The 57,671-nt window shown below is 29.2% G+C and carries 55 protein-coding genes and 1 tRNA gene (1 of these 56 cut by a window edge); 19 read left to right on the forward strand and 37 right to left on the reverse strand.

Going from position 1 to position 57,671, the window contains the following annotated elements; genetic code table 11:
- Positions 1–260 precede the first annotated feature (260 nt).
- Both HA145_RS06985 and HA145_RS06990 read right to left on the reverse strand, forming a co-directional pair.
- A tRNA-Ala gene (locus tag HA145_RS06985) sits at positions 261–333 on the reverse strand.
- Between the two features lie 186 nt (positions 334–519).
- Complete coding sequence (locus HA145_RS06990; protein WP_209128476.1) at positions 520–1,038, reverse strand: adenine phosphoribosyltransferase; 519 nt, start codon at positions 1,036–1,038, stop codon at positions 520–522.
- Between the two features lie 44 nt (positions 1,039–1,082).
- Between HA145_RS06990 and HA145_RS06995 the strand changes: the two genes are divergently transcribed.
- Positions 1,083–1,844 (forward strand): 5'-methylthioadenosine/adenosylhomocysteine nucleosidase, encoded by a 762-nt coding sequence (locus HA145_RS06995; RefSeq protein ID WP_209128477.1) that lies wholly within the window; start codon positions 1,083–1,085, stop codon positions 1,842–1,844.
- 153 nt (positions 1,845–1,997) lie between these two features.
- On the forward strand, positions 1,998–2,591 hold the full coding sequence (locus HA145_RS07000) for an SIS domain-containing protein (RefSeq protein ID WP_209128478.1): 594 nt from the start codon (positions 1,998–2,000) through the stop codon (positions 2,589–2,591).
- Between the two features lie 76 nt (positions 2,592–2,667).
- Here HA145_RS07000 and HA145_RS07005 read toward each other — a convergent pair whose 3' ends face one another.
- From HA145_RS07005 to HA145_RS07045, 9 genes are read right to left on the reverse strand one after another with little or no spacing between them, the layout of a single operon-like run.
- A complete protein-coding gene (locus tag HA145_RS07005; protein WP_209128479.1) occupies positions 2,668–4,164 on the reverse strand; it encodes a PfkB family carbohydrate kinase in 1,497 nt (498 codons plus the stop codon).
- A 46-nt stretch (positions 4,165–4,210) separates the two neighbouring features.
- Positions 4,211–4,924, reverse strand: a complete 714-nt coding sequence (locus HA145_RS07010) for a nucleotidyltransferase family protein (protein ID WP_209128480.1) — start codon at positions 4,922–4,924, stop codon at positions 4,211–4,213.
- A gap of 41 nt (positions 4,925–4,965) precedes the next feature.
- Positions 4,966–5,601 carry an HAD-IIIA family hydrolase gene (locus HA145_RS07015; protein ID WP_209128481.1) on the reverse strand — a complete coding sequence of 212 codons (636 nt, stop codon included), beginning with the start codon at positions 5,599–5,601 and terminating at the stop codon, positions 4,966–4,968.
- Between the two features lie 22 nt (positions 5,602–5,623).
- Positions 5,624–6,820, reverse strand: coding sequence for an NAD(P)/FAD-dependent oxidoreductase (locus HA145_RS07020; protein WP_209128482.1), 1,197 nt, complete (start codon positions 6,818–6,820; stop codon positions 5,624–5,626).
- Positions 6,821–6,876: 56 nt separating this feature from the next.
- The gene (locus tag HA145_RS07025; protein ID WP_209128652.1) at positions 6,877–7,797 is read right to left on the reverse strand and encodes a transketolase family protein; all 921 of its coding nucleotides are present in this window, start codon (positions 7,795–7,797) and stop codon (positions 6,877–6,879) included.
- Positions 7,793–8,599: a 1-deoxy-D-xylulose-5-phosphate synthase N-terminal domain-containing protein gene (locus HA145_RS07030; RefSeq protein ID WP_209128483.1), complete on the reverse strand. Its 807-nt coding sequence runs from the start codon at positions 8,597–8,599 to the stop codon at positions 7,793–7,795. The genes HA145_RS07025 and HA145_RS07030 overlap by 5 nt, the downstream gene beginning before the upstream one ends.
- Entirely contained in the window at positions 8,538–9,488 is a 951-nt protein-coding gene (locus HA145_RS07035; RefSeq protein ID WP_209128484.1) for a hypothetical protein, read from the reverse strand. The genes HA145_RS07030 and HA145_RS07035 overlap by 62 nt, the downstream gene beginning before the upstream one ends.
- A 2-nt stretch (positions 9,489–9,490) precedes the next feature.
- Positions 9,491–10,132 (reverse strand): hypothetical protein, encoded by a 642-nt coding sequence (locus HA145_RS07040; RefSeq protein WP_209128485.1) that lies wholly within the window; start codon positions 10,130–10,132, stop codon positions 9,491–9,493.
- On the reverse strand, positions 10,129–11,079 hold the full coding sequence (locus tag HA145_RS07045) for an NAD-dependent epimerase/dehydratase family protein (protein WP_209128486.1): 951 nt from the start codon (positions 11,077–11,079) through the stop codon (positions 10,129–10,131). The genes HA145_RS07040 and HA145_RS07045 overlap by 4 nt, the downstream gene beginning before the upstream one ends.
- Before the next feature lie 183 nt (positions 11,080–11,262).
- Between HA145_RS07045 and HA145_RS07050 the strand changes: the two genes are divergently transcribed.
- A complete protein-coding gene (locus HA145_RS07050; RefSeq protein ID WP_209128487.1) occupies positions 11,263–12,264 on the forward strand; it encodes an NAD(P)-dependent oxidoreductase in 1,002 nt (333 codons plus the stop codon).
- Positions 12,265–12,403: 139 nt separating this feature from the next.
- Positions 12,404–13,651, forward strand: a complete 1,248-nt coding sequence (locus HA145_RS07055; RefSeq protein ID WP_209128488.1) for a TIGR04372 family glycosyltransferase — start codon at positions 12,404–12,406, stop codon at positions 13,649–13,651.
- A 21-nt stretch (positions 13,652–13,672) separates the two neighbouring features.
- Here the strand turns inward: HA145_RS07055 and HA145_RS07060 are convergent, their stop codons facing one another.
- Positions 13,673–14,944, reverse strand: a complete 1,272-nt coding sequence (locus tag HA145_RS07060) for a glycosyltransferase family 2 protein (protein WP_209128489.1) — start codon at positions 14,942–14,944, stop codon at positions 13,673–13,675.
- A gap of 44 nt (positions 14,945–14,988) precedes the next feature.
- Positions 14,989–16,203: a radical SAM protein gene (locus HA145_RS07065; protein ID WP_209128490.1), complete on the reverse strand. Its 1,215-nt coding sequence runs from the start codon at positions 16,201–16,203 to the stop codon at positions 14,989–14,991.
- Positions 16,204–17,100: 897 nt separating this feature from the next.
- Between HA145_RS07065 and HA145_RS07070 the strand changes: the two genes are divergently transcribed.
- Together HA145_RS07070 and HA145_RS07075 are read left to right on the forward strand one after the other, a co-directional pair.
- On the forward strand, positions 17,101–19,116 hold the full coding sequence (locus HA145_RS07070; protein ID WP_209128491.1) for an acyltransferase family protein: 2,016 nt from the start codon (positions 17,101–17,103) through the stop codon (positions 19,114–19,116).
- Between the two features lie 474 nt (positions 19,117–19,590).
- Entirely contained in the window at positions 19,591–21,375 is a 1,785-nt protein-coding gene (locus tag HA145_RS07075) for an ABC transporter ATP-binding protein (RefSeq protein ID WP_209128492.1), read from the forward strand.
- A gap of 154 nt (positions 21,376–21,529) precedes the next feature.
- On the opposite strand, the gene HA145_RS07080 is transcribed toward HA145_RS07075, so the two are convergent.
- Positions 21,530–22,375, reverse strand: a complete 846-nt coding sequence (locus tag HA145_RS07080) for a class I SAM-dependent methyltransferase (protein ID WP_209128493.1) — start codon at positions 22,373–22,375, stop codon at positions 21,530–21,532.
- 281 nt (positions 22,376–22,656) lie between these two features.
- Here HA145_RS07080 and asnB point away from each other — a divergent pair, with 281 nt between their 5' ends.
- Positions 22,657–24,618, forward strand: coding sequence for an asparagine synthase (glutamine-hydrolyzing) (gene asnB, locus HA145_RS07085; protein ID WP_209128494.1), 1,962 nt, complete (start codon positions 22,657–22,659; stop codon positions 24,616–24,618).
- Positions 24,619–24,663: 45 nt separating this feature from the next.
- Here asnB and HA145_RS07090 read toward each other — a convergent pair whose 3' ends face one another.
- The 8 genes from HA145_RS07090 to HA145_RS07125 form a co-directional block, all read right to left on the reverse strand.
- Positions 24,664–25,824 (reverse strand): polysaccharide biosynthesis/export family protein, encoded by a 1,161-nt coding sequence (locus HA145_RS07090; RefSeq protein WP_209128495.1) that lies wholly within the window; start codon positions 25,822–25,824, stop codon positions 24,664–24,666.
- A 25-nt stretch (positions 25,825–25,849) separates the two neighbouring features.
- Positions 25,850–27,508 (reverse strand): GumC family protein, encoded by a 1,659-nt coding sequence (locus HA145_RS07095; protein WP_209128496.1) that lies wholly within the window; start codon positions 27,506–27,508, stop codon positions 25,850–25,852.
- Between the two features lie 74 nt (positions 27,509–27,582).
- Complete coding sequence (gene lexA, locus HA145_RS07100; RefSeq protein ID WP_209128497.1) at positions 27,583–28,203, reverse strand: transcriptional repressor LexA; 621 nt, start codon at positions 28,201–28,203, stop codon at positions 27,583–27,585.
- Between the two features lie 58 nt (positions 28,204–28,261).
- Positions 28,262–29,185, reverse strand: a complete 924-nt coding sequence (gene argF / locus HA145_RS07105) for an ornithine carbamoyltransferase (RefSeq protein ID WP_209128498.1) — start codon at positions 29,183–29,185, stop codon at positions 28,262–28,264.
- Positions 29,186–29,211: 26 nt separating this feature from the next.
- Positions 29,212–31,074 (reverse strand): ATP-dependent zinc metalloprotease FtsH, encoded by a 1,863-nt coding sequence (gene ftsH / locus HA145_RS07110; RefSeq protein WP_209128499.1) that lies wholly within the window; start codon positions 31,072–31,074, stop codon positions 29,212–29,214.
- Positions 31,075–31,190: 116 nt separating this feature from the next.
- Positions 31,191–32,288: a bifunctional diaminohydroxyphosphoribosylaminopyrimidine deaminase/5-amino-6-(5-phosphoribosylamino)uracil reductase RibD gene (gene ribD, locus HA145_RS07115; RefSeq protein WP_209128500.1), complete on the reverse strand. Its 1,098-nt coding sequence runs from the start codon at positions 32,286–32,288 to the stop codon at positions 31,191–31,193.
- Positions 32,289–32,303: 15 nt separating this feature from the next.
- Entirely contained in the window at positions 32,304–32,804 is a 501-nt protein-coding gene (locus HA145_RS07120) for a DUF3122 domain-containing protein (protein WP_209128501.1), read from the reverse strand.
- Entirely contained in the window at positions 32,779–33,030 is a 252-nt protein-coding gene (locus tag HA145_RS07125) for a hypothetical protein (protein WP_209128502.1), read from the reverse strand. Before HA145_RS07125 ends, HA145_RS07120 begins: the two co-directional genes overlap by 26 nt.
- An 83-nt stretch (positions 33,031–33,113) precedes the next feature.
- On the opposite strand from HA145_RS07125, the gene cbiT reads away from it, so the two are divergent.
- Entirely contained in the window at positions 33,114–34,391 is a 1,278-nt protein-coding gene (cbiT, locus tag HA145_RS07130) for a precorrin-6Y C5,15-methyltransferase (decarboxylating) subunit CbiT (protein ID WP_209128503.1), read from the forward strand.
- A gap of 7 nt (positions 34,392–34,398) precedes the next feature.
- Here the strand turns inward: cbiT and HA145_RS07135 are convergent, their stop codons facing one another.
- Both HA145_RS07135 and pheS read right to left on the reverse strand, forming a co-directional pair.
- A complete protein-coding gene (locus HA145_RS07135) occupies positions 34,399–35,307 on the reverse strand; it encodes an NAD(+) kinase (RefSeq protein ID WP_209128504.1) in 909 nt (302 codons plus the stop codon).
- Positions 35,308–35,376: 69 nt separating this feature from the next.
- Positions 35,377–36,384, reverse strand: a complete 1,008-nt coding sequence (pheS, locus tag HA145_RS07140) for a phenylalanine--tRNA ligase subunit alpha (RefSeq protein ID WP_209128505.1) — start codon at positions 36,382–36,384, stop codon at positions 35,377–35,379.
- A gap of 68 nt (positions 36,385–36,452) precedes the next feature.
- Between pheS and surE the strand changes: the two genes are divergently transcribed.
- The gene (surE, locus tag HA145_RS07145; protein ID WP_209128506.1) at positions 36,453–37,262 is read left to right on the forward strand and encodes a 5'/3'-nucleotidase SurE; all 810 of its coding nucleotides are present in this window, start codon (positions 36,453–36,455) and stop codon (positions 37,260–37,262) included.
- Here the strand turns inward: surE and HA145_RS07150 are convergent.
- On the reverse strand, positions 37,242–37,775 hold the full coding sequence (locus tag HA145_RS07150; RefSeq protein ID WP_209128507.1) for a DUF3611 family protein: 534 nt from the start codon (positions 37,773–37,775) through the stop codon (positions 37,242–37,244). The genes surE and HA145_RS07150 overlap by 21 nt on opposite strands.
- 68 nt (positions 37,776–37,843) lie before the next feature.
- On the opposite strand from HA145_RS07150, the gene HA145_RS07155 reads away from it, so the two are divergent.
- The 5 genes from HA145_RS07155 (at position 37,844) to HA145_RS09635 (ending at position 40,507) form a co-directional block, all read left to right on the forward strand.
- Positions 37,844–38,767: a bifunctional riboflavin kinase/FAD synthetase gene (locus HA145_RS07155; protein ID WP_209128508.1), complete on the forward strand. Its 924-nt coding sequence runs from the start codon at positions 37,844–37,846 to the stop codon at positions 38,765–38,767.
- A 7-nt stretch (positions 38,768–38,774) separates the two neighbouring features.
- The gene (locus HA145_RS07160; protein ID WP_209128509.1) at positions 38,775–39,830 is read left to right on the forward strand and encodes a thiamine phosphate synthase; all 1,056 of its coding nucleotides are present in this window, start codon (positions 38,775–38,777) and stop codon (positions 39,828–39,830) included.
- On the forward strand, positions 39,820–40,029 hold the full coding sequence (gene thiS / locus HA145_RS07165; RefSeq protein ID WP_209128510.1) for a sulfur carrier protein ThiS: 210 nt from the start codon (positions 39,820–39,822) through the stop codon (positions 40,027–40,029). Before HA145_RS07160 ends, thiS begins: the two co-directional genes overlap by 11 nt.
- A gap of 111 nt (positions 40,030–40,140) precedes the next feature.
- Positions 40,141–40,308, forward strand: coding sequence for a hypothetical protein (locus tag HA145_RS07170; RefSeq protein WP_209128511.1), 168 nt, complete (start codon positions 40,141–40,143; stop codon positions 40,306–40,308).
- 67 nt (positions 40,309–40,375) lie between these two features.
- Complete coding sequence (locus HA145_RS09635) at positions 40,376–40,507, forward strand: hypothetical protein (RefSeq protein ID WP_257469987.1); 132 nt, start codon at positions 40,376–40,378, stop codon at positions 40,505–40,507.
- A gap of 9 nt (positions 40,508–40,516) precedes the next feature.
- Here the strand turns inward: HA145_RS09635 and larB are convergent, their stop codons facing one another.
- From larB to ispF, 3 genes are read right to left on the reverse strand one after another with little or no spacing between them, the layout of a single operon-like run.
- On the reverse strand, positions 40,517–41,173 hold the full coding sequence (larB, locus tag HA145_RS07175; RefSeq protein ID WP_209128512.1) for a nickel pincer cofactor biosynthesis protein LarB: 657 nt from the start codon (positions 41,171–41,173) through the stop codon (positions 40,517–40,519).
- Positions 41,170–41,616 carry a TIGR03792 family protein gene (locus HA145_RS07180; RefSeq protein ID WP_209128513.1) on the reverse strand — a complete coding sequence of 149 codons (447 nt, stop codon included), beginning with the start codon at positions 41,614–41,616 and terminating at the stop codon, positions 41,170–41,172. The genes larB and HA145_RS07180 overlap by 4 nt, the downstream gene beginning before the upstream one ends.
- A complete protein-coding gene (gene ispF / locus HA145_RS07185; RefSeq protein ID WP_209128514.1) occupies positions 41,613–42,116 on the reverse strand; it encodes a 2-C-methyl-D-erythritol 2,4-cyclodiphosphate synthase in 504 nt (167 codons plus the stop codon). The genes HA145_RS07180 and ispF overlap by 4 nt, the downstream gene beginning before the upstream one ends.
- 151 nt (positions 42,117–42,267) lie before the next feature.
- Here ispF and HA145_RS07190 point away from each other — a divergent pair, with 151 nt between their 5' ends.
- A complete protein-coding gene (locus tag HA145_RS07190; protein ID WP_209128515.1) occupies positions 42,268–43,698 on the forward strand; it encodes a PQQ-dependent sugar dehydrogenase in 1,431 nt (476 codons plus the stop codon).
- Here HA145_RS07190 and HA145_RS07195 read toward each other — a convergent pair.
- The 3 genes from HA145_RS07195 to era all read right to left on the reverse strand — a co-directional run bounded on the left by HA145_RS07195 (position 43,687) and on the right by era (position 46,776).
- Complete coding sequence (locus HA145_RS07195; protein WP_209128516.1) at positions 43,687–44,928, reverse strand: hypothetical protein; 1,242 nt, start codon at positions 44,926–44,928, stop codon at positions 43,687–43,689. The two genes, HA145_RS07190 and HA145_RS07195, sit on opposite strands and share 12 nt — an antisense overlap.
- A 162-nt stretch (positions 44,929–45,090) precedes the next feature.
- Positions 45,091–45,864, reverse strand: coding sequence for a tRNA (guanosine(37)-N1)-methyltransferase TrmD (gene trmD, locus HA145_RS07200; protein WP_245151824.1), 774 nt, complete (start codon positions 45,862–45,864; stop codon positions 45,091–45,093).
- Entirely contained in the window at positions 45,865–46,776 is a 912-nt protein-coding gene (gene era, locus HA145_RS07205) for a GTPase Era (protein WP_209128517.1), read from the reverse strand.
- A 38-nt stretch (positions 46,777–46,814) separates the two neighbouring features.
- Between era and HA145_RS07210 the strand changes: the two genes are divergently transcribed.
- On the forward strand, positions 46,815–47,342 hold the full coding sequence (locus HA145_RS07210; RefSeq protein WP_209128518.1) for a hypothetical protein: 528 nt from the start codon (positions 46,815–46,817) through the stop codon (positions 47,340–47,342).
- Positions 47,343–47,393: 51 nt separating this feature from the next.
- Here the strand turns inward: HA145_RS07210 and HA145_RS07215 are convergent, their stop codons facing one another.
- From HA145_RS07215 to HA145_RS07235, 5 genes are all read right to left on the reverse strand, one after another.
- Positions 47,394–48,131, reverse strand: a complete 738-nt coding sequence (locus HA145_RS07215; RefSeq protein ID WP_209114396.1) for a Bax inhibitor-1/YccA family protein — start codon at positions 48,129–48,131, stop codon at positions 47,394–47,396.
- Positions 48,132–48,204: 73 nt separating this feature from the next.
- Complete coding sequence (locus HA145_RS07220) at positions 48,205–49,161, reverse strand: PhoH family protein (protein WP_209128519.1); 957 nt, start codon at positions 49,159–49,161, stop codon at positions 48,205–48,207.
- A 36-nt stretch (positions 49,162–49,197) separates the two neighbouring features.
- Positions 49,198–49,563, reverse strand: coding sequence for a 30S ribosomal protein S16 (gene rpsP / locus HA145_RS07225; RefSeq protein ID WP_209128520.1), 366 nt, complete (start codon positions 49,561–49,563; stop codon positions 49,198–49,200).
- 54 nt (positions 49,564–49,617) lie between these two features.
- Positions 49,618–51,069, reverse strand: coding sequence for a signal recognition particle protein (gene ffh, locus HA145_RS07230; protein ID WP_209128521.1), 1,452 nt, complete (start codon positions 51,067–51,069; stop codon positions 49,618–49,620).
- 49 nt (positions 51,070–51,118) lie between these two features.
- The gene (locus tag HA145_RS07235; RefSeq protein ID WP_209128522.1) at positions 51,119–53,221 is read right to left on the reverse strand and encodes an IMS domain-containing protein; all 2,103 of its coding nucleotides are present in this window, start codon (positions 53,219–53,221) and stop codon (positions 51,119–51,121) included.
- A 148-nt stretch (positions 53,222–53,369) separates the two neighbouring features.
- Here HA145_RS07235 and pdhA point away from each other — a divergent pair, with 148 nt between their 5' ends.
- The gene (pdhA, locus tag HA145_RS07240; protein ID WP_209128523.1) at positions 53,370–54,407 is read left to right on the forward strand and encodes a pyruvate dehydrogenase (acetyl-transferring) E1 component subunit alpha; all 1,038 of its coding nucleotides are present in this window, start codon (positions 53,370–53,372) and stop codon (positions 54,405–54,407) included.
- A 1-nt stretch (position 54,408) separates the two neighbouring features.
- On the opposite strand, the gene HA145_RS07245 is transcribed toward pdhA, so the two are convergent.
- The gene (locus tag HA145_RS07245; protein WP_209128524.1) at positions 54,409–55,350 is read right to left on the reverse strand and encodes an RpoD/SigA family RNA polymerase sigma factor; all 942 of its coding nucleotides are present in this window, start codon (positions 55,348–55,350) and stop codon (positions 54,409–54,411) included.
- A 601-nt stretch (positions 55,351–55,951) separates the two neighbouring features.
- Between HA145_RS07245 and HA145_RS07250 the strand changes: the two genes are divergently transcribed.
- Both HA145_RS07250 and hisH read left to right on the forward strand, forming a co-directional pair.
- Positions 55,952–57,094, forward strand: a complete 1,143-nt coding sequence (locus HA145_RS07250) for an N-acetyl sugar amidotransferase (protein ID WP_219048367.1) — start codon at positions 55,952–55,954, stop codon at positions 57,092–57,094.
- 2 nt (positions 57,095–57,096) lie between these two features.
- A protein-coding gene (hisH, locus tag HA145_RS07255) for an imidazole glycerol phosphate synthase subunit HisH (RefSeq protein WP_209128526.1) crosses the window boundary here: on the forward strand, positions 57,097–57,671 show its 5' portion. Its footprint extends 73 nt past the window's final position; the window shows 575 of its 648 coding nt (coding positions 1–575); the start codon lies at positions 57,097–57,099; the stop codon falls past the right edge of the window.

The following is a 57,671-nucleotide window of genomic DNA, read 5'->3' on the forward strand; positions in this document are numbered from 1 at the left end:
ATTAATTATTAATTGAAAATAATCTTTAATATTAATTTAAAGATTTATTTCTATTAGTTAAGCAAATTTAGTTTGTTCAAAAATCTTTATTATTCTTTATTTTTTTTTATGTATTTTAAAAAGTTCTTAATAATAGTTTAAATATAATTTATATTCTATTTATTAAAGTATAAACAAAAAAAGAAATTTCACTAATCGAATTAAAAATAATTTAAGAATTTCCTAATTTATTTTTAAGTAATTTTTTAAAAAAAAAAAAATGGAGCCAAGCGGACTCGAACCGCTGGCCACCTGCATGCCATGCAGGTGCTCTACCAGCTGAGCTATGGCCCCAAATCTTTAAACGTTAGTCTTATCAATCTATTATGAGATTTTTTACTAACGCCTGTAATTTCTATATTACTTTAAAGGATTTTATAAATCAAATCTTTGGTTAAAAATTTAAGAGAAAAAAAAGTTAAATTATTGATTATATTGAAAGCAAAATTAAATCTCACCAGCACTAAAAAACTATTTTTATTAATAAATTAATTGAGATTCTACAGGGAAATTAAATTTAGATTTTGCATTTAAGTCTTTAAGTTCTATAACTACTGATAAACCTGTTACTTGTTTATTTTGAGAATTTATAATATCTACAACACAATTTACTGTGCCCCCTGTTGCTAATAAATCGTCAATAATAAAAAAAGTTTGAAAGTCAGAAATAGAGTTTTTCTGAATTGATAATGAGTTGGAAGCGTATTCCAAATCATATGATTTACTTATAATTTCACCTGGCAATTTACCAGGCTTACGAGCAACAATTAATGGCTTGGCCAAGTGAAATGATATTGCAGAACCAAATATAAAACCTCTAGCATCTATAGCGATTATGGCATCAGAACTTTTAAGAAGATTATTAGAAGACATTTTTTTAATTAAAAAATTAAAAACTTCAGGATTTTTTAAAATTGGAAGTACATCTCTAAAAACTATCCCTTCTATAGGAAAGTCTTTATATGAATCAATTGCAAATTTCAACTTGTTATTTTTCATTTTGATGAAATTACTTTATATTTAAGGGCATTGTATCTAAAAATATGGAATCTATAAATATAGGTCTGCTTAGCGCAATGCCTGAAGAGATTGGGACTGCTATTGATAACTTAGAGAATGTAACTTTATCTGAATATGGAGATTTAAAAATATACTATGGGAAATTAAAGAAAAAAATTCCAAATTATAAATCTGTATATGTAACTTTAGCTTGGAGTGGATGGGGTAAAGTAAGCTCTGCTAGAGCAATAACAAGAATTCTATCAGGCATTAACAAAGTAGATTTAATCCTTTTTACAGGAGTTGCAGGAGCGGCAAATAAAAATCTAAATCAATGGGATATAGTCATCGCTGATGAAGTAATGCAGCATGATATGGATGCCAGACCAATTTTTGATAAATTTGTTCTACCATCTCTAAAAAAGGCAAAAATAAAGTGTAATAATTATTTGATCGACTGGATTTTTAATTCACTAACAAATCGCTTAAATAATGGCTCTTTAAAAAAATTTGGAGTGATTAGAAAGGGATTAATTGCTACAGGAGATTCATTTATTTCAGATGAAAGTGTAATAAAAAGATTAAAAGATCAAATACCTAACTTAGAAGCTATTGAAATGGAAGGAGCTGCAGTTGCTCAAGTTGCGGAGCAAGAAAGGATTCCCTGGGCAATCATAAGAGTGATTTCAGATAGTGCTAATTCTAATTCTATGATTGACTTTGATCAATTTCTCAAAGATTATGTTTTCTATTCTTGGGAATTATTAGATTGTATATTAGAAGATATTCCAAAGATACTGGTTTGAGTATTAATTAGATTTTTAATTTTATTGATTATACAAAAAATGAAAATTATTTATAAGTTGAATTTAAGTAAGTTTTTAAAATTAACTTCATTAAATAATGCTAAATCATTCAGAGGATGTTAACTTAATCTATTATTACCAATCAATAAGAAGATGATACATAAAGAAAAGATAACTTCTAGTAAAGATATTTCTTTCTTAAACGATTATTGGTCTAGATATTACAAGATATTATTCGAAGCAAGAGATGATAAAAAATTGATTGAGGCAAGAGATCTCATTCTTAATACTACCGACCAAGGAGGTAAATTAATATTTGTAGGCAATGGTGCAAGCGCCTCACTTGCAAGTCATGCTTCAACTGACTTTACTAAACAAGCAAAAATAAAATCTATCTCGTTTAATGATCACAATCTTATAACTGCCTTATCAAATGATTATGGATATGAAAAATGGGTAGAAAAAGCACTTTCCTATTATGCGGAGAAAAGAGATCTTGTTTTTTTTATAAGCGTTAGTGGACAATCTAAAAATTTAATCAATGGATTTCATTACGCAAAGCAAAAAAATATTAAAACAATAAGTTTTACAGGCGCAGATAAAAAAAACTTATTAAATACAAATTCTGATTGTGCTCTTTGGGTAAATAGTAGAGCTTATAACATCGTCGAATCAATACATACTATTTGGTTGACCTTAATTATAGATTTAATTGTTGGTGAAGCAGAGTATTCTGTTTCCTCATAAAGAACTTATAAGATAATTATGTATTTGAAGATTGATTATAAATTTTTAAAGTAATTTAATTAATTTAATTGATAAATTAATTAAATATTTCTATTAATTTATCCCTAATTTGACTCATATCTATTGATCTATTCCCCATATTTTGAACAGCAATTCCAGCCATGCAACAACCCAATGCTGCGGAAATCATTATGGATTGATTTGAAGACATACCTGTTGCCATAACTGCCAACAATGAATCGCCAGCACCTGTAACGTCTAAAGGGTTTACGCTTAGAGCAGGAAATGATTGTCTTAATATTTTCGTTTTATCATTACAGTCGTATATCAAAAAACCTTCATGACTTAACTTCATTAATAGATTGGCAGTATTTGTTTCCTTTATTATCTTTTGTGCTATAACCTCAAGACCTGACTCCTTATCCTGAAGAGCAATACGAGCTTCTTTTTCATTTGGACAAATCAATGTAAATTTTTTGAATTTCGTTACTGATCCTATCTGACTACTACATTGTAAATCACCAAATAATGGTATTTTGTATTTCGTAGCCAAGTCGATTATTACTTCTAGTATTTTTGGGGTGATAACGCCATAAACAAAGTCTGAGACAACAATTCCATCAGATATAGGGATGTTTTCTTTTAATATGTTTATTATCTTTTTTTCAATATTTTCATTTATTTTTTTTTCTTCAATCCTACTAACTCTAAAAATTTTTTGATTATCAACCATATATCTTTTTTTAAATGTAGTTGGCCTAGTCTTATCTTTTATCAAGTAAGTTTTTATTCCTTTTTTATTCAACTCTTGCTGTGTGTAATTACCGATATCATCCTCCCCAATTACTGAAATATATTTAGCTTCAGCTCCAAGTGCATTAATATGAGACGCGACAATAGAAGCTCCACCTAAAAAGTTTTTATAATTCATTTCTTTCACAACAATTACTGGCGCTTCTGAACTTAGTCCTAAAGGTTCACAAGCAAGATATTGATCAATAATTGTATCCCCGATAACTATTATTTTAGTTGATTCCCATTTTTCTAAAGCACTCAAAAGTATTTCAAGGTTTAAAGATTGTCTTGAAATAGATTCACGAAATTGTTTATACCTATCTTTTTGAATTTTACTCAGAGATTTATCTAAAAGGTTTGTAGATGAATATGTTATTTCCCCAGCATGAAAAAGGATTTCTTTCTGATTATTTTTATGAATTTTGATAGCAGACTTTATATTTTGTGTTTGTTCTTTTTCATGATTCTTGCCAAAAATTAAAACTTCTGGATTAACTATACTTACTGCCGCTTCTAACTCGTCACCTTCTAAAAGTATTATATGATCAACTATATCTAGATGGGCTATGGTAGTAGCTCTCTCTTTCTGGTTAAATTGCAATTTTACTTTCTCAACTTTAGGATTATCCCCCATTAGAACTAATATTAGAGATTGACCTTGTTGTTTAGCATAATTTAAATATCTAATATGACCATGATGAAAAGAACTGAAATGACCATATACCATGGAACATTTTTTTACTGGATAAGCATCTTTAATTGAATATATCTTTGTCATACTTCTATTTATTATTTTTATTTTACACTAATAAAAATATACAATTTTAATTTTTAAAAGTATTTTTAGCTAATTCTAAAGTCTCAGGAGTTCCAATATCAATAAATGGCTTATCAGTATGAAATGTTTGTATTTTGCCAATAAAATCTGGGATAATATCTAAGCTAAAATCATAATAATTTGATAGTGGTTCTTCAAGAGAATCGAATAAATTTTCTTCAAATATATAAATAGCAGCATTTGCTCTATTGGATGGAGGATTTTGAATTTTTTCATGAAATCTCTTTACTAAACCTTTCTTATCTATTTCTACTATCCCACTTGAAGATGGATTAGGGCTATTAAATGTAAGCATAGTAAAAATTGCATTGCGCGACCTTTTATAGTGTGCTTTTAAGAGTAGAGATAAATCAAAGTCTGTTACATTATCAGCATGAATCAAAATTCCAATTGAATTTTCGAAAAAATTTTTATTATGAATAAGAGTGCCAGCAGTTCCAAGCAATTTTTTTTCTCTAGAAATAGATAGTTTCATTTTTTTATAATTTAAATCATGAATATAATTCTCAACTTTTTCGGCTTTATAGTGCGTGTTTATCAAAACTGCTTCTGTTCCTATTCTATCTAATTCTTTTAACCATCTTCCTAAAACTGGGGCACCTGATACTTTAACAAGACATTTAGGAATGCTAGTGGTTAGGGGCTTTAATCTACTTCCAATTCCTGCTGCTAAAATTAAGGCCCTTACTCTTTTTGTCATTTTAAAAAATAATTTATAAATTAAATATCATTTATTTGTAATTACAGTTTAATTAATAGATCGATCGGGAACGACTTCATATCATTTATTAGATACAATGAACTCCTATTTTTATAATTTTGGAAAAATTTTACAACTGAATCTTTTTCTTTTTTTCCATGACCTGTTTCGGTATGAATAACATTAACTATACCAGCATTTATTCCAGCGATTAAATCACTTAGTCGATCACCCAAAATTATTGATTTTTTAATATCTATATTAATCTTTTTAGCTACATAATTTATCATTTTTGGACTTGGTTTACGCCAGCTATCTTTTTTTGATTCAGGACCCAAACCATTTGCTAATATTGCATTTATTGGAAATGGTGATCCAATATCTCTAATAATCCTTTTTGTAACAAGTTCATAATCTTCCCATGAAAAAACCCCCCTTGCTATACCTGATTGATTTGATATTACGACTACATACCATCCGTTATTTCTGGCAAGATGCATGATTTTTAAAATCCCTTTTTCAATTTCAACCTTTTCTGGTTCTTTTAGGTAATGGCATTCTTTAATTAAGACGCCATCTCTATCTAAGAATAAGCAAGGCCTTTTTATGTTCCTTATAGAATCAAATTCATGGAATTTGCTTTCAAAATATTTACAATTTAATCCTTCAATTAACATCTATAAATTCATGAAATATATTTTATTTTATAATTTTTTTAATTATATACTTAGAAGTTTGAAAACAGCATGTCCAAGCTGGAGAAATTGAATTAATCAAATGATACTTATTATCATTATTCAAAAAAATAAAATCCATTTCTAAAGAATTATTTTTTTTATTTATTAATTGTGGTCTTATGCCTGGTGAATACCACTCAAATAAATTTTGTATGAGTTTAAAATGTGTTAACTTTTGAGCCTCTTTAATAAATTTATCTTTATTTAAAAATGAAATTTCTTTAAGAGCCAGATCTCTAAATTTAAAATTATTTTTCAAAAACAAACTTGATTGGGTAGCCAAAATTTTTGGTAACAAATTCATATCAATTCCCTTAAATAATGAATAATTTTCTGGCGAGAATGCTGGTAAAGCAGTGGGACCTAGTTTTAAATATTTATCAAAAGTTAGAGTTGTATGAATTCCCAAAAATGGCGTTTCAATATTTGGAACAGGATAAATATGACAATTAAAATTTCTTAACACATGCTTTGATTTTAAATATAATCCCTTAAATGGAAGAATTTCATAATTAGTTTTTAGTCCAAGTAATTTTGCGATTTCTAGACAATAGCCTCCAGAATTATTAATTAGCACATCATAGAAATATTTTTTACCTTTTTGGTCAATAACATAATTATCTGAAGCGCCTATAATTTTTGTTGAATATATAATATTAACTCCTAGTTCGATTAATTCTTTTTCTAAATTATTTATTAAAGCCCTAGGAGAAGCACTCCAAGTATTAGGCGACCATAAGAATTTATCTACAGTTTTTGCTAATGGTTCATAATATTGAAGATCTTTTTCTAATAGAAGTTCTACATTGCAATTATTTCTTTTGCCTCTTTCATATAACAACTCAAGTGTATTAATTTCAGAGGGATTTCTCGTGATTACAACTTTGCCACATTTATTTATTGGAATACCATTTTGAATGCAATATTGTCTCATTAATTTATTTGCATTTGAACAAAATTTTCCTTTTTGGGAATTTGGATCATAATAAAATCCAGCATGAATTACCCCACTATTTCTTCTTGATGCGTGGGAACCTAATTCTCCCTCTTTTTCAATAAGTAGTACCTTCTTAAAAAATCCACTCTTGATAGCTTCTCTAGCAGTAGTTAAGCCTATTATGCCACCACCAATAATTAATAAGGATCCGATTTTTTTCATTAAAAATTTTTTTCTAATTAAATTTCATATCTTTAGAGATAAATTCTAAATATTTATTAACTAGAAAAATATTGCTTTATCAAAGACATGTCTAATCCACTTTTTTTTAAAAGTTCTTTATGTCCATATATTTCGAAAATATATTTATGTTTTAAATTCATATTCGAAAAATTATGCTTTAAATTTAAAGGTAATAGTTCAGATGCTAAAGCTTCATATAAACCCCCAGATTGATAATGCTCTTCTATGATTAGGATATTAGATTCTTTTTCTAAATTTGAAATAATTTCAACTAAAACTTTGATGCTATCATTATTTATTTTAGACAAACAAATAAGAGACGCATCAATATTATTTGAATCTATTTCACTTAAAATTGAATAAGAAATACTTCCATGAGTAAGAATAATATTTTTACTTAAATTCTTACTTTTAAAACAAAAAATATTCTCAAACAACTTTACTCTATTCTCTAAATTATTTTCTCCTCCTTTAGATAATCTTATATACGAAGGCTCTTTCTTATCTTTACTAAGCAGATAACTTTTATTAAGAGTATCTACAACATTTTGTGGGTCAAAAGGACAAAAAATATTCAAATTTGGAATTGTACGCGCCAAAGCTATGTCTTCACAGGAGTGATGAGTAGAGCCTAATTTGTCATAAGCTAATCCGCCACCTACTCCCACAAGAATTACATTTTGATTATTTATACCTATATCAACTCTTATCTGCTCATAAGCCCGCATTATTAAAAAAGGAATAATAGTGTAAACAAAAACAATTTTTCCTTCTGAGGCTAAACCTGCAGCTACTGAAACCATATTTTGTTCAGCTATCCCACAATTTATAAATCTATCTGGAAACTTATCTATAAATTCGTCAAATATTTTGAATCCAATATCTCCCGCTAATAAATAAATATTTGAATCTTTAGTTGCAAGTTCAACTAATTCTTTAGAGAAAGCATTCCTAATTTTTCTGTTCCTCCAATTCTCTTAAAGCAATTTCATATTCATGATCTTTTATTTTTCTATGATGCCATTTAGGGTCAGCCTCCATAAAAGAAACTCCTTTTCCTTTGATAGTATCACAAATTAAAACCAAAGGTTTTTCCTTTAGAAATTCAGGATTAAAATGATTATTTATTTCTTCAACTAAATTATCAATATTATGGCCATCTATTCTTTTAGCCTCTAAACTCATTCCTCCAATTTTTAATTCTAGGTTCTCTACAGAAAGTATTTCATCGGTTCTTGCAAGAGATTCTTGTCTATTATTGTCAATCATAACTAAAATATTATTTAAATTATGTTGTGCCAGAAACATTAACGCTTCCCAAATCGAGCCCTCATTCATTTCTCCATCTCCAAGGATACAAATATATTTTTTGTTTTTATTCGCGAATGCTTTCCCACAAGAAATTGATAATCCATGACCAAGAGATCCAGTAGACCATGTTATTGAATTAGTTGACCCTTTTTTTGGGTGGCCTCCAAATCCAGATTTTTCATTATAAAAATTATTTAATGCATTATTTTTTAATTCACCAGTTCTTACAAGCGTTGCTATCCAAGCAAGGAGACAATGACCCTTACTCAAAATTAACTCAAAAGAAGAGAACCCTTTAAAGGCGTAAATACTCGATAACATGTCAATTACACTAAGGGAGCCTCCTAGGTGCCCCCCTTTTACCCTATAAACAGTTTTAATAATATCAATACGACTTAGATAGGAATATTCTTTCGCTTTTACTGAAAATGTCCTTAAGTTCTGCATGTTCAATTAATTTTTGGCTTGCTTCAATATATAGTTCAGATTTTTTTAACTGATCCTTTAATATAATATTATATCTTTTAATTCTAGAAGGATCAGCTAGAGCTCTTAAATTCCATATATTAGGTAAAAATTCATTTAAAACTATTAAGCTCCATTTAAGAGAGAAGAAACAACTGAATAAGTGTAAATTAACTAAATCCTTTTTGGATATAAGTTCATTTAGAAAAAATTTTGACCAAATGTCTCTTTTTGTCAATAAAGATTGATTTCTTGGATGAATTAAATAATCTATATATTGCTTAATTGGTGAATCAAGACCTGCATATTCTAAATCAATTATATATGATTTTCTATTTTTATTAACTATCGAATTAAGAATACATGTATCTGCATGACTAAAAGTTAATTCTGAAAAGATCTCTAAATTTTTAAATTTATCTTCTATAAAAATTAATTTATTTTTTATTTTATTTAGTATTCTTTGATAATCTTTATTAGAAATATAGTCATTATTTAAATGCTGATTTAATCTCTTTAATATTTGCTGAAAAGCAATATTTGGGCTCTCAAAAGATTCTTTAGAATATAGTAATAATTTTTCTGGTGATCTCAATGTATTTTTTATAATTTTGATAATTAGATCTTCATAAAGATATGTTTTTTGTTCTCCATCAATAAAAATTTCTTCGATATATTCATAATAAATAGAATTATTTTCTCGATTTATATTAATTATTTTTGGAGTAATTTCAATTGGCAATTTTTGAAGATAAGTTGAGATAAAATACTCTTGATAAAAATTTATTTTTCTTTCTTTAGAAAAAGTTTTTTTTAATAAGCAAGTATCATTAACAAATATTTTCTGTATAGCACTATTTCCATGATTCATAATTATGAGCCATTAAGGTTTTTATAAATATCATTCCATGAATTTATATTTATTACCGATAAGTCTTGATTAATTTTTACTGGCTCAATTAAATTTGAACCTTGAAAGAGGAAATTTATACATTGATCTCCAGGCTTTAAATAATCTAAATATTCTTTATGAATACTAATAAGATCATCTATTAATATTTGAGGCTTAATATGCTTTATTAAATCAATTTTTTCTTTTTTAGTTTCACAGAATATTACTCCTGATATATATGGCGACAAACTAGTTTCCTTAATCCATTTAAAAATTCTCAATAATGATATTTCTCTGATATTAATTTTAGAACTAGAACCCATTCCATAATTAGTTCTATGACTAATTAAATATAATTTATATCCTTTATTAGCTAAAAAAATAAGGCTATTTATTGATCCTTCATAAAACTGAATTCCATGAACCTTAGAGTAAATATCAGATTGTACATTTTGCCAAATATCATCGCCTAATTTCGACTTTATTATCTCCTTTATTTTAAATACTGATTGTTTAGGATCTATATAATTTACAAAAAAATCAGCATCTATATTTTTTATAAAATTTGCAATAGCTAATCTATAATCTACAAGAGTATTATCAATATCAACTATTGCCTTCATCTTATAGATAGTTCTTTTAATCTCTTTACAGTGTAGGCCATCTTACTATCATTTAAAGTGCCTTCTTTAAAAGCTTTTATAATATCATTAATAGCATCATTTACTGTTTTTTCTGGCTTATATCCAAGAGAGAGCAAAAGATCGCTACATTGCCTATATGATCTTGGATCGTTTGATTCCTCAACTTGTATATTACAGCTAGGGATTTGATTCTTAACTCTTTTAGCTATATCCATTATTGAGATATTTTCAAAACCTGCATTAAAGCAACCTGAAGGAATATTATTTGCATTTAAAAGAAAGAATTCATAAATCCCACAAATATCGTCAATATGAATATTAGGTCTAATTTGATTACCACCAAATACTTTAATTAAATTATTTTTCAAAGCAGAATAGGTAAGGATATTTACTGCTACATCTAATCTCATTCTGGGAGAAACTCCACAAACTGTAGCTGGCCTAATACAAAAAATTTTCATATCATTTTGATAACTAAGAAAAACTCTCTCTGCGACCATTTTGGTTTTGTTATATTCTGAAATAGGGCATAAATCAATTTTTTCTGTAACTTTTTCTTTATCACTTATACCGTAAACACTACCAGAACTGGCATAGATAATATTTTCTACTCCTGAATCTAATGCGAAGGAAGCAATTCTTTGACTAGCAAGTACATTAACTTCCCAGCTTAAAATTGGATTCAATTCAACAGCAGGATCATTCGCAATATTAGCCAAATGAATTATTGTACTTACATCCTTAAAATCACTTTTAGATATGTTTCGAATATCCTTTATAACTTTTTCTAAATTTGGATGATTTAATAAATAATCACCAAACCAATTGGTATCTATTGATTTTACTCTATACCCCATAGCTAAAAGTCTATTAACTAATAGAGTTCCTTTATATCCATTACCACCTGTTACTAGAATTTTTTTCATTAAGAAAATGATAAGCTTAGTCAAATAATAACATTATGGTTATTTGGATTTCCTTGATAATTAAATTAAAAAATTTTTGATTTTTATATTTATAAATAATTATGAATTATTTTATTATTAATTTTTTTTAGATTATAGAAGCTTTTAAAGTTATTACTTAAGATGAATTGCCTTTTATAAAGAGTGATATCAGGATTCAAAAAAAAATATAAAAATACAATATTAATCATTGGTTCTAATGGTCAAATTTGCTTACCTATAATAAAAAAAATATTACTTTCGTTGGAATTTAATTTAATTATTTGCTCTAGGGCAAATAATATTGATAGTTCGTTCTTATTAGATAAAAGTGTTGAATATATAAAAGTAAAGACTTATTCATTTGAAAATATTAAAAGCATATTAGAAATTTATAAACCTGAAATATTAATATATACCTTAGCAGTTGGATCAGTTAGAGGATTAACTTATGAGACTAATGAAATTAATTTTATTAATAAGATATTGCCTTTAAAACTTATTAATTACTATGATTCTAACCTTACAAATATAAAACCATTATTTATAACTTTTGGAAGTACAGGTGAGTATTCAGGTTTACCATCAAATACCAAAATAAATGCTAATACAAATGCAAAACCAATAACTGATTACCAAAAAACGAAATGGGATTTTTTTAAACTAGCTTTAGAATATTCTTATAAAAGAAATACTATAAACCATTATCATCTTGTTCTAAGTTCTGTATATGGTGGTAATGAAAATAAAACAAGATTAATACCCAAAGTATATGAATCAATTATTTTCTTAAAATATTTGGAGGTTATAGACAGTTTAAACAAAAGGGACTATATATCTACAAATGATATTTCTGATATTATTTATAATTTAATTTTAGAAAAAGAAGACAATTATAATAAAAATTCCCTTTATACAAAAAGAATAATTTGCTGCTCTGGCGAACGATTAACTAATAAATCTATTGTTTTATTAATATCAAATATTTTAAAACAAGATATCCATAATATAAAATTTACGGAAGATAAAAATGATAAAGATTTATCTTATTCATTAGAGTTTGAAAGTACTCAATTTACGAGAATTCTAAGAAGAAAACCTCAAAATATCAATAATATAAAAAAAATAGAAAATTTGATTGAATTAAATATATTTAACAAGCAATAAATATTATTTAAAATAATCCTTTTAAATAGCGATTTTTAAACAAAATAATCTTATATGATAAAATTTTAAAATTTGTAGATTGAGGATTATTTGTTTGATTTTTGTAAAAATAAAAAACTTTTTAAAAAGATTTTTAAAATTGATAAAAAGAAAAATTTTATTTTTAGATTTTCTTTTACTTCCTTTACAAGCTTTATGGGAAACAATTTATTTAGTAAGAAATTTACCCGCCGATTCTCATGTAATTGTTATAAACTCTAACTCAAGTTTTGGTTGGCAAGTTACAACCATGGCATATGCAAAAGAAATCTATAAAAATGAAAAGATATTAAATTTGCAATTATGTAGTAATAGAACAAATAAAGTCATATATAAAACTTTTGGTAGTAATTTTTCTCAGATATTGTATTCTCCATGGTCTTTTAGATTAAAGTATAGAAGAGGATTAGATATTTTACTAAGAGCCTTTTTTCAATTATCTACAGTTGTTTTAAATATTAAAAAACCTATTGATGAGGATGAAAATAAGGATCAATATTCAATTTTAATTTGGTATGAACTTTACAAAATTCAGAGACCAAAAGATAAGCAAAAATATTTTACTGTCTCTAATGGAAAAATTTCTTTAAAAACAAGAACAAGTGATATTTTTCGTATTAATAGGATGCCTCGAAAAAAAAATGATCGATTAGTTTTACCTAATGAACTTAGATCTTTGGCTAAAAAAATTATTAATGAAAAAAAGCCTGATTTTGACTTTGATAATTTTGTTCTAATAAATGATCGTAAAGCTAGATCTGAAAATGGATCAGACAAAATCAGGGGATCAAGCTTTGAGATTTATTCCCTACTTATTGATCAAATTTTAAAAGAGGGTAAAAGCATTGCAATTTATTCAAGTTCAATAGATCCAAAAATAATTAGTAATACAAATCCTTACTTTTTAGATGCATTTAGCATTAATAATGAAAAAGAATTAATCAATAGTTTTTTACTAACTGAATGCAAACAAATGATATCTCAAAATTGTGGCGCAATTATAGTGCCCTGGCTTTCAAGTATTCCAATATTGACCATTGATCATTTTCCTCTTTACATTGAACTTTCTAAAGCACAAGATATTGTAATGCCTTTAAAATTCAAAAAAAATGGTAGATATGTAAGTTTTAAAAAAATTATTAATAAGTACCCTGAGATCTTTCAAAGTATTTCTAGTTCAACACTACCAAGAGGTTTTGAAGTTGAAAAAAATTCTGCAAAAGATCTTTTATATGCATATAAAAATATGTATTTAACAAAATATAATAAATTTCCCGCTGAGGCTCCATACCTTAAAAGAGGCAAATCTTATTTTTATGATTATTCTTTAATAGAACAATCTCAGTAATTTATGATTATTTGATTTCTTTTAAAAAACCATTTCAATAACTTCACTTGAGGGATATTTTAGTAACGTTTTATTAGTTAATTTTTTTATAAGAGTTTCACTTTGATTTATGATTATAAATCTAAAATTAAATTTTTCCTTTAAAGAAAATTCATCCAGCTTCATTATTGGAATAAAATCTTGATTACTTAAATTATAAGTTCCATTTCTTGCATCATCTAAAATCACACTAACCTTTATATTGTGTTTTAAAAATAATAATCTTGAGAAAACAAATGTAAGTGGAGATGCAAGCCAAAAACAATATTTAATATTTTTATCTGAATCAATTATTTTTTTTAAACATAACTCTAGGTCCTGAGAAAGTCTATCAATTTTTATATCAATTTCATTATTTAAATTATTTTTGAATATATTTTTATAAATTGAGTTTATTTTGCATTCTTTAATATTATCAATTGTTGAGTTTTTAGAAAAAAAATTATGTATTGCCACAGATCTTATAAATGAATCTTGATAGAATTTATATAAATCAATCTTTGTTTTTGAAATTAATTTATTTTTCTCAAATTGCAAAAGTGAAAATGATTTATTAAGTATTCTTAAATATGATTTAGTAACTGAGTCACCTATATAGCTTGATAGACCTAAATTATATGTTTTATGAAGAACAATTTTTGGATAAAAAGACCATGTTTTTGATTTTAGAAGATATTCCAATAAAAAAATTACATCTTCCCCAACTATTGCATCAATAAATTGAATTGAATACTTTTTTATAATTGAGTTTTTAAATATAACACCCCAACATTCACCCATTCTTAATTTATACTTACATATTAAAAAATATAAAATATCAATATTAATTTCTTTATTTATTTGATCTGATATTTGTAGAATTTCCTTTTCAAAATTGACTTGAGAATTTCTATATGGAACTAACTTTGAAAAAAATATCATATCTGATTTAAGAAAATATTCTTCCTGTTCAATTGTGAAATTACTTTCTTTGAGATAGTCATCTGAATCTATGAAGAAAAAATAATCACTTGAAACAGCCTCTAGAGCTATCTGCCTATTTTTTCCGACTCCTTTATTGCTTTCAGAAGTTATAATTTTATGCTCTCTACCTTTTAAAAGATTTCTTGCGATTTCAATCGTTTTATCTTTAGAAAAATCATCAGATATGATAATTCTTACAGGTAAACCCAAGATTTTTTTTGGTATTGATTCTATGCATTTGTTTATTACTTTCTCGTCATTAAAAGTAGTAATTAAACAATCAATTTTCATTTTTTATTTCTAAATGTACTAAAAAAAAAATTTAACAGACTTTATTAATACTTTCTGTATTCAAGAGGCTTCTTAGTCTGAATTGCGGGATCAATTTGTGGAGAATCCCATGATCTACCTTTGCAATAATTACAAGCAGGCAAATATTTAATATCCTTTGTATATTTAACAATATCTTTAGGGCTAGCTGTAATTTCAACATAATTTTCTTTATTATGAGGTATTCCTTGAAGCCTGTCAGCATTAGCAGCGAATGGGCATCTATATATTTTGTTATCTGTCAAAGTTAATAAATTTTTGCCACAACAATTTTCAAAAAGAACCTCTAGCTCTTCTTTTGTTCTATCTTCGTGAATAATTCTTCCACTATCAGTCCACCATTCAGGAGAGTGCGCTCTGTAGGGGATTTTCAATTGATCAAGACCTTCTGTTACCTGTTTCAACTGTCTTGACAGTTCTTCTCCATAGTTAGTTATTTGAAAACTTATTTTCTTTAGATTAGATCCATTATTTTTTAGCTTTTCAATATTTAATGGCACAGTAGCATTTGTAAAAAGGACGACATAACTAACCTTCTTTAGATTTGAGGAATAAGCGATCATGTCATATATGTGTCTGTTAACGAATGGTTCACCTCCTATCAATCTTATTTCGTATAGATGATCAATCTTTGATAACAAAATTTCTATCTCATTTATCATTTGATCTACTTCAATGTTTTCTGGCTTTTTATAGTATTGCATCAAGTTTGAACAATCTTGGCATTTCATAGAACATCTCTCAGTTACTAATATATCGATACTTCTTAAAAAGATTCCTTGCCCCAAAAAATAAGACGAATGTGACTCTTTAACTGCATTTAGAAAATAACCTAAAAATTCTCCACTAACATCAGCAACTTCTGATAATGGATGATCATTCAAAAAAAGTCCTAATGGAACTTGTAAATCAGGATTTAGATCTAAACCTTTTTGCCAGGTTTCAGATATCTCAGTAACAGTATTAATTATTAAAACTTTACCTTTATTTTTTGTAATCTTTCTTTCTAATAGATCTTTATAGTAAATAACCTTGGTACCATTATGTTCATGCGTTGATTTCTTTAAGTCACACTCTATAAAACCCAGAACTTTGATTTTTCCATTTAATTTATCGTTAATCCATTTACCAGCCGAAGCGAATCCATATATATATATATAATCATAATCCTCAACTAAGTTAAGGAGATCTTGCCAATTTCGTTTTTTATTAAAATTCATTATTATTGATAAAAAAAGCTTATAAAATAAATTTATTCTATATTATTTTTTAGATAATGAACTACATATTCCTAAATAAAAATAATTTATTTAATAATAAGTAGAAATTTTTAATTTATAAATTATTATATTTAATTTTCTATATTTTTTAAAATTAGAAAAATTAATTTTAATATTAATGTAAAATTAGAATTAAAATTAACTGCTAATTTTTGTAATTTATTAATAAGTAATTTAAGTATATATTGGCAATAGATTCATTTTTAAGATTAGATAAAAAACTATTATTTATTAATAAAATCTTATTAAATAATGCTATCTAATTAAAATCTATCACAGCTTATATTATTTATTAAATTATACTGCTGAACTTAAGTTTAATTTAGATTTATGTGCCAATTACGTTGAATCATAAAATTTACAAATGATAGGATTTTAAATATAAATAGAAGAGAGTATGGGACTATTTATTTTTCTTATTATGAATTCGGTTGAAATCTAAATACATTTGATTTATATAAACTTGATGAATTAATTATCTTTAGCCATATTACTTTAATGAAAGAGAGGCTATATGTAAGACGAATCAATTTTAAATAAAAACCCTACCTAATTCAGAAATCATCAAAGGTATTGATTTAATAAAGCTTAATAAAGAGGGATTTTTTTACAAAAGAAAAGTTGGGAGTCAGTTTCTGATTTTGATGATAAGCCTTTATGCCATAAGGATGTTATTTTATTTATTTCAATTAATAGAGAGCAGCGTTTTTAAGTAAAAATTTCCAAAATAGATTTTATTTAGCCTTTTTTCATAAAGTTCTAAAAAAGTTAAAAAAATGGGAGCAATTTTTAAATTTATCCAAATGTTTTATAATTAAAGAAGTAAAAAGTACCAGTTTGAAAAATATTCAAAGCTTAAAAAATAAGCTTTATAGAAAAGAAATTGATGGACTAAGAGGAGTTGCTGTAATAGCAGTAATTATAAATCACTTTAATAGTAAATTTCTAAGTTCAGGTTATTTAGGTGTTGATATCTTTTTTGTTATTTCTGGATTTGTTATTACATCATCTATTGATAGAAATTCTTACAAAAATTTTCTTGATTTTTTAATAAGCTTTTATGAAAAAAGAGTTAAAAGAATATTACCTACACTAATTTTATTTGTTGTATTAACATCTCTCTTTATTTGCTTTATAATCCCTGGCCCAGATTACTATCTCATACTTGGGAGAAGATCTTTATTAGGTATTTCAAATATCCTACTTTATAAAAATTCAACTGACTATTTTGCTGCTGCAGCAGATCTTAATCCTTTTTTACACACATGGTCATTATCAGTTGAAGAACAATTCTATTTTCTTTTTCCATTTTTAATATGGTTTACAGGTTTTGCAAAAAAAAATAAAAATGGTTTAAAAAATTTCTATTTAGTTTTAACTTTACTTACGAGTATATCTCTTATTAGTTTCCTCTCTTTTTATGAGAAAAATTTTTCGGCCACATATTTTTTAATGCCTTTTAGGTTTTGGGAAATTGGTATTGGATCATTATCTTATTTATTACTTAAAAGTGATCCTGAAAATAAATTATCTTTGGCATTTAAAAAATTCTTTAATGAAAAGATTTCTAATTTTTTATTTCTAATAATAATTTTATTATTATTTGTTCCAAATAATTTTGGTAAATTTTCATCGATATTGATAGTATTTTCAACTGCGATTCTTATCTTTTCAATAAAAAAATCTTCTATTTCATACAAAATACTTACTAATGGAAAATTACTAAAAATAGGTTTATTGTCATATTCACTTTATCTTTGGCATTGGGGAATTATTGTTTTTAGTCGATGGACAATAGGGATCCATTGGTGGTCAATTCCAATTCAAATTTCATTTATTTATTTTTTGGCATTACTAACATATCTATTTGTAGAAAGACCTATAAGAAATTTTAGAAATAAAAAAAAATCTACTTATTTTTCTGCTTTTTTAACTCTAATAAGTTTGTATAGTGGCCTCAAGTATTTTTCTTTACAAGAAAATTTTATTTCTAATATTTATCGGCTAAATCCATTATCGGATGAACTCATAAATTCAAAAAAATGGACTTCAACTGAAGTTAGATGTTTAGATCTTAATACATCATTAATTCACAATTATAATTGCAAAAAAGTTGCTATCAATCCAAAGCTTAAAAACCTTATAATTATTGGTGATTCTCATGGCCAACAAGCCACTTTCATAGTAAATAAATCTTTAACAAAGGGTGAATATAATCATGGTTATATTCAACCGAAAAATTATGGAGATAAAGATTTACCTGGGGTTTTATACGGACTTGGAAATCTTGAAGAAGCAGAATTAATGCAATATATTCTAGATAATGTAAAAACAGGAGATATTATTGTAATCGCATTTCACAGAGGTAGATTTAATAATTTGGTCGATCATCATATAGATCTCTCAAAAGATAGGAAACTTACTAAAAGAGGAATTAAATCAGCACATACAATCTTTAAAATAGGTAGAAAAATAAATTCAAAAGGAGGAAAATTGATATTATTTAGAGATACTCCACTTCTTCCAGAAAATGTTAAAGATGTCTCAATTTGCAATACTTGGAGAAAACTAAATTTAAAAGATTGCGAGATTTCATTAAATCAAGATTTACACACAAGACTCATGCAAGACAAAGTCTTTGATCTTGCAATTAAATTATCCAAAGATCAAGGATTTGAAATTTATTCTTGGGACCCAATTTTTCATTTATATGAAGATAAAAAAGAATTTAAAGATATAGATAAATTTGGTAATTTGTTGATGCAAGATCAAAATCATATTACTAAGTTTACAGGAAATAAATTAAGTAAATTTTTTAAGCAATTCTTATATGAAAAAAAGATTATAAATTAATCTTTAGCTTTATTTTTAATTCTAAAAAGAGTTATTTTAAAACTGCATATTTACTCTAGAACTTATTATATTATTTATGCCAATTTCAAATTAAAGGTATATAAAATTTATAATTTAAACTTATTTTTTGCCCTTTATTATTTTTAACTTTAATTGATGATATATTCAGATAAATAATCTAATAAAAATTTTGTTACCAGAGCAGCTTGGTTATATGGGGTCTCATTTTAAACATGGCAATTTAACCAAAAAAAAGTTTATTAGGGTTCATTAATACTACTTAAAACTCTTTAGAAATAAAAGCAAAAAAATATTTACTAATGGAATTATAGATACTTTTCCAAGTTCTCCTCTGATAATAATACTATTAAGCAATGGATAAACTTTAAGTCAAACACCCCATTAAAACTTAGAGTGTCTAGATTCGTTTCATGGTATAGTGATTCAAAAAAAAAAAAAAAATAATAATATATTATGATGAGTTCTCTTATTGATAAAAATAATTTAATTTACAATCTATACAAATTAATCACTTTATTAAACAGGAAAAATAAGTTTCGAATTATTTATTTATTAATAATTCTCTTTTTAAGTACCATTGCTGAAATGATTTCTCTTTCATTAATAATTCCTTTTTTAGCAGCCTTTAATGATCCTCAATTAATTTGGGACAGCCAAATAGCGAGAGAATTTCTTACATTTTTAGGTTTTAATTCATCTGATAATTTGTTATTACCAATCACTATTATTTTTATTTTATCAGTTTTATTTGCATCAATTCTTAAGTTATTTAATAATTGGTATCGATGTTTATTAATTGCAAAAATTAGTTGTGATATAAGCTTCAAGGCTTTTTCTAAGAGTATTTATCAACCTTACTATATTCATTTAAGACGAAATAGTAGTGAATTAATTGGAGCGGTAACTAGCCATATCGGAGGAGCTACGAATGCCTTGGGACAACTACTTTATTTAGTAAATTATTCTTTTCTTTCCCTAGGTATTTTTTGCACTTTAATACTTATTCAGTTTAGATTTTCCTTGATAATATCTTTTGTATTTATCTCAATATATTTAGTATTACTGATAATTACACAGCCAATATTGAGAAAAAACAGTCAAAATACGAGGAAATTTTCAGAAAAAAGAGTTCAAATCATTCAAGAGTCATTTGGTGCTTTTAGAGATGTAATTATTGACAATAATGAAGATTTTTTTATTAGAAATTATGTAAATTTTGATTACCCAATAAGAAAAATGGAGAGGGAAAATGAGTTTCTCTCAATTTATCCAAAATTTATTATTGAAGGTGTGAGTCTTGTGTCTGTAGGATTAATTGCTTTAATTGCAGAAATGGGGAATTATTCATTAGTAAATATTCTCCCTCTCTTAGGTTTTTTTGGTTTAGCAGCTCAAAAGTTTTTACCAGCACTTCATTATATTTATAGTTCTTTTACATCAATAAAAGCTAATACTTTTCAGTTAAAAAGTACGTTGGGATTAATATCTCAAGCAGAAAACAAAAATATATTAATTTCTGATAAGGAAATTATAAATTTCCATAAAAATATATCATTTAATTCAGTCCATTTTTCTTATGATAATGAAGAAAATTTAATAATTAAAAATTCTTCGTTCGAAATTAATAAAGGCGATAAAGTTGGAATTGTAGGAAAAACGGGAAGTGGTAAAAGCACACTAATTGACTTATTAATAGGTTTAATTAAACCTACAAGTGGTGAAATTTTTATTGATGATAACAATCTCAATAAAAGCAATCAAAAAGTAACAAATAAAAGCTGGATTTCACAAATTGGTCATGTTCCCCAGAGTATTTATTTAGTTGATGATACTATTGCAAAAAATATAGCATTTGGAATCCCTGAAGAAAAAATTAACTATAAAAGAATAAAGGAGCTTATAAAAATTGTCCTGCTTGATGATTTTATTAAAAATACTAAAATGGGATTAAAGACTGTTGTGGGAGAAAGAGGAATAATTTTGTCTGGAGGACAAAGACAAAGGATTGGGATCGCAAGAGCACTTTACAAAGAGAATATCAAAATATTGATTTTGGATGAGGCAACAAGCGCTTTGGATAACTATACAGAATCGAAGCTAATAGAAAATATTAATTCGATGACAAAAAATTATACTTTGATTATGATCGCCCATAGATTAACAACTTTAAAAAAGTGTAATAAGATTTTTGAAATTAAAAAAGGTATTATTAAGGAAACTTCTTTGGATAAAGTTTGACCAAAAATTAATTTAAATAAGTAATTAATAAAAAATATTTTCTTTAAGATTTTTTTTATTTTTAAAACTCCTTATTTATCAATAATTATGGAAAACATGACAATATAGTCTTAACTAAGGAAATGTTCTTTAAATTTAATTAAAGCTTAAAAATTTAGATTTTTTCTGGTTTATCTGCAGTTACAGTTATTGATAATCCTAATATTGATTCAAGTTTTTTAACTAATAATCTTGGATATAAAAATTGTATTAAATTATATAATAAATTCTTTTGATATTTTTTTGATCTTGGCATAAGCAAAAGATCTCCAGAGCTAGCAAATTTTTTTAAAATCAATTTTTGAAGTCCAAAACCTTTTAGAATTTTTAATAATTCTTTTTTTGAGTAACATTTTGTGCCAGGAGATTCTAAATATTTAAATATAATTTCTTCTTGTGATAGAAAAGGCTTTCCTTTTGCTAGTCCATAAAGCATCCAAAGCATAATTCCGGTTGCACTAAAATCAGAATATACCATTATTTTAAGTTTACCTCCAGGCTTTAAAACTCTATATGCTTCAGCGATACAACTCATAGTATTTTTTGCATGATGGAGTACTCCATGGCTATAAATCATATCAAATGTATTATCTTGAAATGGTAGTTTTTCCGCGTTAGCTTTCTCTAGATATTCCAGTTTATATTTTTTGTTTTTAAATGAATTAAGAATATTATCATGAGTTTTTTGGATAGCTGAATCTGTAGCGTCTATTCCAAAGCAAATTGCATCTCTTCTTAAGAACTCAACAAAATCAGTTCCTGCTCCTACTCCAATTTCTAATATTTTCTTATTTGTAAAATCTTCACAATCTCCGAAAGCAAATTCTCTAATATAAGGCTCAGCTTTATATCTTTTATATGCAATTTCTTGAAAATATTTATTCTTATCTTTTTTGTTTGAAAAACGAGTCCCACATACTTCTTCTTCCCAATAATTAGTTACATCTTTTTGCTTAACCATTTTAATTATCTCGATAAGTTCGTTAAATTTTAATTTTTTAATCTTCCGAATAAGAAATATTAAATATTCTGGAAGAACACTAAATTTAATATATATATAATTGAATGTAGTAAAGGTATTTATATATAATTTTTAAAATAAGCTAATCTTAAAAATATAAAGATTAATTTTTATAATGTAATTTGATGTATATTTATTAGATATATCTTCAATAAATGTCTCTATTTGAGATTTATTGTTTCTTTATATTTCTCAAAATTAAACTCAGTAATTTTATAAATATGTGTGGAATTTCTGGTTACTATCTAGAAAAAAATTCTTTAATTAAATTAAATTCTGAATTAAATTACTCTTTAGATCTAATATCCCATAGAGGACCAGACGACAGAGGAACTTATATTTCCAGTAATGAGAAAATTGGATTAGCTCATAGCAGGCTTTCAATAATTGATGTTTCCGAAAATGGACATCAACCTATGCATAGTGAAGATAATAGATTAACTATTATCTTCAATGGAGAAATTTATAACTATAAAGAATTAAGGGATTTTTTGTATAAAAATGGTTACGAAAAATGGGACGGAGATTCTGATACCGAAGTAATATTAAAGCTTTTTCTTTACTCACTAAAAAATGGAATGGAGATAGAAAAAATCTTATTGCGTTTAAAGGGGATATTTTCTATTGCATTATGGGATTCATTAGAAAAAGAATTATTTTTGATTAGAGATGCTTTAGGTATAAAGCCCTTATACTTTAGTGAAACGGATTTGGGAATATTTTTTGCAAGCGAAATAAAAGGAATGATTCCTTTTCTGAATAAAATATCCTCCCCAAAAAATAATTTATCTGAAAGTTATCTTGATGCCGAAAATTTAAATAGATATCTTACATTTCTTTGGTGCCCTGGGTCGGGAACTCCTTCTAAAAGATTTAAAAAAGTTGGGCCAGGAGAATATCTCAAAATTAAATATGGCAAAATAATTAAAAAAGTTAAATGGTATTTTTTAGCTACATCAAATTCAAAAACTAAAAAATTAAATAAATTTGATTCTATAAATGGTACGTATGAAAATCTCAAAAAAGCAGTTGATAGGCAATTAATATCTGATGTTCCTATAGGAGCATTCCTTTCAGGTGGAATTGACTCTAGTAGTGTTGTAGCTATTGCCAGTCAAACAATACCAAAAATAAATTGCTTCACAATTAAAATAAATGGACAATCTGAAGAAGGTTTTGTAGATGATCTGCCTTACGCAAAAAAAGTAGCGCATCACTTGAATGTACCTCTAGATATTGTTGAAGTTGAGTCTTCAGTTTTGGCAGCAGGTATAGAAGAAATGGTTTGGCAACTAGATGAACCGTTAGCAGACGTAGCACCTTTAAATGTTCTACTAATTTCTAGATTAGCTAGAAATAAAGGCATAAAAGTTTTACTTTCAGGTTCAGGAGGAGATGATGTTTTCTCTGGTTATAGTAGACACCTTTCTTTAAAGATTGATAAATATTGGACTTGGCTTCCAAAAAATTTACTTCTAAATTTGGAAAAAATGACTTCAAATATCCCCACAGAAAGGTCAGTTTTTAGAAGATTAAGAAAAGTATTTTCAGGTGCCTCTCTTAATCAAGATGAAAGAATAATAAACTATTTTAAGTGGATTGATAATAGAACTCTTGATGACCTCTATACAGATAATTTTCTTCAACAACTTAAAGATGTAAATGTTGAGTTGCCAATTATGAATTTTCTTGATGAATTACCTGATGGCCTATCCCCTTTAGAAAAAATGCTTGCTGTTGAGCAAAAATTTTTTCTTACCGATCATAATCTTATTTATACTGATAAAATGTCTATGAGAGAGGGTGTAGAAGTCAGAGTTCCGTTCCTTGACACTGAATTATTAGAATTTGCAAGTAAGATTTCAGATAAATATAAAGTTAAGGGTTTAGATTGTAAATGGGTTTTAAAAAAAGCAATGGAACCTTATTTGCCTAAAGATATTATTTACAGACCCAAGAGTGGATTTGGGGGTCCATTGAGACATTGGCTTCGTTTTGAATTATATGAATGGCTGAATGATATCCTTTCTGAAGAAAGATTAAAAAATAGGGGTATATTTAATCATTTAAAGGTGAAGCGTTTAATTGAACAAAATAGTGAAGGTTCTATCGATGCAAGTTATATTTTATTATCAATAGCATGTATTGAAATCTGGTTTAGGCATTTTCATGATAATAAATAAGTAATTTATAAAGTACTAAATTATTTTTACTATAAGGAACATATATTAATTAAATGCGCTATCAAAAAATAGATAAGTTGAAACTATTCCAGTAAATGGACTTGTAACCTCACTGAGAACCTCAGTAGCAACATTGAAAGTACTTTTACCTACATATATGATATCTCCATTTCTTAAATAGGGATTTTTTTTAGATCCAGGTTTTGAATTTCTAGAATATCTTATTTTTCTTCTTATTATATTTCCATCATTATCGTATCTTATAAATTGAATAGGTCCTTTCAATACTTTAGGACCACCTGCAACATCAATGGCATCAATCATAGTTCCCGTTTTTGCGAGGTTAACTGGTCCTGAATTATCTACTCTTCCACTAACATAAACTGTTATAAATTTTGGATTAATATTAGATTTTATAATCTTTGAGATTTGTCCTATGGCCTTTTCTTTTCCTTTTTTTACTTTAATCATATCTCCGTCCAGTATACGGATATTTTGAGAAGAATCCTCTAATTCTAAAACTTTTAAAAGATCTATTTTTGTCTTTATTTTGCCCCCGCCATTAGATATTGGATTTTTTCTAATAACTTCTATATTTCTAATATCTGCATTTATGGTTACTCCACCACTTTTCCTTAGGGCATCAAATAATTTCGGAAAAATAACTTGTTTTTGTTCATCAAATTGAAAACCAACGATATCTTCATCAAAAGAACTTAGATTGTCAACTTGAACCATCCCAGTCAAAACATGACTTCCTGGATTTTCAACTTCTCCATCTATATAAATAGTTATTGGACGATATTTTTGAACTTCTATATTAATATTTGGATTTAATACAAATTTTTCATATTCTACTTGTAAAATATTTTTTAACTCTTGAATAGTTAAACCCGATACATAAATTTTATTTAGCCTTTTTAAAGTAATCATACCTTGCCCATCAACTAATAAATTTTCTCTAAATTGTTCTTTATCTTCTGGATCATCAGTAAAAGTAAAAGATAAGACATCACCTGGACCAATTATGTAAAAAGAATCTTTATCTTTTTTTCTTAAATATTCACTGCTTGGAGAAGAAGTATTATTTGATGCATACAATTTCTTAAAAGATTCAAAAAATCCAAATAGTAAGAAAATAAATATAAATCCAGATAACATCAATTTTCTTGATTTAATGTTTATTTTGTATTTAGTATTATTCATAATTTATTTATGCAATGGTAAATAATTAATCAATCGTGAGGTAACTAATATTCAAGTCAGGTATCGAATTTAAACGATCAGTTAGCTTTTGAAATTCACTTTTTTTAACAACTCCCAAATAAACTAAACAAATTATTTGTTTATATTTTAATAAATCACTTATGTTCGAGGTTATGAGAAAATTATTTTCCCCCAAAAGATCTTCCAAAATTTCATTTATGTAAGATATCTCAAAATCTTCTTTTGCCCCAAATTGGTAAAATACAGTTTTACTTTTTGAGTCCAAATTCATAGATTTTATCAAAATCGAAATAATATCTTTCCATTCGGAAGTTTGATTACTCTGAAGATGATCAATTGTTTTATTTCGTATAATTGTGGAAAGCTCATATTTTGAACTAAGAATATTTCTTAATTTTTCAAAAATATAGGATATCAGTGAAGCGAATATCAAACTAAATAAAAATGTAGTTATAACCATTCTTTTTTTTAAGGGTGCCACTGCATAAGGTAAAATTGTTGGTTTTGTTATAATCTGAGCCTCATTTAAATCATTCGACTTCTCTAAAGATAATTGAATGTAGTTCTGTTCCATTGCATCAAGAGTTGTTTTACTTTTCAAAGCAATTCTTAGTAAATTTCCAAATTTATTTAATTTATCTTGTGAGCGATTTAATGATTCTACCTTTGCTGTTAATAAATTCTTCTCTGCCAATAAATAAGAAAATAATTTTGATCTAATCTCTTTCCTTAAGTTGGATCTTTGAGCAATTAAAGTTTGAATAGAGATATCTTCATCTTTAAATATCTTTCTTAAATTAGATAATTTAATTTCATTATCTAAGTAGGTTCTATATTCAGGGATTCTTTCTTCTTTATTATCCACTAAAGAGGTCTTAGCAAAAACTTCATCTGAATCAATAGGTATTTTTTTTAGTTGTTCTATAGTCAATTCAATTTCCTTCAATCTGTTGAAGGAATCTATTTGAGCTGCCATAAATTGATCTGCTCTCGTAGCAGTAAGATCATTTAGTACGGTTGGAACAAACATTGACTGCTGGTTAGCATATGCAAGCAATTCTGCATAATCCTTATTAGATTTGTCTTCATATTTTTTAATTTGCAGTTCAAGAAAATCCATGCTTTTTGCAATATCTCTTTTCCTTTTGTCTTTTCTGTAAATTTCATAAGATCTTGAGATATCTTCTAAAACTTTTTTTAGAAGTATTTTATCTTGATCTTTATAAACAACCTTAACTACATTTGTTTCTTCAATTATTTCTATATCTAAAGATTTTGTCCATTTTTTAAATGTCAGAGATTTGTCATTTCTTTGTTTTTTTACATTTTGATAAATGTCCATAAGTACGAAAGGACTCTTTAAAACGTTTATTTGTGTATTTAATCTACTGGCTGATCCTATATTAAAAATAGAAAAGTCTAAATTACCAAGTGCACCGCCTGCAGATCTCTGACCTTCCTCATCATAAACAATTTGAAATTCCCCCTCCCAAAGTTTTGGTGTATTAATTGCAACTATTGCAGATATAAAGCTACTAAGTAGTGCAAATGAAAGAATAAATATTTTATTTCTAATAATTTTTTCAATTATTGGCCGAATTTCTATATCATCATTTTTTACTGATTTATCAATAGAATTTATGATTGATTTTTTTTCTGTCACTATTTCTGTTTCATATAGATCAATTTTATTAAATACAGTTTAGCAATTATCCTAAATTACAAAAATTATTAACATTAGTAATGCTTCCTCCAAACAGCTAAAAGTCTTCCTTGAAAGACAACTTCTGAAGGGTTTAATTCTATAGGCTCATAATTCGGATTAGCCGCTTCTAAAAAGATTTTCTCTCCTCGTTTAAAAAAATATTTTAAAGTCGTTCCTAATCCTGGAACAAGAGCGCTAACAATCATTCCATTTCTTAAAGAATATCTATCTTTTATCGGTTCCATCAAAACCATATCCCCATCAGCGATGCATGCGTTTATCATTGAATCTCCATTAACAGTAAGAGCAAAAACATCCTTTTTTTTCAATACTTCAGATATATCTAAATTTTCTTGAATATCAGAATAAGTTTCAACTAATCCGCCAGCTGCAACTGATCCTAGAATAGGAATCCCCGTAACTAAATCATCAACAATTTGTAAGGTTCTTGCTTTCCCTTCTTGCCATGATATGTAGCCCTTTTCTTGAAGATGTTTTAATCGACTTTGAATAGGAGCTGGAGACTTAAGTCCCATAGCATCCATCATTTGCCTTATGGAGGGGCTATGTTGAAACTTTTTTAAATATTCTTTTATCCATAAATAAAGCTCATTTTGAGCATCGGTAAGAGTTTCTTCAGCAGAGTAGGCCACAACAACAAAATACGTACTAATACATTTGTACCCTTTGATGAAGATTGCTGCAAGTATTTTATTGAAGAAGGCAAGCTAAAAGAGCTTGTTGGACATGCATTCTATTTTCAGCTTGTTGAAAAATTCTACTTTTTTCGCTTTCTATTACTTCATCAGTAATCTCTTTATCTCTGTAAGCTGGAAGACAATGTAAAACAATCGCATCTTCTCTTGCTTTATTTAATAATTTTTTATTGATAGTAAATCCATTAAAGTTAGAATCTTTTTTACCTTTGTTATTTTCTTCGCCCATAGAGGACCAAACATCTGTGTATAAAACGTTAGCGCCTGAAACAGCAAATTCTATATCATTAGTTATTTTTAAAATATTTTTATCATTAATTTTTTTTGCCTTTTGAATTATTGAATTTTTTGGCTCATAACCTTTTGGGCAAGCCACTCTAACTTCTACGCCCAACATGGATCCACATAGTATTAGAGAATTTGCGACATTATTACCATCGCCCACAAATGTGATTACTACATCCTTAAAATCACCAAATTCTTCTTTAACTGTAAGAAAATCTGCTAAAGCTTGACATGGATGCTCAATATCTGTGAGTGCATTAATAACTGGTTTTGTAGACCATTTTGCATAATCTTCTAAATCTGATTGTTTAAATGTTCTTATGGCCAATACATCACAATAACTACTTAAAACCCTTGCTGTATCTTTTATTAATTCTCCTCTTCCTATTTGAGAAGTATTAGGGTTTAAATCTATAGTAGTGCCTCCAAGTCTCGACATCGCAACTTGAAAACTTACTCTAGTACGGGTTGAGGATTTATCAAAAATTAGACCTAAAACTTTATCCTTAATTTCAAAATTAAGTTCTTTTTTTTTAAATTTTTTTGCAAGATCCAAAATATAGACTAATTCATCAATTGAAATATCTGAAATTGATAAAAAGTTTTTGCTAAGGAGCTTATATGGTTTTAACATCAATCTTTTATAAAACCTAAAATCTACTAAGCTGGCATTTTACTTTCAGAAAGAAGATTTTTAAGATCTTCACCCTCAATAACTTCCTCTTTGAGTATTTTTTGGGAAATTGATTCAAGCAAAGGTAAATTATTTCTCAAAATTTTCAATGCCGTCTCATGAGCATCATCAACTAGATCTCTAACTTCCTTATCAATAGCTTGTGCAGTAGCATCACTAACTGATCTTCTTGGATTATTCCCATTACCCAAGAATTGACCTCCACCTTGCTTATCGTAAGCCAAAGGGCCAAGAATATCACTCATACCAAAAGTACCTACCATTTGTTCCGCTATATCAGTTGCTCTTTGGAGGTCGTTTGAAGCTCCAGTTGTAATTTTACCAAAAACAACTTCTTCAGCTGATCTCCCACCTAGTAAAGTAGCTATTTGCCCTTTCAATTCGTCTTTAGAATTAAGGAATCTTTCTTCCGTTGGAAGTTGCAATGTATATCCTAGCGCGCTCATACCTCTCGGGACGATTGATATTTTAGCAACCTTCGATCCTCCTGGCATAAGATGCCCAACGATAGCATGCCCAACTTCGTGATAAGCAACCACTTTTTTCTCATCATCCTGAAGGACTCTACTTTTCTTCTCTAAACCTGCAACAACCCTTTCGATCGCCTCACTTAAGTCTTGTTGTTCAACACTTTTTCTTTTGGCTCTCGCTGCAAGCAAGGCTGCTTCATTAACCATGTTTGCTAGATCTGCACCAGCAAAACCACTTGTGGCTTGGGCTATGGAATCCAAATCAATTGAATCTGATAGCTTAACTTTTTTAGTATAAATTTCTAGTATTGTTTTTCTACCAGATAAGTCAGGCCTATCAACTAAAACTTGTCTATCAAATCTTCCAGGCCTTAATAAGGCTGCATCAAGAACCTCTGGTTGGTTGGTTGCAGCAAGGACTATAACTGGCTTATCAGTAGAAGCAAAACCATCCATTTCTGTAAGAAGCTGGTTTAATGTTTGTTCTCTTTCATCATTACCCCCAACAACTCCCATTGAACCAGAGCGACTCTTACCAATAGCGTCTAATTCGTCAATAAATATTATACAAGGTGCTTTCTTTTTGGCTTGTTCAAACAAGTCTCTTACTCTCGCAGCACCAGCGCCAACAAAAAGTTCTACAAATTCAGATCCTGAGATGATAAAAAATGGAACTTCTGCCTCTCCAGCAACTGCTTTGGAAAGGAGGGTTTTACCTGTTCCAGGTGGTCCAACAAGAAGTACCCCTTTAGGAATCCTTGCACCTATATCTGTGTACCTTTCTGGTTTTTTTAAGAAATCAACAATCTCAGTTAACTCATCTTTTGCCTCATCAACTCCTGCCACATCTTCGAAAGTTACTTTGGATTCATCATCTGGCACATAGACTTTTGCTTTACTTTTAGTAAAACTTAAAGCTCCTTGAGCTCCACCACCTCCCATACTTCGTCTTGCAAAGAATTGCAAAACAAGAATAAAAATCAAGGGAGGCACTACCCAGCTGAGGATTGTTGAAAAGAAATTAGGCTTCTTTGGAGGAGCTGCTGCAAATTCGACACCTTTACTTTCTAATCTTTGGGGAAGGTCCATATCAAAGATTGGAGTCGTAGCCAACACTGACGGTGCCCCTTCTTCAGCTCCATTTAATTCATATCTAATTTGTTCTTGAGTTATATACGCTCTTTTTACTTCGCCATCATTTACTTGATCAATAAAGAGTGAATAAGGTACTCTAGGAATCTGCATATTTTGATTTGGGAAAAGGCTACTGAATAAAAGCAAAGCTCCCACACCAATTAAAATAATATTTACAATTCCGAATCTTTTATTAGGTTGGTTATCGTCTTGTCTTATAGGCATAATTAGTTGCAACTTTGAATATATTATAAACTAAACCAACAACTTCCGTATCCGTATTTTTTTTATTGGGTAAGAACCGAACGGAACTTTAACTCATTAATTCATAAGTTAAATTTTTAGAGTAATTTTAAAAAATTTTTTACACAAATATCACTTCCTACCAAATTTACTTGAGAGTGGTTTAAATTAATTACTTCATCCATCTCTTGGAACTCAAAATCTCCAAAAGGATTCATACAATTTTCTCCACCTAAAATCTTTGGGGCAATAAAAGTAATTATTTCCTGAATACAACCAGATTTAAGCGCCGAAGTAGCTAATTTAGGACCACATTCCCATAGAACCTTATTACATCCTCTTTTAGCGAGTAATTGAGAAATCAACTTTGGATTATCAGAAGATAACTTTTCAACTTCAACTTGTTCAGGGATTCTTGTTAAGAGCTTTTCATTTGCTGTAGAAGAATCATAAACAACAATAGTTTTTGCTGTCTTACAATCCCACATATTAGCTTTTTCCGGAAGGTCTAATGTTTTTGTGAAAACTACTCTAATAGGCTCTGGAGCTTTGAGACCTCTTGTATTCAAAAGTGGGTTATCTTTTCTTAAGGTATTACCACCAATAATTATTGCATCAAATTCAGATCTATAAGAATGTACTAATGATCTTGACTTTTTATTAGTAATCCATTTACTCTTACCATTTTTCAAGGCTATCCTTCCATCAATACTCATTGCCCATTTGAGTACACCATATGCATTATTAGTTGTATTTCTATAAATAAAAGATTTATTTAATTCTAGGGATTCTTTTTTGCAAAGACCTAAATGTACTTTAACTCCAGCCTCCTTAAGCATTTTTATCCCCTTTCCAGAAACTCTTTTGTCAGGATCTTCACTGGATATGTATATATCTTTTATCCCTGAGGAAATGACTTTATCTACACATGGTGGTGTCTTGCCTTGATGACAACAAGGCTCGAGATTAACATACATCGAACCGCCTTTAGCATCTTTTTTTAAATTATTAAAGGCCATTGCCTCTGCATGGGGTTCTCCCGCTTTGTGATGAAACCCCTCAGAAATAAGATTTCTATTTTTATCAAGTATTACTGCTCCCACCATTGGATTTGGGCTTGTTTTACCTTTGCCTAATGAAGCTAAATAAATAGCTCTTTTCATCCATTTTGTATGGCTTACATCTTCTTCAAACATCTGATCAATTAAAAATCAATTAAGTGATCTCCATTCTTTAACAACGAACGGAGGAACTGGCAAATCTGAAAAGACACCAGATAAAGATAATCTCAATGGTCTGTTTTTATCAATATTTTGAATCAGTGAATCTAGATCAAATTCTGCAGCAGCTTGCCTAACGTCATTTGATAATTCTACGTTAAGTAATGTTTTATCATCTAATAACCACTGTTTTCTACCAGATTCAACCCTTAATCCAGTGGGATGATCAATCCTTAGATTCCCAGGATAACCTATGACCCTTAAGATTAATTTATCTTCGTAAAGAGGAGATTTATAAGCCACTAACTGCCATGTTTCAAAATCCAAGTCTCTTAAAAACTCACTACTAGCATTTATTAATTCCCCATTAATTTCCGTTTCTGCAACCTCGGCATAAACATTTAATGGGTTCAAAATAAAGCAAAGTAATAATAATAAAGGGAATATCCCTTTTGAAAAAATGTTGTTATTTGATTTTGTAATTTTCTTCATTTTCAGAATCCATCAGAGCGTCTAGAGTTACTGCAGTTCTAACAATAGCTTGGTATCTTTTGATTATTTTACGATTTTTTTCTATAACTCGAGATAAATTCAAAGTGTCTTTTTCAGAATAGCTAGATGTTAAACCACTAGAGTCTTCTTCAATAAACTTGAATTCATTATCTTTATTAATTAGAGTTAACAATAAATCATGTAATCTCTTTCTCCTTTCAGACAATTAATTTATCATGATAACTTTAGTAATAATAGGACAGTTTATTAGAACATTCAAATAATTTTGATTATTCCATTTAAATATTTATGACAGATATAAATAGAAAAATACATGTATTAGGAATTAATTCTTTTAAACTTGAAGATTTACCTCTTAGATTGCAAAACTTATTTATAGAAACAGTTAATATCGCAGTTCCAAATTCATATTTTGAAGAAATTAAATCATGGAATGACAAAACTTTAAAAAGAAAGAAATCATTTTTTGCAAGCCACAGCAATAATGAACTAATTGACTGGCTTAAATCTCAAAAAAATGATGTTATTTTAATTTCAAGAGGAGATCCTCTTTGGTTTGGAATTGGGAGAATTCTCTTAGAAAATTTTTCAAAAGATGAATTAAGCTTTTACCCTTCAAATACTTGCATTCAATTAGCATTTAGTAAGTTAAAGATTCCATGGCAGGAGAGTATTAACGTAAGTATTCATGGAAGAGATTCAACTAAATTAATTGAAGCTCTTAAAACTAAGCCTTCAAATTTGGCCATCATCACAGACTCAAAAAACGATAGTTTAGAAATAATCAAAAAAAACCTATCAGAATTAAATCTGATTGACTTTTATGATTTTTGGCTTTGTGAAGAGATAGGTTTCAAAAATGAAAAAATAAGTAAATTAAATCTAAAAGAAACATTACCCTCTCATGTATCAAGTTTAAACATAGCTGTTCTTACAAAAAAAAAGGAAAATTATTTAGATAATAATCTTCCTCTTTTCGGCATAAGTGATAATATTTTTAAAACTTTTGAAGATAGACCAAATCTATTAACCAAAAGAGAGGTTCGTATCCAAATCTTGGCAGATCTAGAGCTCCCAAAAAATGGTGTAATTTGGGATATAGGTGCAGGTTGTGGATCAATTGGTTTAGAAGCACTAAAGATAAGACCTAATTTAGATTTATTTTGTATCGACAAAAGAGTAGGCTCAAAAGCATTAATTATGGAAAACTCAAAAAGATTGGGAGTCGAACCAAAATTAATTTTCGAAGAGGACGTAAATAATATTATTAACTCAAAAATTTTAAGTTTTTCTAAAAAACCTAATAGATTGGTAATTGGAGGATGTGATAAAAAAACTAAACTTCAGATCATTAATTTAGCTCAAGATATGAGTATTGGAGATATTATTGTTATTCCAATAATAGATATTCAAACTATTGATGCATTAAAAGAAAGACTAGAAGATAAAAGCTTCCAAACAAAGTTAAATTTGATTCAGACTTACAAAAGTTTGAGTATAGCTGAGGGAACAAGATTGGAACCAAATAATCCTGTTTTTTTACTAACAGGGAAAAAGGTAAATTAAAAAATCTTTATTTATTTGGTTTAGCTACATGGGGTAGACCCCAACCTAGTTTATTTCTTAAAACCTGGAAAAATTCATGGTCTTCAAGTCTAATGAACTTCACCGAATGTTTACTTTTTCTTATTAAAACTCTATCCTCAGGCCAAACATAACAACCAGCATTTCCATCAACAACCATTACTAATCTCTCAGGAGTTGCTGGGAAAACAGTTACTGGCTCTGAATCATTAAAAACTAGTGCTCTCGATGCTAACGAATGTGGAGCAATTGGAGTTAGTTGAACAACTGGGCAATCAGGCGTAATGACTGGCCCTCCAGCACTAAGTGAATATGCTGTGGAGCCAGTTGGAGTAGATAAAATTACTCCATCAGCTGAAATATCAACAGGGGCATGTCTTCCTATTGAAATCTCAAAATGACACATACTTGTTAGTGGTTCTCTATGGAGAGCCATCTCATTCAAACAGAGAGACTCCCATCTCCTCTGATCATTTCTCATTACGCTTACAATAAAACATGTTCTTTCTTCAATATCCCAATTTCTAGAAATAAGTTTATCAATAGCTTGATTTAAATTTGATAAATAAGCTTCTGCAAGAAATCCTAGATGACCAGTATTTATGGTAAGGATAGGAATTTTTGCTGGTGCCGTTTGCCTAGCCGCTGAAAGCACAGTTCCATCCCCACCAAGAACAATTGCAAATTCCATTGATGAATCAAAACCATCTGGGACACAATTCGAATATCCCAAAGGTCGCACGTGTTGATCAGGATTAGCAAATCCAACCATCCCGCCAGAACTACTAACTCTTACAACTTCATAATTAGATTTTTTCAATTTTTCCTGAACAGAACTTGCAGTTTGTACGGCCAGTTCTTTACCATCATTAACTATTAGTCCCGCTTTACGTACCAATCAAAAAATTAAAGCTAGAACCATATTAAACTAATTTGCTAGACAATACTAATAAAAAACTTAATTCCACTAGAACTGCTCTAGAAATCTAAGATCATTTGTATAGAATTTTCTGATATCGTCAATTTGATGCCTTACCATACAAAATCTTTCAACTCCTAATCCAGCTGCGAATCCAGTCCATTTCTCAGAATCTATTCCTAATTTTTCTAAGACTTTAGGATCTACCATTCCGCATCCCATTACTTCTAACCATTTACCTTTCCATTGAACGTCTACTTCTGCAGAAGGTTCAGTAAATGGGAAATAACTAGCTCTGAACCTTACAGGAATATCTCCAAAAAAAGTTTTTAAAAAAGTAAGAACCGTTCCTCTTAAGTGACTAAAATTAATATCTTGATCAATACATAAAACCTCAACCTGATTAAATACAGGAGAGTGAGTAGCATCAACAGCATCTCTCCTATAAACTCTCCCAGGCGCAATAATTCTTACTGGGGGAGGATTATTTTCCAAGTATCTTATTTGCACTGGAGAAGTATGGGTCCTCAAAAGTCGATTTTCATCAAGATAGAAAGTATCTTGCATATCTCTTGCAGGATGATTTTTGGGTATATTAAGAGACTCAAAATTATAAAAATCACTTTCTATTTCAGGACCACTTTCAACTGAATATCCTAAACCACAAAATATATCAATGATTTCATCTTGGGTTGATATTAAAGGATGTTTATTTCCATTAGGGGTTCCAATTGAAGGAACAGTAACATCAATGTTTTCGTTTTTAATCTTTTGATCTAGGGCTTCACTATTTAGTTGATTTTTTCTTTGGTTAATTAATTCCTGCAAATTTATTTTTATTAAATTTGCCTTCTGGCCAACAATTGGTCTATCAGCAGCAGATAATTGACTCATTGTTTTTAGAATAATTGACAAATTACCTTTTTTTCCTAGAAGGGAAACTCTCAATTGATCTAGTTCTTGATGAGTATTAGCATTATTTATATTATTTTTTGCTGTTAGAGAAAGATTATTTAATTTTTCCTCAATTTGACTTAATGATTCAATTTGACTCACTGATATAGTAAAAATAAGTATTATTTTATCTTACTTAAACATCGTCCATAAATAAAATCAATTGATTAATGAAATCGCTAAATATATTAATTAGTAATGATGATGGGGTTTTTGCAGAGGGGATAAGAGCTTTAGCAAAATCAGCACAAAAAAGAGGACATAACATAACAGTTGTATGTCCCGACCAAGAAAGATCAGCGACTGGTCATGGTCTTACTCTGCAGGCTCCTCTTAGAGTGGAAAGAGCGGACGAATTATTTGGGGAAGGCATTAAAGCTTGGGGATGTTCTGGAACGCCCGCTGACTGTGTTAAATTAGCACTTTCTGAATTATTGGAGAATAAACCAGATCTAGTCCTCTCTGGAATAAATCACGGTCCAAATTTAGGGACAGATATTTTTTGTTCAGGCACAGTTGCTGCAGCAATGGAAGGCACTTTAGAAAATGTTCCCTCCATGGCAATAAGTGTTGCAAGTTTTAAGTGGAAGAATTTTGAATTTGCTGGAGAAATTGCTATTAATATTGCCGAACAAGCAATTATGGATAATTGGCCTCCTTCACTTCTTTTAAATCTGAATATCCCGCCCTGCGAGAAAAATAAAATAAAAGAATTATCCTGGACAAGATTATCAATTAGAAAATATAAAAATCAATTTTCTAAACGAGAGGATCCAAGGGGTGATGATTATTATTGGCTAGCCGGTGAAGTTGTTTTGGATCTTAAATCAAAAGGTTATGGTCCAAAGAATTGGCCAAGTGACGTATCTCAAATACAAGCAAATAAAATATCTCTTACGCCTGTTGAACCAGACTTATTTTGGAGGGGTGGTTTAGAGTTATTACCTAAAATCAATAATTCATTTGTAAATCCTTCTTAAAAGCCATAAAGAAAAGCAAAGTCCAAAAAAGTGGGCAGCAATAACTTGGGTATTACTTAGCACTGATAAAATCTCAAGCCCAGTAATTGGAATATCTGATGTCGCTGTTATTAATTGTCCAGTAGTTTGAGAGGATGCCTGTATAAATAGAGCGCCCATAAGAGCTTGATATCCAATTAATCCAAAGAGAACCCCTAACAAATCAACTACAAGGCCTCTTTTTATTAATTTACTTGTTTGTCCTCTTGATGGTCTTGCGTTACTCGCTATTGATCTACCAGTTTTAACTATTAACCAACCTTGCCAAAGACTAAATAGTAGTAAAATCAAAGATATCGTTGTAAGTGATAGTCCAGGAGTTAAGCCCAGCTGCCCTTCGCTATTATTTACAACATTTGAAAAAAGTAAAACAGCTGCAACAACAACACCTAAAATGGATTGAACCCAAAAGCGTATCCATCCAACTCGCCGCATTCCAAATGAAAGCGACTGAAAATCGATTTTGTCAGACATTCATTTGATTGAATAAATTATAATCTATTCAAATTTGCCATCAAAATCATAAAATTGCACGTAATCTTTTGATCTCTTTAATATCGCCATCTGAAATTAACAATCCGACTTCAATAGCTATTGGAAGTTTTGATGGCCTACATGCTGGCCACAGAAAATTAATAGAAAGTGTTGTTGAAGAAAATAAATACACCCCAACAATTGCAAGCTTCTGGCCCCATCCAAGAGAAGTCCTATACAAAGAGACTCGCCTTAGACTTGACCTCCCAGATGAAAAGCTACCTGTTCTTGAAGATTTAGGAATTGAACAATTAGTACTTATTCCTTTTGACAAGAGACTATCTACCTTAAGTGCAGATAGTTTTGTAAGAGATATTTTGATAAATCAATTACAAGCAAAAAATATTTGTGTAGGTGCTAATTTTAAATTTGGATTTAGAAGAAGTGGGAATATAAATACAATAAAAAATATCATTAAAGATAGTGATATTAAACTGAAAATCACTCCAATTTTAGAAGACAAAGAAGGGAGAATAAGCAGTAGCAGAATAAGAGATTTACTACAGAATAGTGATCTAAAAAATGCTTTCAAAATTCTTAAAAGGCCCTATTGTTTTAATGGAAAGGTTGTTAAAGGCAAAGGGATTGGTAAAAGTATAGGATGGCCAACCGCAAATCTTGAAATAGACGGAAGAAAATTTTTGCCTGGAGAAGGAGTATACGCTGCCTGGACCACTATAGAAAACTCAAACAAAAAAATTGCATCTATTATGAATCTTGGCTCTCAACCAACAATAAATCCACTTTTGCCATCTGCAGTTGAAGTTCATCTTATTAATAATGAGATCAATCTTTATGGTTTAAATTTATCAGTAGAACCAGTTGAAAAGCTGAGATCTCAAATCCAGTTCGATAATGTAGATCAACTCTCTAAGCAAATCAAGAAAGATAGAGATGATGCCTTGAAAATTTTTAAAAACCATAAAAAATAAATTACAAATGCAAAATTCTAATTGGGTACATGCTGAAGATCTAAGAATATTTCAGATAATTGATGCAAATTTAGATAGAGCAAGAGAAGGACTTAGAGTAATTGAGGACTGGTCTAGATTTGGTCTAGGCGATGAAAAATATGTTAAAAGGATAAAAAATTTTAGACAAATTTTAGGGAAAAATCATTTAGAAATTTATAAAAAATCTAGGAACTCCATTGATGACAAATGCAAAGGGTTAACTCATAAAGAGCAAATCAATAGAAAAACCCCCCAGCAAATCATAAGTTCCAATGCAGGCAGAGTTCAAGAGGCCTTAAGAGTAATAGAAGAATTCTCAAGAGTCCATAATAATAATCTTTCAAAAATCGCTTCAGAAATTAGATATGAAATTTATACTTTAGAAATTGAGTTATTAAGTCTAAGTAAATGCAAGAACTACAAGAAAATATTAAAAGAAAATAATTTATATGTCATAACAGATCAAAAGGAAAATTTATTAGAAATAGTAGAGCATCTATTAATTGCGGGTGTAAAAATTATTCAACATAGATTTAAAAAAGGCACTGATAAAGATCACCTCAAAGAAGCAATTCAAATTAAAAATCTATGTAAAAGATATAATTCATTGTTCATTATTAACGATAGAGTTGATATTGCTCTAGCATCAGATGCTGATGGTATTCATCTTGGACAAGATGATTTGGATTTAAACAACGCAAGAAAATTATTAGGGTATTCAAAAATAATTGGTATAAGCGCAAATAATAAAATTGATATTTCTAATGCTATTAATAATGGTTGTGATTACATAGGAATAGGACCAGTTTTTGATACTTCAACAAAAAAGGGCAAAAAACCTTTAGGTATTGACAAGATAAAAACATTAACAAAAGATTTAAATATTCCTTGGTTTGCAATCGGAGGAATTACAACAAAAAAAATTTCAATTCTAAAAAGCCATGGTTTTAAAAAAGTTGCTTTAGTTTCACAATTAATGAATTCTAAAGATCCTAAAAGAGACGCTATGATTATTTTAAAAGAATTGGTTCATGAAAATTAAGGTAAATGGAGAGGAAAAAAAAATAGACCTTGATAAAGAAAATGCTCTACTATCTGAAGCGTTAAATTCAATGGGATACAAAACTTCCACAATCGTTGTGGAATTAAATAATTTAATTATTAACTCAACAAAATGGGGAAAAGTGAAACTTAAAGATGGAGATAATTTAGAAATTGTTTCAATAGTGGGCGGTGGTTAAAAGTTATGATCAACAAATTTTAAAAATCTTCATATTTTTTTAAGTTTAGGCCTGCAACAATTACCAGATTTTTTCTTTTTTCGTTTTATATTCTTATTATTTAAAAGATTAATGAAAGAAAAAAACGATAATCATCCAAGATCATTAAAGTGGGAGCAAAATGGGGAATTAGCTCAAAAAGACTTATCCGAGTTGATAGAAAGATTAAAAAATGTAGAAAGTGAACATACATCTACTGAACTATCGAGGCTAGGGACAAAATCAAACAAAAAAAATTAAATTTGTTACTTTGATCTTGTTTTTATGAAAATTTGTACCAAATTATAATTATCAAATATAAAATTAGATGCCTAAAAGATTTCCAGAGTGGGTAAACACAGAAGTAGTAATTAAAGCAATCAAAATGAAAGAAGAAGGAATGCTTTCAAAACAACTTAACTTATGGATAGAAAATCTATTAGAAACCGAGAAAAAATAACCACTTTATTTAGGAAGAACTTTTAATTATTCTTAAAGCAGCTATTGCAGCACCATATCCATTATCTATATTCATAACAGATATACCTGGTGAGCAACTAGATAACATACTTCTTAGGGCGGTTTCTCCATTTTTGCTAACTCCATAACCAACAGATACGGGTACTGCAATGATAGGTTGTGGCAACAACCCACCAATCACAGTAGCCAAAGCTCCCTCCATTCCAGCACATACTATTAAAACATCATATTTTTTAATTTCTTCAATTTGATTAAACAAACGATGTAGTCCAGCAACACCAACATCTATAAATGACTTACAAACAATTCCATAAATTTCTAAAGTTAATTTTGCTTCAAGAGTAACAGCAAGATCGCTAGAACCTCCTGATATTATGGCAACTTTTTTATTTGTCGAAATTTTTTTTAAATTTTCGCCAATTATTAAACATTTGGCTTCCTCATTAAATTTTGCATTTTTGTGAATTCCTAGTAAATGTTTAGCTTTGTGTTTACTAATTCTTGTGATAAAAACCACCTCTTTTTTATTCAAAACTTCTAAGGAAACTCTCTTTAACTGATCGATACTTTTATCTGCCCCCCATATGGCCTCAACAAAACCAATCCTTTCTCTTCTTTCAAAGTCAAAATTTATGTCTATATTCATCCTTGTTTATAAAGTTCTCCCTCATAAATTAATTGGAAAGGATTCACATCTAAATTCAGAACTCTTTTGACATAATTTTCAAAACCAATTTGGATTTCGTTGACTTCATTACTAGAAATACTCTTCCATAATTCCTTATTTTTCCAATTAACTAGTATTAGAGCTTCTTCTCTATCCTTATCCCAAAAAATATTTCTACCTAAAAAACCATCTTGATCAGATAACCAAGGATCCCAAATATTTTTCTCAGCATCAAGCCAAATATCTCTATAAATACTGGGGACTTTAAGTCTTAATTCTTCTATAACAATTCCACTTTGGTAATTATCCATAGATAGAGAATAAAGTATTTGAGAATTACTTGGGGAAAGAAATACCCATAAAAAAATTAGTAAAAAAGAAATTTTTTTTATTTTCTCTTTTATTTTAGAAACTATTTTCATTCTTTTTGTTCAAGTAATGCAACTGAATAACAAGAAATTCCTTCCTCTCTCCCCTCGGGGCCTAATTTCTCATTAGTGGTTGCTTTTATGCCAATAAGGTTATTTTCTATTTGCAAACATTTAGCTATATTCTGCTTCATAAATTCTATGTATGGCATTAGCTTTGGCCTTTCAGCTACAATAACACTATCAATATTGCTAATTTGCCACCCTTTATTGCTAACTATTTCAGATACTTTAGATAACAACCCTAAACTATCTGCATCCTTCCATTTTACATTATCCGGCGGAAAATATTTCCCAATATCTCCAAGGGAAAGAGCCCCTAATAAAGCATCCATTATAGAATGAACTAAAACATCAGCATCACTATGACCATCAAGACCTAAATTATCAGGATGATTTAAAAATACCCCTCCTAAGATTAAATCCCTATCCTTTGTTAATGTATGAATGTCATATCCATTTCCTATACGTAACTTGGGTTGAGTTCTTTTCATTTTCTATATGTTTGAAGTATCGTAAATACATATGCAAGTAACTTACATTTTTAACAAGATTATTTTCCTAAAAATGATACTTTCACCTACATACCCAAAATTTTACCAATATTAATAACCATTTAAAACATTTTTTAAGTATTAAATTAAAATGAAAAAATCTTTAAGAATAAAAATATTTTTACTTTTAGCGAGCATATTAACTGCATCAAGTTATGTTTTTATAAGTGCGAATATAGATAAAGGAGGGGTTTTAAGTTGGGACAACTACTTTAGTAATTATCAAAAAGAACTAATTAAGAAATATCTTTTCCCATTTAGATTAATTAAACAACAATCTACCAGATTATTAAAAGAGGAAAAATCAAAGAATTCAATATTGCAGTACTTATTAGAGTTAGAATTAGATAAAAAAAATAGTGGAACAAGTATTGAAACAGTTGAAAGTTTTAAAAAACTATCAAAAGATAATAAGTCTAATTTAAATAATATTCTATTAAAAAAGTATAGATTAACTTCTGGTTTCTATAGAGGTATAAATAACCAATTCCCTGGTAGTGGTTACCATGATTTTGATGAAAATGACATGATAATAATTTCTTCTCGAGGGGTATTAGCCTTCAGCAAAGATTTCCCTTCAAGCAAAGTTAGTTTCAAACAAATAAAAAACAATATTGATGAATATATAAACATGAATCAATTTAGAAAATCTTATAAATTCTCAATAAAAGATTTATTGATCTTCAATAAAAACATATATATATCTTACACAGAAGAAATAAGTCCAGACTGTTGGAATACTAGTGTGATTAATGGAAAAATTAATTATGAAGATATAAACTTTAAAAAATTATTTTCAACAAAAGAATGTGTTCACTCAATTAATAATTTAGACAATGAATTTGAAGCTCATCAAACTGGCGGAAGGATGATATCTTTCGATGATAGCAGTATTATTTTGTCAATAGGAGATTATAGAAGTAGGCATCTTGCTCAGAATATAAATAGTATAAATGGGAAACTAATAAAAATTAATCTTAAAAATGGTAATTACAAAATTATTTCTATGGGGCATAGAAACCCGCAAGGTTTATATTTAGATAAAGAAAATGATTTTTTATTAGCAACCGAGCATGGACCAATGGGTGGTGATGAAATTAATTTGTTAAAAGATATCAATAAAAACTTAGATAATATTTATAATTTTGGTTGGGCAATATCATCTGCTGGCGAACACTATGGAGGGAAAATAAAGAGAAATAAAAAAAAATATGAAAAATATCCATTACACAATTCACATGCTGAATATGGTTTTATTGAACCACTTAAGTCATTTGTTCCATCAATAGGAATTTCCGAAATTGTTAAAATTGATAAGAAAAATTATGTAGTAAGTTCTTTAAAAGATAAATCACTTTATTTTTTCAAAATAAAAAATGGGGGCATCAAGAATTTAATTAGATTAGAAATTGGAGAAAGGATAAGAGATTTAAAATTTAAAAATAATAATCTCTATATGTTCCTAGAAGATACTGCCTCAATAGGAATTCTAAATATAAATCAAATACTCTTAACTATATAAAATATGTTTAGCGTAATCTCTATAAATATCACTAATTAAATATTGATCAAGAAATTTTGACCTTTCTTTTCTTGAAACTTTAATTTCCTTAGACCTTATTATTGCATCAAAAAAACTTTTAGCACTAAATTGTTTAAATGGTATAGAACCGTTAATTTGACTAATAAATTTATATGAAAATCCTGAAGCTCCAAATAATATTGGTAAATTAGTCGATGAGTATTCGAATATCTTAGAGGGTATAACGTATTCAATAGATTTAGCATCTGCGAGCTGAAGCATTAAAATATTGGCTTTTTCATAGACTTGAAAAATATTTTCTTTTTTTACAAATCCGTTATATCTAATAACATCATTTATGGTTTGGTTATTTTTATTTAATAAATCTTTAATTTTATTTAATTCACAACCGGCACCATAAATTTCAAAAATAATATTGTTTTTTTTCATTTTATTTATTGTTTCTTCATCATTACATAAATTAAAAATTAATTTATAAAGTTTTTGTCCTTCTCCAAGATTGCCAAGATGAACTACTTTGTAAAACTTGTCATTATTTTTTTCTTTTATACGAATATTCTCAAGTTTTTTGCGTACTTCAATATCAATTCCATTTGTAAAATTTGTTAATTTAATTCCATATTTTTTTGATATTTGATCTATGTTAGGCAACAATTCTTTAAATCCTATGGATATGAGATTAATTGAGTAAGATGATCTCATTGTAAAATTCTCCAACATAGAAAAAATAGAATGAAGAATAATTCTTTTATTATTTCTATAAAAATAGAAATAATTATCCACAAAAGTATCTCTTAGATCAAGGAAAAATAATGAATTAGTCATTTTTGATATTAAAGCCCCTAGAAACCCAGTAAACAATTTAGCGCTAGTAGCAAAAACAATATCTGGTTTTAGGAAAAAAGAAATAATTAAGGCTTGGATAAAGAAAAATGAATATGCCAATAAAATAGATAACTTATTTTGGCCTAAATAAGGGGTCCAAATTCTTACAATATTTAATCGATTTAAAGATTTTTCTCTCAAAAATAAAATTGATTTTTTAAAAATTTTTTTTTCATAACGATTTGGTGAGCTACAAAAAAGCCATATTTGGGAATATTTTTCATTTTTAAGTAATTCATCAATTAAAAATTTACTCCTTGTTGCTCCTGCACTTTGGTCTGGGAAATAATGATGACTTAAAAAAATAATTTTTTTAAATTTCATACCTTTTACAATCTAAAAATTTATAAACCTATCTTTTGTTTTCGAATAAACTAGTAATCATTATAATTTAAAAACGTTTCTTCTTAATCACTTAATTTAGATTAATAGATAAATAATAATATTATTCATTTTGAAGTTTTAGTTGATTGTAATATTGTAAATTTACCAATTTGGGTAATTTATGTATTCATCTGAATCAAGCAATTTCTTTTTATCGTTTTCAACCTTGCTTATTTCTGAAAAGTTTTTCAAAGATTTATTATCTAATAAATCTTTTCTTCTCTTTTTTGTTCTTATAATCATTTGATTTTTTCTCCAAGATCTTATTTCTTGATGGTTACCACTAAGTAAAATATTTGGTACTTTCATTTCTTTAAAAATTTCAGGCCTAGTATATTGAGGGTATTCCAATATTGATAAATTATGACTCTCATTTACTAATGATTCTGGGTCCCCTAATGTACCTGGTAATAACCTTGTCAAACCATTAATAATCGATAGGGCTGGAATTTCCCCTCCAGAAAGCACAAAATCTCCTAAAGAAATCTCTTCATCAGCTAAACACCTAACTCTTTCATCAAATCCTTCATATTGCCCACAGATAATTATTAATTGATCTAGAGAAGACCATCTTACAAGATCTTGTTGCTTCAAAACCTTACCCTGTGGAGTCATTAATAAAGTTTTGCTTTTCAGAGATTTATTTATTGAATGATGAGCCTTATAAATTGGTTCTGGTTTTAAAACCATTCCCGCTCCACCTCCATAAGGCTTATCATCAACCTGCCTGTAAGAGCCCACTCCATAGTCTCTTAAATCATATAAATTCAAATCAATTAAATTCTTATCTAAAGCTCTTGTTATAACTCCTAAATTATTTATTAATTCGAAAGCTTTTGGAAACAAAGTGATTACATCAAAATTAAAACTGCTCATCTAAAACTCTTCCTCATAACCAAACTCAATAAGCCTTGACTCTTTTTTTCTCCAATTAGGAACAACTTTCACAAACAACTCCAAGTGAATTTGACCATCAATTAACTTTGATATATTTGATCTTGCTGACTGACCAATAATTTTTAACATTGAACCTTTCTTTCCTATAAGAATGCCTTTTTGAGTTGATCTTTCAACGATAATAGTGGCCAAAATAGCTGTAAAACATTTGCCATTTTTTCTTTTCATTTCTTCTATCTTTTCTATCTTAACTGCAACACTATGAGGCACTTCTTCTCTTGTATTTATTAATACCTGCTCCCGCACTAAATCAGATAATAAATTATCTAATGGTTGGTCGCATATAGTATCTTCATCATAAAGTTTTGGGCCCTCTGGAAGAAAATTAAGCACCATATCGACTAGTTCAGAACATCCTTCTCCTTTGTAAGCACTTACAATTTGAAAATTTCTATTAATTCCAAAAAATCTTCTATATTGATCTAATCGTAAATTTCTAAATTCCTTATTAACTAAATCCCACTTATTTAACGCCACAATAAACTCAGTTTTATTTGCGACTAAAAAATTCAATATATATTCATCACCCCTACCAGGTGCCTCACTTAAATCAATTACAAAAATAACCATATCAACTCCATTAATTGCAGATTTTGCATTTTTTACTAATATCTCTCCAAGGCGATGATGAGGTTTATGAACGCCTGGTGTATCAACAAAAATTATTTGCCCATTGTTTGTAGTTAGTATTCCTTTTAATTTATTTCTGGTAGTTTGAGCTATTGGAGAAGTAATTGTTATTTTTTCTCCAATCAACTTATTTATTAAAGTAGATTTACCCACATTTGGCCTTCCTAGTAAAGTTACAAACCCAGATCTATAATTGGTCAAAGACTTTTAATGTATCAATAATAAAATTCTGATCAAAAATGGAAAAAAAAACCATAAATTTAAAAGAAGCTTCGTTCACGCAAGCAATAAACATATCCGCACAATGGTGTAAAGAGTGGGGAGAAGAATTACTTAGCGAAGAGGTTTTAGCAGATAGAATTGCAGAACTAATTAAAACAAAAAATGGACTCAGAGGATTTTTTGCATACGCCTTATCAGATAAAGAATGCTTATTGTTGGATAAACTTCCTTTTTCACTGATTTATAAAATGAACGAAGGTGGTGATGCTGTAACAGACATAGTAGTAAAAAATTTAATAATGAGTTCCGCTCAAATTATTATTCATCGAAGAGATAATAATCATGAATATGAGATAACATCGCAAAACATTTCAGATAGATGCAAGGCTATCTTAAGACTGCTAGAAACTAAGTCAGTTACAAAGTCTGTCAATCAAGTCCTTAGAGAATTAGATAATATGGGCAATAGTTTTGATAATTCAGTAAAATATGATTCAAAGCAAAAGGAATTTATAAAAAAACAAATTCTTGATATCGCCCAATAAAAAAGCGTAGAAATCAATCCACGCTTTGGGTTATTTATTTACGTAGTATGTTTAGTCTCTTCTTCCACCGCCTTGAAGTGCAATCATCAATCTCAATATAAAAACAAAAAGGTTTATATACGTTAAATACATACCTAAAGCCCCTGCAAGGTATTGATCATCATTATATCTTCTTGGCATTGTATAGAAATCGACGAAAGACATTGCAACAAACAATACTGTTCCAAATCCTGCGATTATCAATTCGAGTCCTGAACCTCCAAAAACTCCTGGAGCAAAGAATCCTCCAATTAATTGGACGAACATTGCTATAAGCAGTCCTATTAACCCAAGGCCAACTACCCCACTTAGTGCTTGACCAACGCTATCACTCATTCTTTGGCCAGTGTAAGAGGCAATAACGAAAGTTATACCTGTAGCTAAAGCAGCTGTTCCGACCGAACCAATACCAATTGTTCCTATTGCTAGAGCAACTATTCCACTTAAGGTGAATCCAGTTAACAAACTAAAGGCTGTTAATAAAGGCAAAGCCTTAGCATTATTTGCATTATTTGCAGCACTTGTAGCTATGAAAAATAAAATCAATTCTGCGATTAAAGCAACTATTGATAGAGGCTGGAAAAGCCCTGGATTTGTAGCTATGAGTGAAATACCTGCTAAAACGCCTAAAGAGGTTAGCACCATACCTCCTCCAACATAGGGCAGAGCTTTTTGGACAACATTAGGTCCAACTATTGAACTAGTTTGTGCTTCACGAATAGCTTGATTGAAATTACTACTTGCAGGCATTTTTTTTATTAATTATTTATTTATTCTACTTGATTTTTAAAATTTCAGGGTACGGATCTCCAGAGTTATAAAGTTATTGATAAGCCTCAATAATTTTCTGAACTAAAGGATGACGAACTACATCTTCAATAGTTAAATAACAAAATTTTATACCTTCAGTTTCAGAAAAGATTCTTGATGCTTCAATAAGGCCGCTTTTCTGATCTTTTTCTAAATCAATTTGCGTAATATCGCCGTTTACAACCATTTTAGATCTATCACCCAATCTGGTTAAAAACATTCGCATTTGAGAGCAAGTTGTGTTTTGTGCTTCATCCAAGATAATCAAAGAATTATCTAAGGTTCTTCCTCTCATAAATGCCAAAGGAGCAACTTCAATAATTCCTTTATCGATTAACGAATTTGTCCTATCAAAACCGAAAATACTATGTAAAGAATCAAATAGGGGTCTTAAATATGGATCTACTTTTTGTTGCAAATCACCAGGCAGAAATCCTAAATTTTCTCCAGCTTCTACAGCTGGTCTTGTTAAAACAATTTTTTCAATTTTTTTCTCGTTCAATAGTCTTGCTGCACAAACAGTTGCTAAAAATGTCTTGCCAGTTCCAGCTGGACCAATTGCGAAGGTGAGATCGAAGTTTTCAATTGATTCAACATATTCTTTTTGCCGTATAGTTCTTGGTCTTAAATATCTTCCTTCTTTGGAACGCGCAAGAACCTTTTTTCCAAGTTCAGCATGTGAAGACGACTCTCCCATATTTAGAGAACTTAAAGCCGCTTTAAGATCCACCTCTGGGACTTCTATCCCTTGTTCCCAAATTGGTCTTGTCAGCTCTACTAATGCTGACGCTCTCTCAATTTTAGATATGACACCGTTCATCTCAAGTTGTAAACCTCTTATAGTTAAAGAAACTCCTGTAAGAGACTCAAACTTTTTTAAAAAAGAATTACCAGGTCCAGATAATGCTGTAGCAGCATCAGAGCTTGGCAAATCTATTGTGAAGTGACCAGTTTTGGAAACTTCCTTCATCTAGTTATTGAATAAGATTTAAAAATGATCAAACCACTAGCTTTCAGCTTCATCACTATCGCTTGCAGCTTCACTACTATCATTTCCTTCATCTTTAGTTTTGACTTTAGCTAATTTTTCCTTTTCAATCTTAGCCTTACCAATAGCGATTGAAGGTCTTTCTTTTTTTTCTAGTAAACCGCCTTTTTCTAATAAAGATCTTACAACATCAGTTGGCTGAGCACCCTGAGTAAGTCTTGTTCTTAAAGCTTCTGTGTCAAGCCTAGTTTCTTTAGTTCTTGGGTTATAAAAACCTAGTTCTTGTAGAGGTCTACCATCTCTTCTGGAAGTACTATTGCATGCAACAATTCTGAAACTTGCCTCTTTTTTCTTTCCAAAGCGCTTAAGGCGCAGTTTAATCATCTTAAATTAATTCGCTTTAATTAATAATATCACTCAAAGGGAAAAATTAAGAAACTATAAATCAGCAAACCCTTTTTTCTTCTTATTATTTTTTTGTTTTTTCATCGGTTTATTACCACTCATTCCAGGCATTCCTCCCATTCCTGGCATTCCTCCCATTCCTGGCATTCCTCCCATTCCTGGCATTCCTCCCATTCCTGGCATTCCTCCGTTCGACATTTGTTTCATAAAGCCTCTCATTCTTTGAAAATCAGCTAAGACTTTATCTACATCTTTTGCTTTATAACCGCTACCTTGAGCGATTCTTTGTCTCCTTGAAGGCTGAGCAGCAAGAACCTCAGGTTTTTGTTTTTCCTCAAGAGTCATTGAAGAGATCATAGATTCTATTTTCTTAAGTTGATCTTCTCCATCTTTTATCATCCCATCATCGATTTTATTCATTCCAGGAATCAATTTAATCAATCCACCAAGAGATCCCATCCTTTTAATTAATCTCATTTGCTTAACAAAATCATTAAAATCAAAAGTCGCTTCTTGAAGTTTCTTTTGCATCGCTTCTGCATCAGCAAGTTCAACTTCTTTTTGAGCTTTTTCAACAAGTGTCAATACATCACCCATGCCTAAAATTCTGCTAGCCATTCTCTCTGGATGAAATGGTTGCAGTGCCTCTATTTTTTCACCTACACCTATAAATTTGATTGGTTTACCACTTATTTTTCTTATTGATAAAGCAGCACCTCCTCTTGAGTCTCCATCCAACTTAGTTAATATCGCCCCTGAAATTCCTACTTTTTCATGAAATGACTTTGTTAAGTCCGCAGCTTCTTGCCCAATCATTGAATCAACAACAAGCAAAACTTCATCAGGATTAGAAACTTCTTTTATTCGAACCATTTCACTCATCATGGAATCATCAATTTGTAGTCTTCCTGCGGTATCAATAATTATCGAATTAAAATCATTTTCACTTGCAAAATTCAATGCTTCCTTTGCTATCTCTTCTGGTTTGCTATTTTTTTGTTTAGCTGAAAAAACTTCCAAGTCATATTGACTTCCCAATGTTTTAAGCTGCTCTACAGCTGCTGGTCGATAAATATCTGCAGCAACCAAAAGAACTTTTTTTTCTTTTTCCTTCAAATAAAGTCCTAATTTTCCTGTTGCAGTTGTTTTACCAGCTCCCTGAAGTCCAGCCATCAAAATAACTGTAGGACTATTTTCATTTTCGTTTAATGGAGAATTTTCATTCCCCATAATGTTAATCAATTCTTTATTTACAACTTCTATAAATTTTTGACCTGGGTTAACACCCCTAACTACTTCTTCTCCAATAGCTTTATCTTTAACATCTGATATAAACTCTTTTACTACAGACAAACTAACATCTGCATCAAGGAGTGCTCTTTTTACCTCCTTCAAGGCATCGTTAATGTTATTTTCACTAATTTTTGCTTCGCCTCTTAAACCCTTTATTGCATCTTCAAAGCGTGACGAGAGTTCATCAAACATTATTAAAAAATTAATTTTACTTAATTATAGATGATCTTGAAGTTTGTAATTACAAGCCGCTCACGAAATCAACCAATTTCCATGATTTATTTGAAAAGCCGAAAATATATTTAACTTTAAGAGGATTCAATGATGTTTCATTGACAAATTCTCCAGAATTTTTGACTATTTTCTCTAGATAATTTAATTCAACTAAAACAACTATCCTAGATGAAGTTTGCGATTCCAAATCAATCTTAAGTATTTGGGAATTAATTTCTTTATATATACCCTTCTTGATATCGTTCTGCCGTTCTTCTATTGTTCGATCAATCAAACCTTTCCTAACAATCTTAGAAAGATTAATTTCACTCTTTCCAGCCAAGTAATTACTTTTACTTATAAGCCATCCATTAATTAAATTCCTAATATCTTTCAAAGAAGGTGAAGGGGTATAAAGTTCTTTCAATTCATAGGCAATTGAAGTAGATTTCTCAGGAATAGAATTCAATTTGCTTGAAGGATTTTTTTTTATTTTTTGAATGATATCTTTATCATTAATCTTTTGATTTTTATCTATGACAATTAAAGGTTTTTCAGCAATAGCTTCCTCTTGAATTGATTTTTTGAAATTATTTCTTAAAAATCCAATACCAATACCAAATGCAAATAAAATCAAAAACGCATAAATATAAGTTAAATAAGGTGACCGATTAAAAATCTCTTTATCTTTCAAAAATTCGCCAAAACCAAACTTTAATTCGGCAATTTTTTCAATTAAAAGGTTATAAAACTCTATTGGTTTTTTCTTAAAGTATTCCTCATTGAATTCGTTTTCTTTGATCTCAACCTTTTCATAATCTTGTTTTATACCACCAGGCCAAGGTAATCTCCTTTCATCGTTATTGCCCAATAAATTATTAAAATCTTCAGTTATTTTTGTGGAGGATTCACTCTCAATCTGTTGGTTCTGAAGATTTGACCTAATTGCAATTTTATTTGATTTCTTTTCTAATTTCTCAATAAATTCTTGAATTTCCCTATCTTCAAACCAAGAATCTAAATCTACCTCTTTTGAGTCAATATCTCTATAACCAACTAAAACATCATTTTCTAACCAATTCTTGCAAAAAATACACATAGCTTCTAACTTATTGCCTGGATTATTATTCAGCCAATCTTGTAAATTTTCATCAGAACTACTAGAAAACCTTGTGGAGGCTTGATCAATATCTGCTAACAGCAAGTCTAAACAGCCAAGAAGAGGCATTGAATCAAGACCAGATAAATTTAGTTTCTTTAAAATTTTCCTCGCTTCAAATAATTTCTCCGGCTTTCTTCTTGAAAACCCAATTGCCGTTAATGATAGAAAAGCTAGAAATCCTGCTTCTAATGATCCTCTTTTTTGTAATTCAAGAAACAACTCTATCTGTTCTTGCAATGTTAAGTACGGCTTTATTTGTTTAAAAAAAGCTTCAAATTCTTGCTGATTTAGATAATCTCCATATTCAGATTTATTATTACCTTCCAAGCCACCTCTTTTGATTATTAAATTTTCCAACATACTTAAACCTTTCTTATGAGATTCCTGATCACTTAAATCCCTACTAAGTAAATCAAGAATTCTGTAAGGAAGAAGAGAGAGCAAATCTTCTTCAAGTTCTTTCCTTCTTTCACTAAGTTTTCCCATCCTTTGAAGAAGTTGTATACCCTCATGTAAAAAATCTGCAGCGTTTGAATAGCATCTAACCTGTTGTTCTTGAATTGCAGAATCTCTTGATGTTAGAGCCGCTAATAAAGTTAGATCGGCTTCTCTACTACTTCCTAATGCTGGAGTTTGTGGAGGCTGCAAAGCTTTTCTAGCAAATTTAAATGCTTCTTTTGGAGAACCTGATTCCCAAAGAAGTATTAATCCTGCCACTTCTCTATTAGTAGAAAACTCCAATCCAGAAGCTCCATTGAGTAACAAATTGTCGTACTCTCTTCTGCTTTCTGGATCTGTAAGCAAATCAGCAGTTAGGCGAAGCAACTCAGATCTTTGGGTTAAAACTTCATAAGTAAAACCTTCATCAGGGGTTTTATCCAAACGTAATTGAAATGCCCTTAATATTTCCTCAGATGTAGCAGAGGGGCTTACGCCAATTAAACGAAAATGGTCTAAAGGAAGTTCCAAACAAATATCCTATTGAAAATTCTTAGACAAATTTTATCAAGATAAAAATTTTTTTCATAAGGTCTTACAGAGTTATTAAAAAAAAACATGAAAATCGCCCTTCGCAGCTTAGAATGTTAACAAATCAAAACTTCATTAAGGTAATTTCTTGGAAACACACGTAGAGAGAATCTCAAATCTTCAAGACATACAAAAAGCCAAATTAGATCGAGAAACCGGATTGTATCTTTTTGAAGACATGACACTTGGTCGAAGATTTGAAGATAAGTGTGCAGAAATGTACTACAGGGGGAAAATGTTTGGTTTCGTTCATTTATATAACGGTCAAGAGGCTATTAGCACTGGAGTAATTGGTGCGATGAAAAGGAAACATGATTGGTTTTGTAGTACCTACCGTGATCATGTCCATGCACTAAGTGCAGGTGTTCCCTCTTTTGAAGTAATGAGCGAGCTTTTTGGTAAAGCTACAGGTTGTAGTAAAGGCCGAGGAGGATCCATGCATTTATTTTCAAAAGAGCATCACTTATTGGGAGGATATGCATTTATTGGAGAGGGAATTCCAGTTGCTCTTGGAGCAGCCTTCTCAAGTAAATATAAAAAGGAAGTTGTTGGTAATAAAGATAGTGATGCAGTAACTGCAGCATTCTTTGGAGATGGGACTTGCAATAATGGACAATTTTTTGAATGTTTAAATATGGCCCAACTATGGAAATTACCCATAATTTTTGTTGTTGAGAATAATAAATGGGCTATTGGGATGGCTCACGACAGAGCAACCAGCAATCCTGAAATCTGGAGAAAAGCTTCTGCTTTTGGGATGCATGGTGAGGAAGTTGATGGGATGGATGTATTAGCAGTGAGAGGAGCAGCACAAAGAGCGATAAAACGTGCTAGAGCAGGAGAAGGCCCCACTCTTTTAGAGTGCTTAACTTACAGATATAGAGGGCATTCCCTCGCAGATCCTGATGAACTAAGATCTGAAAAAGAGAAAGAGTTTTGGGGGAAAAGAGATCCAATCAAAAAATTAGCTAAAGAAATTATTGATGGTAAATTTGCAACGGAAGAAGAACTAAAAAGTATTGAAAAGAAAATAGATACAGAAATATCAGATTCTGTTAAAAATGCTTTAGAAGCACCTGAGCCGCCTTCACAAGAGTTAACAAAATATATCTGGGCCGAAGATTAGATTAAATACCACTGGGTAGTTTTCTGGTTAAATTTCTTAATTTTCTTAATGCCTTGAGTTCAACCTGCCTAACTCTTTCCCGAGAAACTTCTAATAATCTTCCAATTTCAGCAAGTGTATGTCTTTCATTGCCATCTAGTCCAAACCTTAATTTAAGAACATGTTGCTCCTGCTCGCTTAAATGACTTAACCACTTCCCAAGTTGCTCTTGATGCATTTTCTGTTCAACTTGATCTAAGGGTTCTTCATTATTACTATCTGCAATTAAATCACCTAAAAAGCTCCTGCCGTCATCACCATTAACTGGAGCATCTAAGCTACTTGTGGACAAAGCTTGTCTTAAAACAGAATCTAATTCTTCCACGTCAATATCCATTGCTTCTGCAATTTCAATTCTGCTTGGCATAGCACCAAGTTTATGTGCTAGTTCCCTACTAACTTTTCTTATAGAAGCCAGTCTCTCGCTTAAATGAACTGGTAAACGAATCGTGCGTGATTGACAAGCAATTGCTCTTGTCATACTTTGTCGAATCCACCAAAAAGCATAAGTAGAAAATTTGTATCCTCTTGTCGGATCAAATTTTTCAACAGCCCTCTCTAAACCAAGAGAGCCTTCCTGAACTAAATCAAGAAGTTCGAGTCCTTTACCTTGGTATTTTTTAGCCACGCTTACAACTAGTCTTAAATTAGCTTTCATCATTCTCTCTTTAGCTCTTCTCCCGATTTTTATTGTTCTTTTTTCCTGCGTTGTAAATTCTTTATTTTTTTCATTTAATAAACCATCTTCTGTAAGTATCATCATTTTCTGGACTTGATTTCCCAATTCAATTTCTTCAGCCGGAGTTAATAAAGGAACTCTACCGATATTTTGCAAATACCAACTAATTGGATCATTACTCCTTCTTTTTTGTGGTTCTGCTTGAGTTTGTATTGATGAAACCATTTTTTTGACCCAGTAAAGGTATTAAAACTCTCCTACATTTTTTTGAAAAAGGCCAAATATTTAATGCGCGCTTCAGATTTCATGTAATATTTGTGAATTTATGTGTTTAAAACTATAAATAACTCTCTTAAATTGTTTCTTTCAAGATATTTGTCTCGTTTTTTTATCTCACATTAATTTTGATAATTTATCTTCAACAGGAGATACATTTGACCCTTCAAATTTTATAGACTAAAAAAATAATCAGTGTGTATTAAGCAAAAATATCAGTAATTTATATTGCCATGAAAAGTTTAAATTAATAGTTAACCTTCCAGCATAAATTCAAATAAATAGATTGCGATTCGACTCAAGCCGTCAGAGAATCTGTTCAAAAGAGTGACTATGCTTCTTAAGATTATTAAATTATTATCTTAGCTCCTTTCAACAAAATAATATTAAATTACCTAGCAGCTTTTACAGGCAATTTATAGTGTTATTAAGATCAATACCAGCTTTAAACCTTAGTAATTCGCTACAGTATAATTTAAAATAAATTGCTGTTTTAAAATTATATGTTTAATAAGATGGATTTGTCTCTTACTTTTAAATCCTGATAATTATGAATGATTTAAAATACCAAATTTGTAAGAAGACTGTAATGGATACTTCAGATCCAGCAACTAAATTTGACTCTAACGGGATATCAAATCATTATTGGGATTTCCATAACATAGTTAAAGCTCATTGGTACAGGGGTAAAAAAGGTGAGAAACAATTAGAGAAGAAAATTGAAGAAATAAAAGAACGAGGCAAAGGCAAAGAATTTGATTCAATTTTAGGCCTGAGCGGTGGTCTTGATAGTTCCTATATGCTCCATACAGTAGTAAGCAAGTATAAATTAAGACCTTTAGTATTTCATGTCGATGGAGGTTGGAATACAGAAATAGCTGTTAACAACATAAAATCTTTAGTAGAAAATCTCAAGTTAGATCTTTTTACTGAAGTGATTGACTGGAATGAAATGAAGAACTTCCAGCTTGCGATGTTCAAATCAGGTGTACCTCATTTAGATGTACCTCAAGATATGGCTTTTGTTGGTACCTTGTATAAATTTGCCGAGAAGTACAACGTCAAAACAATATTAAATGGAGGCAATATTGCTACTGAATCTGTTCTAAGACCATTTAATCTAATCTATTATGGAGCTGATTTAACTCAAGCAAAAGATATAATTAAAAAATTTGGCAATTTAGATATGAAAACTTACCCCTTCACTTCGGTTTTTTATCATAAAGTTTGGTTGAAATATATTAAAAATGTAAACGTATTTAAACCCTTAAATTACATAAATTATTTAAAATCAGATGCTATTCGAGAATTAAAAAGTATTTACGGATGGAAACCATATTCTCAAAAACATTTTGAGTCAAGATTTACTAGATTCTATGAGGGGTATTGGTTAACCAACAGATTTAATTATGACATGAGAAGAGTAGAATTATCTAGCATGATATTATCTGAACAAATACATCGTTCAGAGGCTATTGAAATACTGAAGAATCCTCCGTTAGAAAGTAAAGTAGTTGAGGATGAATTTAATTATGTTGCAACTAAACTTGATATTTCAGTAGAAGAATTAGAAAAATATTTTACTATGCCAAAAAAATATTATTGGGATTACAAAAATAATAAAAAATTATTAAAACTAGGTGAAAATTTTTTAAAAGTTATTGGCGGAGCAAGAAGAGGAGGATCATATTAAGTATGCTTACCATAGTTGATTATGGATTAGGCAATTTAAATGCTTTTGAGAATGTTTATAATCGACTGAAAATAAAATTTAAAATCGCTTCCAATAAGGAAGATTTACTGAATGCGAGCAAACTAATATTACCTGGAGTTGGTTCATTTGATTACGCTATTGATTTACTAAATACTTCTGGGATAATTAAAACCTTAAATGAATTAGTCTTAGTTAAAAACATCCCTGTTCTAGGTGTTTGTGTAGGGATGCAAATTATGTCTAACTATAGTGAGGAAGGCAAGCGTAAGGGTTTAGGGTGGATAAATGCATCAGTAAAACATTTCCGGAGCAACCCAAATTGGCATCAAAATCAATCAGACAATTATGAAATATCTAATAGGCTGCCTTTACCCCATATGGGCTGGAATAAAAATGAAATTATCAATAACTCCCCATTAATTAATGGTTTATCAAGAAATTCTTTCTACTTTCTTCATTCATATTATATGGATGTCCCTAATAATAAGAACATAATTGCTTGTTCTGAGTATCCATTTAAATTTACTTCAGTAGTATCACACAAAAATATATATGG

It is taken from the genome of Prochlorococcus marinus XMU1411, assembly GCF_017696075.1.
In the GTDB taxonomy this organism is placed as follows: Bacteria; Cyanobacteriota; Cyanobacteriia; order PCC-6307; family Cyanobiaceae; genus Prochlorococcus_A; species Prochlorococcus_A marinus_V.

Bases quoted from the DNA above. Each gene is read 5' to 3' on its own strand.
- HA145_RS06990 (WP_209128476.1), bottom strand. From the start codon at position 1,038: ATGAAAAATAACAAGTTGAAATTTGCAATTGATTCATATAAAGACTTT.
- HA145_RS06995 (WP_209128477.1), top strand. From the start codon at position 1,083: ATGGAATCTATAAATATAGGTCTGCTTAGCGCAATGCCTGAAGAGATT.
- HA145_RS07000 (WP_209128478.1), top strand. From the start codon at position 1,998: ATGATACATAAAGAAAAGATAACTTCTAGTAAAGATATTTCTTTCTTA.
- HA145_RS07005 (WP_209128479.1), bottom strand. From the start codon at position 4,164: ATGACAAAGATATATTCAATTAAAGATGCTTATCCAGTAAAAAAATGT.
- HA145_RS07010 (WP_209128480.1), bottom strand. From the start codon at position 4,924: ATGACAAAAAGAGTAAGGGCCTTAATTTTAGCAGCAGGAATTGGAAGT.
- HA145_RS07015 (WP_209128481.1), bottom strand. From the start codon at position 5,601: ATGTTAATTGAAGGATTAAATTGTAAATATTTTGAAAGCAAATTCCAT.
- HA145_RS07020 (WP_209128482.1), bottom strand. From the start codon at position 6,820: ATGAAAAAAATCGGATCCTTATTAATTATTGGTGGTGGCATAATAGGC.
- HA145_RS07030 (WP_209128483.1), bottom strand. From the start codon at position 8,599: ATGCAGAACTTAAGGACATTTTCAGTAAAAGCGAAAGAATATTCCTAT.
- HA145_RS07035 (WP_209128484.1), bottom strand. From the start codon at position 9,488: ATGAATCATGGAAATAGTGCTATACAGAAAATATTTGTTAATGATACT.
- HA145_RS07040 (WP_209128485.1), bottom strand. From the start codon at position 10,132: ATGAAGGCAATAGTTGATATTGATAATACTCTTGTAGATTATAGATTA.
- HA145_RS07045 (WP_209128486.1), bottom strand. From the start codon at position 11,079: ATGAAAAAAATTCTAGTAACAGGTGGTAATGGATATAAAGGAACTCTA.
- HA145_RS07060 (WP_209128489.1), bottom strand. From the start codon at position 14,944: ATGAAAATTGATTGTTTAATTACTACTTTTAATGACGAGAAAGTAATA.
- HA145_RS07065 (WP_209128490.1), bottom strand. From the start codon at position 16,203: ATGAATTTTAATAAAAAACGAAATTGGCAAGATCTCCTTAACTTAGTT.
- HA145_RS07075 (WP_209128492.1), top strand. From the start codon at position 19,591: ATGATGAGTTCTCTTATTGATAAAAATAATTTAATTTACAATCTATAC.
- HA145_RS07080 (WP_209128493.1), bottom strand. From the start codon at position 22,375: ATGGTTAAGCAAAAAGATGTAACTAATTATTGGGAAGAAGAAGTATGT.
- asnB (WP_209128494.1), top strand. From the start codon at position 22,657: ATGTGTGGAATTTCTGGTTACTATCTAGAAAAAAATTCTTTAATTAAA.
- HA145_RS07090 (WP_209128495.1), bottom strand. From the start codon at position 25,824: ATGAATAATACTAAATACAAAATAAACATTAAATCAAGAAAATTGATG.
- argF (WP_209128498.1), bottom strand. From the start codon at position 29,185: ATGTTAAAACCATATAAGCTCCTTAGCAAAAACTTTTTATCAATTTCA.
- ftsH (WP_209128499.1), bottom strand. From the start codon at position 31,074: ATGCCTATAAGACAAGACGATAACCAACCTAATAAAAGATTCGGAATT.
- ribD (WP_209128500.1), bottom strand. From the start codon at position 32,288: ATGTTTGAAGAAGATGTAAGCCATACAAAATGGATGAAAAGAGCTATT.
- HA145_RS07120 (WP_209128501.1), bottom strand. From the start codon at position 32,804: ATGAAGAAAATTACAAAATCAAATAACAACATTTTTTCAAAAGGGATA.
- cbiT (WP_209128503.1), top strand. From the start codon at position 33,114: ATGACAGATATAAATAGAAAAATACATGTATTAGGAATTAATTCTTTT.
- surE (WP_209128506.1), top strand. From the start codon at position 36,453: ATGAAATCGCTAAATATATTAATTAGTAATGATGATGGGGTTTTTGCA.
- HA145_RS07150 (WP_209128507.1), bottom strand. From the start codon at position 37,775: ATGTCTGACAAAATCGATTTTCAGTCGCTTTCATTTGGAATGCGGCGA.
- HA145_RS07160 (WP_209128509.1), top strand. From the start codon at position 38,775: ATGCAAAATTCTAATTGGGTACATGCTGAAGATCTAAGAATATTTCAG.
- thiS (WP_209128510.1), top strand. From the start codon at position 39,820: ATGAAAATTAAGGTAAATGGAGAGGAAAAAAAAATAGACCTTGATAAA.
- HA145_RS07170 (WP_209128511.1), top strand. From the start codon at position 40,141: ATGAAAGAAAAAAACGATAATCATCCAAGATCATTAAAGTGGGAGCAA.
- HA145_RS09635 (WP_257469987.1), top strand. From the start codon at position 40,376: ATGCCTAAAAGATTTCCAGAGTGGGTAAACACAGAAGTAGTAATTAAA.
- larB (WP_209128512.1), bottom strand. From the start codon at position 41,173: ATGAATATAGACATAAATTTTGACTTTGAAAGAAGAGAAAGGATTGGT.
- HA145_RS07180 (WP_209128513.1), bottom strand. From the start codon at position 41,616: ATGAAAATAGTTTCTAAAATAAAAGAGAAAATAAAAAAAATTTCTTTT.
- ispF (WP_209128514.1), bottom strand. From the start codon at position 42,116: ATGAAAAGAACTCAACCCAAGTTACGTATAGGAAATGGATATGACATT.
- HA145_RS07190 (WP_209128515.1), top strand. From the start codon at position 42,268: ATGAAAAAATCTTTAAGAATAAAAATATTTTTACTTTTAGCGAGCATA.
- HA145_RS07195 (WP_209128516.1), bottom strand. From the start codon at position 44,928: ATGAAATTTAAAAAAATTATTTTTTTAAGTCATCATTATTTCCCAGAC.
- trmD (WP_245151824.1), bottom strand. From the start codon at position 45,864: ATGAGCAGTTTTAATTTTGATGTAATCACTTTGTTTCCAAAAGCTTTC.
- HA145_RS07210 (WP_209128518.1), top strand. From the start codon at position 46,815: ATGGAAAAAAAAACCATAAATTTAAAAGAAGCTTCGTTCACGCAAGCA.
- HA145_RS07215 (WP_209114396.1), bottom strand. From the start codon at position 48,131: ATGCCTGCAAGTAGTAATTTCAATCAAGCTATTCGTGAAGCACAAACT.
- HA145_RS07220 (WP_209128519.1), bottom strand. From the start codon at position 49,161: ATGAAGGAAGTTTCCAAAACTGGTCACTTCACAATAGATTTGCCAAGC.
- rpsP (WP_209128520.1), bottom strand. From the start codon at position 49,563: ATGATTAAACTGCGCCTTAAGCGCTTTGGAAAGAAAAAAGAGGCAAGT.
- ffh (WP_209128521.1), bottom strand. From the start codon at position 51,069: ATGTTTGATGAACTCTCGTCACGCTTTGAAGATGCAATAAAGGGTTTA.
- HA145_RS07245 (WP_209128524.1), bottom strand. From the start codon at position 55,350: ATGGTTTCATCAATACAAACTCAAGCAGAACCACAAAAAAGAAGGAGT.
- HA145_RS07250 (WP_219048367.1), top strand. From the start codon at position 55,952: ATGAATGATTTAAAATACCAAATTTGTAAGAAGACTGTAATGGATACT.